The sequence below is a fragment of the Halopseudomonas pelagia CL-AP6 genome (genome assembly GCF_000410875.1).
In the GTDB taxonomy this organism is placed as follows: Bacteria; Pseudomonadota; Gammaproteobacteria; order Pseudomonadales; family Pseudomonadaceae; genus Halopseudomonas; species Halopseudomonas pelagia.
Window position 1 is genome coordinate 1 of record NZ_AROI01000016.1, and the last position, 57,671, is coordinate 57,671.

General features: G+C 56.6%; 51 protein-coding genes and 1 other RNA gene (1 of these 52 running past the window's edge). 16 read left to right on the forward strand and 36 right to left on the reverse strand.

The window, feature by feature from the left end; genetic code table 11:
* Positions 1-66: 66 nt before the first annotated feature.
* Both K787_RS0112860 and K787_RS23090 read right to left on the reverse strand, forming a co-directional pair.
* A complete protein-coding gene (locus tag K787_RS0112860; RefSeq protein ID WP_022963210.1) occupies positions 67-1,047 on the reverse strand; it encodes a DMT family transporter in 981 nt (326 codons plus the stop codon).
* A 286-nt stretch (positions 1,048-1,333) separates the two neighbouring features.
* The gene (locus K787_RS23090) at positions 1,334-2,281 is read right to left on the reverse strand and encodes an HPP family protein (protein WP_022963211.1); all 948 of its coding nucleotides are present in this window, start codon (positions 2,279-2,281) and stop codon (positions 1,334-1,336) included.
* Positions 2,282-2,399: 118 nt separating this feature from the next.
* Between K787_RS23090 and K787_RS0112870 the strand changes: the two genes are divergently transcribed.
* On the forward strand, positions 2,400-2,735 hold the full coding sequence (locus K787_RS0112870) for a 4a-hydroxytetrahydrobiopterin dehydratase (RefSeq protein ID WP_022963212.1): 336 nt from the start codon (positions 2,400-2,402) through the stop codon (positions 2,733-2,735).
* A 2-nt stretch (positions 2,736-2,737) separates the two neighbouring features.
* On the opposite strand, the gene K787_RS0112875 is transcribed toward K787_RS0112870, so the two are convergent.
* Both K787_RS0112875 and K787_RS0112880 read right to left on the reverse strand, forming a co-directional pair.
* Positions 2,738-4,882: a 3-hydroxyacyl-CoA dehydrogenase NAD-binding domain-containing protein gene (locus K787_RS0112875; RefSeq protein WP_022963213.1), complete on the reverse strand. Its 2,145-nt coding sequence runs from the start codon at positions 4,880-4,882 to the stop codon at positions 2,738-2,740.
* Between the two features lie 22 nt (positions 4,883-4,904).
* The gene (locus tag K787_RS0112880) at positions 4,905-6,110 is read right to left on the reverse strand and encodes an acetyl-CoA C-acetyltransferase (protein ID WP_022963214.1); all 1,206 of its coding nucleotides are present in this window, start codon (positions 6,108-6,110) and stop codon (positions 4,905-4,907) included.
* Between the two features lie 561 nt (positions 6,111-6,671).
* On the opposite strand from K787_RS0112880, the gene mnmC reads away from it, so the two are divergent.
* Together mnmC and K787_RS0112895 are read left to right on the forward strand one after the other, a co-directional pair.
* The gene (gene mnmC, locus K787_RS0112890) at positions 6,672-8,660 is read left to right on the forward strand and encodes a bifunctional tRNA (5-methylaminomethyl-2-thiouridine)(34)-methyltransferase MnmC2/FAD-dependent 5-carboxymethylaminomethyl-2-thiouridine(34) oxidoreductase MnmC1 (protein ID WP_022963216.1); all 1,989 of its coding nucleotides are present in this window, start codon (positions 6,672-6,674) and stop codon (positions 8,658-8,660) included.
* Positions 8,661-8,754: 94 nt separating this feature from the next.
* Entirely contained in the window at positions 8,755-11,523 is a 2,769-nt protein-coding gene (locus K787_RS0112895; RefSeq protein ID WP_022963217.1) for a hybrid sensor histidine kinase/response regulator, read from the forward strand.
* Here the strand turns inward: K787_RS0112895 and K787_RS0112900 are convergent.
* Positions 11,501-12,259, reverse strand: a complete 759-nt coding sequence (locus K787_RS0112900; RefSeq protein WP_022963218.1) for a sulfite exporter TauE/SafE family protein — start codon at positions 12,257-12,259, stop codon at positions 11,501-11,503. The two genes, K787_RS0112895 and K787_RS0112900, sit on opposite strands and share 23 nt — an antisense overlap.
* Positions 12,260-12,329: 70 nt before the next feature.
* On the opposite strand from K787_RS0112900, the gene K787_RS0112905 reads away from it, so the two are divergent.
* Positions 12,330-12,557: a YheU family protein gene (locus K787_RS0112905; protein WP_028614906.1), complete on the forward strand. Its 228-nt coding sequence runs from the start codon at positions 12,330-12,332 to the stop codon at positions 12,555-12,557.
* A 15-nt stretch (positions 12,558-12,572) separates the two neighbouring features.
* On the opposite strand, the gene K787_RS0112910 is transcribed toward K787_RS0112905, so the two are convergent.
* Positions 12,573-13,904: a serine hydrolase domain-containing protein gene (locus K787_RS0112910; protein WP_022963220.1), complete on the reverse strand. Its 1,332-nt coding sequence runs from the start codon at positions 13,902-13,904 to the stop codon at positions 12,573-12,575.
* On the opposite strand from K787_RS0112910, the gene K787_RS25095 reads away from it, so the two are divergent.
* The 3 genes from K787_RS25095 to K787_RS0112925 all read left to right on the forward strand — a co-directional run bounded on the left by K787_RS25095 (position 13,894) and on the right by K787_RS0112925 (position 15,703).
* The gene (locus K787_RS25095) at positions 13,894-14,088 is read left to right on the forward strand and encodes a hypothetical protein (RefSeq protein WP_152486841.1); all 195 of its coding nucleotides are present in this window, start codon (positions 13,894-13,896) and stop codon (positions 14,086-14,088) included. The genes K787_RS0112910 and K787_RS25095 overlap by 11 nt on opposite strands.
* Positions 14,089-14,459: 371 nt before the next feature.
* Entirely contained in the window at positions 14,460-14,729 is a 270-nt protein-coding gene (locus tag K787_RS0112920) for a hypothetical protein (protein WP_022963222.1), read from the forward strand.
* 104 nt (positions 14,730-14,833) lie between these two features.
* Complete coding sequence (locus tag K787_RS0112925; protein WP_022963223.1) at positions 14,834-15,703, forward strand: pirin family protein; 870 nt, start codon at positions 14,834-14,836, stop codon at positions 15,701-15,703.
* 24 nt (positions 15,704-15,727) lie between these two features.
* On the opposite strand, the gene recR is transcribed toward K787_RS0112925, so the two are convergent.
* From recR to ffs, 5 genes are all read right to left on the reverse strand, one after another.
* Entirely contained in the window at positions 15,728-16,327 is a 600-nt protein-coding gene (recR, locus tag K787_RS0112930) for a recombination mediator RecR (protein WP_022963224.1), read from the reverse strand.
* Positions 16,328-16,356: 29 nt separating this feature from the next.
* A complete protein-coding gene (locus K787_RS0112935) occupies positions 16,357-16,683 on the reverse strand; it encodes a YbaB/EbfC family nucleoid-associated protein (RefSeq protein ID WP_022963225.1) in 327 nt (108 codons plus the stop codon).
* A gap of 44 nt (positions 16,684-16,727) precedes the next feature.
* Positions 16,728-18,761, reverse strand: coding sequence for a DNA polymerase III subunit gamma/tau (gene dnaX / locus K787_RS0112940; protein ID WP_022963226.1), 2,034 nt, complete (start codon positions 18,759-18,761; stop codon positions 16,728-16,730).
* Between the two features lie 120 nt (positions 18,762-18,881).
* On the reverse strand, positions 18,882-20,576 hold the full coding sequence (locus K787_RS0112945; protein WP_022963227.1) for a metallophosphoesterase family protein: 1,695 nt from the start codon (positions 20,574-20,576) through the stop codon (positions 18,882-18,884).
* A gap of 117 nt (positions 20,577-20,693) precedes the next feature.
* An RNA gene (gene ffs / locus K787_RS24785) (signal recognition particle sRNA small type) lies at positions 20,694-20,790 on the reverse strand.
* Positions 20,791-21,223: 433 nt separating this feature from the next.
* On the opposite strand from ffs, the gene K787_RS0112950 reads away from it, so the two are divergent.
* Positions 21,224-23,434, forward strand: coding sequence for a glycosyltransferase (locus K787_RS0112950; RefSeq protein WP_022963228.1), 2,211 nt, complete (start codon positions 21,224-21,226; stop codon positions 23,432-23,434).
* A gap of 34 nt (positions 23,435-23,468) precedes the next feature.
* On the opposite strand, the gene K787_RS23095 is transcribed toward K787_RS0112950, so the two are convergent.
* From K787_RS23095 to K787_RS0112970, 4 genes are all read right to left on the reverse strand, one after another.
* Positions 23,469-23,675, reverse strand: coding sequence for a DUF1328 family protein (locus K787_RS23095; RefSeq protein ID WP_022963229.1), 207 nt, complete (start codon positions 23,673-23,675; stop codon positions 23,469-23,471).
* A gap of 93 nt (positions 23,676-23,768) precedes the next feature.
* Complete coding sequence (locus tag K787_RS0112960) at positions 23,769-24,011, reverse strand: hypothetical protein (RefSeq protein ID WP_022963230.1); 243 nt, start codon at positions 24,009-24,011, stop codon at positions 23,769-23,771.
* 278 nt (positions 24,012-24,289) lie between these two features.
* The gene (locus tag K787_RS0112965) at positions 24,290-25,213 is read right to left on the reverse strand and encodes an AEC family transporter (protein WP_022963231.1); all 924 of its coding nucleotides are present in this window, start codon (positions 25,211-25,213) and stop codon (positions 24,290-24,292) included.
* Positions 25,210-25,881: a thiopurine S-methyltransferase gene (locus K787_RS0112970; protein ID WP_022963232.1), complete on the reverse strand. Its 672-nt coding sequence runs from the start codon at positions 25,879-25,881 to the stop codon at positions 25,210-25,212. The genes K787_RS0112965 and K787_RS0112970 overlap by 4 nt, the downstream gene beginning before the upstream one ends.
* Before the next feature lie 111 nt (positions 25,882-25,992).
* Between K787_RS0112970 and K787_RS0112975 the strand changes: the two genes are divergently transcribed.
* The 3 genes from K787_RS0112975 to cueR all read left to right on the forward strand — a co-directional run bounded on the left by K787_RS0112975 (position 25,993) and on the right by cueR (position 30,651).
* Complete coding sequence (locus tag K787_RS0112975; protein WP_022963233.1) at positions 25,993-27,741, forward strand: potassium/proton antiporter; 1,749 nt, start codon at positions 25,993-25,995, stop codon at positions 27,739-27,741.
* Between the two features lie 94 nt (positions 27,742-27,835).
* Positions 27,836-30,220: a heavy metal translocating P-type ATPase gene (locus K787_RS0112980; RefSeq protein ID WP_028614908.1), complete on the forward strand. Its 2,385-nt coding sequence runs from the start codon at positions 27,836-27,838 to the stop codon at positions 30,218-30,220.
* Positions 30,221-30,231: 11 nt separating this feature from the next.
* Positions 30,232-30,651, forward strand: coding sequence for a Cu(I)-responsive transcriptional regulator (gene cueR / locus K787_RS0112985; RefSeq protein WP_084672103.1), 420 nt, complete (start codon positions 30,232-30,234; stop codon positions 30,649-30,651).
* On the opposite strand, the gene flgL is transcribed toward cueR, so the two are convergent.
* The 13 genes from flgL to K787_RS0113050 form a co-directional block, all read right to left on the reverse strand.
* The gene (gene flgL / locus K787_RS0112990; protein ID WP_022963236.1) at positions 30,652-31,911 is read right to left on the reverse strand and encodes a flagellar hook-associated protein FlgL; all 1,260 of its coding nucleotides are present in this window, start codon (positions 31,909-31,911) and stop codon (positions 30,652-30,654) included. It lies immediately after the preceding gene.
* A 13-nt stretch (positions 31,912-31,924) separates the two neighbouring features.
* A complete protein-coding gene (gene flgK / locus K787_RS0112995; RefSeq protein ID WP_022963237.1) occupies positions 31,925-33,907 on the reverse strand; it encodes a flagellar hook-associated protein FlgK in 1,983 nt (660 codons plus the stop codon).
* A 2-nt stretch (positions 33,908-33,909) separates the two neighbouring features.
* A complete protein-coding gene (flgJ, locus tag K787_RS23100; protein ID WP_022963238.1) occupies positions 33,910-35,088 on the reverse strand; it encodes a flagellar assembly peptidoglycan hydrolase FlgJ in 1,179 nt (392 codons plus the stop codon).
* Positions 35,089-35,101: 13 nt separating this feature from the next.
* On the reverse strand, positions 35,102-36,202 hold the full coding sequence (locus tag K787_RS0113005; protein ID WP_022963239.1) for a flagellar basal body P-ring protein FlgI: 1,101 nt from the start codon (positions 36,200-36,202) through the stop codon (positions 35,102-35,104).
* An 11-nt stretch (positions 36,203-36,213) separates the two neighbouring features.
* Positions 36,214-36,885 carry a flagellar basal body L-ring protein FlgH gene (flgH, locus tag K787_RS0113010; protein WP_040641007.1) on the reverse strand — a complete coding sequence of 224 codons (672 nt, stop codon included), beginning with the start codon at positions 36,883-36,885 and terminating at the stop codon, positions 36,214-36,216.
* 21 nt (positions 36,886-36,906) lie between these two features.
* Complete coding sequence (gene flgG, locus K787_RS0113015; RefSeq protein WP_022963241.1) at positions 36,907-37,692, reverse strand: flagellar basal-body rod protein FlgG; 786 nt, start codon at positions 37,690-37,692, stop codon at positions 36,907-36,909.
* A gap of 44 nt (positions 37,693-37,736) precedes the next feature.
* Positions 37,737-38,477: a flagellar basal-body rod protein FlgF gene (gene flgF / locus K787_RS0113020; protein ID WP_022963242.1), complete on the reverse strand. Its 741-nt coding sequence runs from the start codon at positions 38,475-38,477 to the stop codon at positions 37,737-37,739.
* 206 nt (positions 38,478-38,683) lie between these two features.
* A complete protein-coding gene (locus K787_RS0113025) occupies positions 38,684-40,054 on the reverse strand; it encodes a flagellar hook protein FlgE (protein WP_022963243.1) in 1,371 nt (456 codons plus the stop codon).
* A gap of 36 nt (positions 40,055-40,090) precedes the next feature.
* A complete protein-coding gene (flgD, locus tag K787_RS0113030) occupies positions 40,091-40,777 on the reverse strand; it encodes a flagellar hook assembly protein FlgD (protein WP_022963244.1) in 687 nt (228 codons plus the stop codon).
* Between the two features lie 16 nt (positions 40,778-40,793).
* The gene (gene flgC / locus K787_RS0113035; RefSeq protein ID WP_022963245.1) at positions 40,794-41,234 is read right to left on the reverse strand and encodes a flagellar basal body rod protein FlgC; all 441 of its coding nucleotides are present in this window, start codon (positions 41,232-41,234) and stop codon (positions 40,794-40,796) included.
* Between the two features lie 2 nt (positions 41,235-41,236).
* Complete coding sequence (gene flgB / locus K787_RS0113040) at positions 41,237-41,641, reverse strand: flagellar basal body rod protein FlgB (protein ID WP_022963246.1); 405 nt, start codon at positions 41,639-41,641, stop codon at positions 41,237-41,239.
* Positions 41,642-41,899: 258 nt separating this feature from the next.
* Positions 41,900-42,727 (reverse strand): CheR family methyltransferase, encoded by an 828-nt coding sequence (locus tag K787_RS0113045; protein WP_028614910.1) that lies wholly within the window; start codon positions 42,725-42,727, stop codon positions 41,900-41,902.
* A gap of 61 nt (positions 42,728-42,788) precedes the next feature.
* Positions 42,789-43,718: a chemotaxis protein CheV gene (locus tag K787_RS0113050; protein ID WP_022963248.1), complete on the reverse strand. Its 930-nt coding sequence runs from the start codon at positions 43,716-43,718 to the stop codon at positions 42,789-42,791.
* A gap of 118 nt (positions 43,719-43,836) precedes the next feature.
* Between K787_RS0113050 and flgA the strand changes: the two genes are divergently transcribed.
* The 4 genes from flgA to K787_RS0113070 all read left to right on the forward strand — a co-directional run bounded on the left by flgA (position 43,837) and on the right by K787_RS0113070 (position 46,399).
* Positions 43,837-44,547 carry a flagellar basal body P-ring formation chaperone FlgA gene (gene flgA / locus K787_RS0113055; protein WP_022963249.1) on the forward strand — a complete coding sequence of 237 codons (711 nt, stop codon included), beginning with the start codon at positions 43,837-43,839 and terminating at the stop codon, positions 44,545-44,547.
* Between the two features lie 194 nt (positions 44,548-44,741).
* A complete protein-coding gene (gene flgM / locus K787_RS0113060) occupies positions 44,742-45,053 on the forward strand; it encodes a flagellar biosynthesis anti-sigma factor FlgM (protein ID WP_022963250.1) in 312 nt (103 codons plus the stop codon).
* A gap of 50 nt (positions 45,054-45,103) precedes the next feature.
* Positions 45,104-45,565: a flagella synthesis protein FlgN gene (locus tag K787_RS0113065; protein ID WP_022963251.1), complete on the forward strand. Its 462-nt coding sequence runs from the start codon at positions 45,104-45,106 to the stop codon at positions 45,563-45,565.
* Positions 45,566-45,649: 84 nt separating this feature from the next.
* Positions 45,650-46,399: a flagellar brake protein gene (locus tag K787_RS0113070; RefSeq protein WP_022963252.1), complete on the forward strand. Its 750-nt coding sequence runs from the start codon at positions 45,650-45,652 to the stop codon at positions 46,397-46,399.
* Positions 46,400-46,449: 50 nt separating this feature from the next.
* Here K787_RS0113070 and K787_RS0113075 read toward each other — a convergent pair whose 3' ends face one another.
* Both K787_RS0113075 and K787_RS23105 read right to left on the reverse strand, forming a co-directional pair.
* Positions 46,450-47,766: an MFS transporter gene (locus tag K787_RS0113075; protein WP_022963253.1), complete on the reverse strand. Its 1,317-nt coding sequence runs from the start codon at positions 47,764-47,766 to the stop codon at positions 46,450-46,452.
* Positions 47,767-48,079: 313 nt separating this feature from the next.
* On the reverse strand, positions 48,080-49,150 hold the full coding sequence (locus K787_RS23105; RefSeq protein ID WP_022963254.1) for a GGDEF domain-containing protein: 1,071 nt from the start codon (positions 49,148-49,150) through the stop codon (positions 48,080-48,082).
* A gap of 295 nt (positions 49,151-49,445) precedes the next feature.
* Here K787_RS23105 and K787_RS0113085 point away from each other — a divergent pair, with 295 nt between their 5' ends.
* Positions 49,446-49,898 (forward strand): GNAT family N-acetyltransferase, encoded by a 453-nt coding sequence (locus tag K787_RS0113085; RefSeq protein ID WP_022963255.1) that lies wholly within the window; start codon positions 49,446-49,448, stop codon positions 49,896-49,898.
* A 15-nt stretch (positions 49,899-49,913) separates the two neighbouring features.
* Here the strand turns inward: K787_RS0113085 and K787_RS0113090 are convergent, their stop codons facing one another.
* From K787_RS0113090 to fdhD, 6 genes are all read right to left on the reverse strand, one after another.
* Positions 49,914-50,663, reverse strand: a complete 750-nt coding sequence (locus K787_RS0113090) for an amino acid ABC transporter ATP-binding protein (RefSeq protein WP_022963256.1) — start codon at positions 50,661-50,663, stop codon at positions 49,914-49,916.
* A 38-nt stretch (positions 50,664-50,701) separates the two neighbouring features.
* Positions 50,702-51,799: an amino acid ABC transporter permease gene (locus K787_RS0113095; protein WP_022963257.1), complete on the reverse strand. Its 1,098-nt coding sequence runs from the start codon at positions 51,797-51,799 to the stop codon at positions 50,702-50,704.
* An 8-nt stretch (positions 51,800-51,807) separates the two neighbouring features.
* Positions 51,808-52,992, reverse strand: a complete 1,185-nt coding sequence (locus K787_RS0113100) for an amino acid ABC transporter permease (protein ID WP_022963258.1) — start codon at positions 52,990-52,992, stop codon at positions 51,808-51,810.
* Between the two features lie 102 nt (positions 52,993-53,094).
* The gene (locus tag K787_RS0113105) at positions 53,095-54,123 is read right to left on the reverse strand and encodes an amino acid ABC transporter substrate-binding protein (protein ID WP_022963259.1); all 1,029 of its coding nucleotides are present in this window, start codon (positions 54,121-54,123) and stop codon (positions 53,095-53,097) included.
* 436 nt (positions 54,124-54,559) lie between these two features.
* Positions 54,560-56,872, reverse strand: coding sequence for an FdhF/YdeP family oxidoreductase (locus tag K787_RS0113110; RefSeq protein ID WP_022963260.1), 2,313 nt, complete (start codon positions 56,870-56,872; stop codon positions 54,560-54,562).
* Positions 56,869-57,671: the 3' portion of a formate dehydrogenase accessory sulfurtransferase FdhD gene (gene fdhD, locus K787_RS0113115; protein ID WP_022963261.1), read on the reverse strand. It continues 55 nt past the right edge of the window; 803 of the gene's 858 nt are visible here — the last part of the coding sequence; its start codon lies off the right edge, out of view — the gene reads right to left on this strand; its stop codon occupies positions 56,869-56,871. Before fdhD ends, K787_RS0113110 begins: the two co-directional genes overlap by 4 nt.

A 57,671-nucleotide genomic window follows, 5' to 3' on the forward strand; every position in this document is an offset into this window, starting at 1 on the left:
GAGCGGCCGCCTGGCCGCGATAGGGTTAAATCAAAACCTCCTTCAGCCCCGGAGGAAGGCGCTAGATCAAGACCCCGCCGGCGGCGGCGTTATTGCCAGCCGCCGCAAACGGCGATTCTTCAGCTTCTGAATCAGGCTCGGCGCCAGCGCCACCAGGGCCGAGCCCACCACCACCATCAACGCTCCCAGATACGCTAGATGGTTAAGCAGCTCCGGCTGCACGATACTCGGCCAGAGCATGGAGCCCAGAGCAACCATGCTGAAGGTAAACAGCGGCGTGGTCGCGATGGTCGCGCTGACCCGTGAAGCTTCCCAGTGCACCAGGGCTTCGGCAAAGGCGCCGTAAGCGACCAGAGTATTCAAGCAGCAGGCGACCAACAGCCAGAATTGCAGCCCGGTCAAATCCAACACAGACAATGGGTTGGTCAACGGCAGCAACAACAGCGAGCAGGCCAGGTAAATGACCATCATCACCGTAATCGACGACCAGATCGTCAACAGCTGCTTCTGCGCCAGTCCGTACAGCGCCCAGGTCAGCGCCGCCGCCAGGGTGATCAGAATACCGAGGGTGTAACTGGTCATCTGGGTAAAGAGTTCGACCAGCCGTTGATTGAAGAACAGTACAAAGCCCGGCAGCAGTACCAGCACGCCGAGCACCTGGCCCAAACCAAAACGTTCGCGGAACACCAGCATGCTGCCGAACATCAGCATGATCGGCGCCGTCTGGATCATCAGCTGCATGGTGCCAGGCGTCAGCCGGCTCAGCCCCAGCAGATAGAACACGTAGTTGCAGGCCAGCCCGACAATGGCTACTACCAGCAACCAGCGATTGTTAGTCGACAGCGCGCGAATCGATGGCAACCGTCCACGCGCGGCCAACCAGATAAACAGTACAAGCCCGGCACTGAACAGGCGATACCAAGTCACGGTATAGGGGTCCATGCCCTTGAGGACTTCTTTGAGCATGATCGGCAGCACAGCCCAAAGCACGGTCGTGATCATGGCCAGAACGAAACCGTACAACCAGCGACCAGACGAGACGTGCATGATAAAAACTCTGAGCTTGCGAAGGGACGCCGCATTGTAGCCGAGCGCCAAGGGTGCCTGACAGTTACAGATGGGCTTGGGTTGCTGCCCGAACTGTTATTATGTTGGCGCAGCGCAAACTGGTGCAGCACCTGTTAAGCGCCCACAAAAAAATGGCTGCGCCCTTGCGGGTAGCAGCCTAAGGAGAGCAGCACATCTACATCGGGGTAGATAAGGTCACTAAAACAATGGGACCAGTCTCCTTGTCAAAGCCCTGCCAGGCCATTCGACCAACGTCTTAATGACCTTAGACCTTCGGCGTAGCTGTCGGGCGCACGCGATGCCAGCCGCTTTTATCCTGTTCGACCGGGTAGCGCGCCCACGTGACAAACGTGGATAACCGGCACATTCCGCCGCTACCTTCACCCTGACCCTTGATCGTTTTGTAGCGCACGCGTCCATAGCGCCCCGGTCGCCTTGGCACGACCTGAAGCACCTCGCGCACGGACCAGTTACTACCGGGCAGACCGTTGCTATAGAAGGCCCCTGCAGTCAGATCATCCTCACTCACACCCTCTGTCTTGGCGTGCCTATTTGCCAGCTCGACCAGCTTGAGCAAATCATCGAATTCAATATCGACGTAGGAGTTCATCTGCCGCAAAGCGTGGTGGAAGTCCTCCGGCGCGATGCCCGGCGGGCGAGCTACTTGATGATGGGACAGCGACAAGGGATAACGCCGCCATTCAAACAGGTTATTGAACAGAAGCGCCGCCGCGACAATAATCAGCGCGTCCAGCAAAATGGGGTAAAGGACGAAGTGGAAGCCGGCGCTCTCTACTGCAGGCCCTCCCAGCACGACAATCATGGCCGTGGCGCCACCAGGCGGGTGCAGGCAGCGCAAATACATCATCAAGAAGATGCTGCCGCCCACTGCCAGAGCCGCCACCCAGGGGCCCGCAGGTAACCACTGAACGCAGGCCACGCCAAGGCTGGCAGACATGACCTGCCCGCCAACTACTGACCAGGGCTGCGAGAGCGCGCCATGCGGCATCGCAAATACCAGTACAGCACTGGCGCCCATGGAGCCGGTCACCCAGAGCGCACCGTCACCATCAAGCCCGATATGCGTGACCCAATACACCACCAGCAGCGACAAAGTTGCTCCCAGAGCAGAAATCAACTTCTCCTGGTGGCTGGTAGTGTCTGGTCTCCAACCGATAAAGCGCAAGCTTTCGCTTAGCCATCGTCGCCCCATAACTCACCCTCTATCTTCGCCAGCAAGCCGTCCATGATACGCCTTGGCACAAACTGAATCCTAGGACAGCAGCATGCCTGCTATGCTCAGATCATTAACCGGCAATAGGAGACACAGCATGAGCACATTGCCCCATGAATCACTGAACACCAGCGACGCTGCCGCCACGGCAATGGACGAGGATGCTATCGAAGAACTGCTGGAGGAGTTACAGGAATGGACCCTGAAACACGTCGACGGCGTGCCGCGGGTGGAAAAACGCTATCACTTCAATAATTTCGTCCAGGCGCTGGCCTTCACCAACAAAGTCGGTGAATTGGCAGAAAAGGCTGGCCATCACCCTGCCCTGTTAACTGAATGGGGCAAGGTGACGGTCAGTTGGTGGAGCCATTCGCTGGGCGGTGTACACCGCAATGATCTGATTATGGCCGCGAGAACCGACCAGTTAGTCTGATTTTAGAACAGCGAGTCGCTGGCAGCTTTCTCAAGCAACAATGCCGGCGGCTCGAACCGCTCGCCGTATTGCTCCGCTAGGTAGCGCGCCCGCGCAACAAAAGCCTGCAGCCCATATTGATTGATAAACTGCAGCGCGCCCCCCGTCCAGGCCGCGAAACCAATACCGAAAATCGAGCCAATGTTGGCATCCGCCGTCGACAGCAGCACCTTTTCTTCCACGCAGCGGACCGTCTCGATGGCCTGGATAAACAACAGCCGGTCGCGGACATCCTCCTGCGCAATCATCCCATCGGGCTTTTCGAACTGCTCTTTCAAGCCAGGCCACAAATGCTTACGCGCGTCCTGCGGATACGCATAAAAGCCCGCCCCCGCCGCTTTACCCGGACGCTTGAAGGTCTCGACCATCTGATTGATCACCTTGAAAGCCGGATGCTCGGGCAAGCTCTGACCTTCGGCGGCCAGGTCTCGACGGGTCTGTTCGCGGATATGGCGCATCAGGCTCATCGACACTTCATCCGACACCGCCAGCGGGCCCACCGGCATTCCGGCTTGGCGCGCGATATTTTCGATCAACGCCGCGGACACGCCCTCACCCAGCATCGCGATGCCTTCATTGGTAAAAGTGCCGAACACCCGCGAGGTGAAGAAGCCGCGGCTGTCGTTGACCACAATCGGCGTCTTGTTGATCTGCATAACGAAATCAAAGCTGCGCGCGAGGGTTTTATCACTGGTGTGCTGGCCGCGAATGATCTCCACCAGCGGCATCTTGTCTACCGGGCTGAAGAAATGCAGACCAACAAACCTGTCCTGCTGTTTGACTGCCGTGGCCAGCCCGGTAATTGGTAGCGTCGAGGTATTGGAGGCGATAACCGCATCCGCCAACGCGTGCTGCTCAGCCGCCTGGGTGACCCTGGCCTTGAGCTCGCGATCCTCGAACACCGCTTCAATAATCAGGTCGCAACCGGCAAAGTCGGCCTCGTCAATGGTTGGATAAATACGCGCGAGTAGCGCCTCGCGTTTTTCCGCTGTGGTCTGTCCGCGGGCCAGTTGCTTGTCGAGCAATCCGGCGGAATAGGCTTTGCCCTTGTCTGCCGCCTCGGTGGAGATATCCTTGAGTACCACCTCAATGCCTGCTGCTGCGGCGACATAGGCTATTCCGGCGCCCATCATACCGGCACCCAGCACGCCCAACTTGCGCGTGACCATCTTCTCGAACCCGGCGGGCCGCGAGCCACCGGCCTTGATCTGATTGAGCTGAAACCAGAAGGTGCCGATCATGTTCTTGGCCACCCGGCCGGTGGCCAGCTCGGTAAAGTAGCGTGTTTCGATCAGCTGCGCGGTGTCGAAGTCGACCTGCGCACCCTCTACTGCAGCGCAGAGGATTTTCTCCGGGGCCGGAAAACAACCCTGGGTCTTGCTGCGCAACAGCGCGGGTGCCATCGGCAGCAGCTGCGCCAGCGCCGGATGGCTCGGCGTGCCGCCAGGCAACTTGTAACCCTTGCTATCCCAGGGCTGAACAGCCGCTGGATTGGCCAGTATCCAGGTCCGTGCCTTGGCCAGCAGGTCTTCACGGCTGCTCGCCAGTTCATGTATCAGACCCGCCGCCAGCGCCTGGGCGGGCCGCAGTTGCTTGCCCTCGGCCAGATACGGCAGCGCCTTCTCCACCCCCAACAGGCGCACCATGCGCACAATGCCGCCACCGCCCGGCAGCAAACCCAGGGTCACTTCCGGCAAGCCTAGCTGCACCTGTGGCTGATCAAGCGCAATACGGTAATGGCACGCCAGCGCCAGCTCCCAGCCGCCACCCAATGCCGCGCCATTGATGGCCGCGACGACCGGTTTACCCAGGGTTTCCAGGCGCCGCAGTTGCGCCTTCAATCCCAGCACCATGTGATAAAAAGTCTCGGCCTCGGCGGGGCTGACCTTGATCAGCTCGTTAAGATCCCCGCCGGCAAAGAAGGTTTTTTTCGCCGAGGTGACAATCACCCCGGCAATCTGCTCGCGCTCAGCTTCCAGGCGCGCAACGGTCGTGGCCATGGCCTGGCGATAGGCCGCGTTCATGGTGTTGGCGCTCTGGCCCGGCATGTCCAGGGTCAGCGTGACGATAGCGTCGGCGCTTTTCTGGTATTGGATAGCATCTGTCATGGTCGATTCCTGTGTGCTCACATCAAAGCCGCTCGATAATGGTGGCGATACCCATGCCGCCGCCCACGCAAAGCGTGGCCAGGCCGTAGCGCAACTGCCGGGCTTCCAACTCGTCGAGTAGCGTCGCCAGAATGATGCAGCCGGTGGCACCGAGCGGATGGCCCATGGCAATCGAGCCGCCATTGACGTTGACTTTCTCTTCCGGCACCTGCATCTCCTTCATAAAGCGCATGACCACCGAGGCGAAGGCTTCATTGACCTCAAACAAGTCAATATCGGTAATGCTCAGTCCGGCGCGGGCCAGCGCCTTGCGCGTGGCTGGCGCAGGGCCGGTGAGCATGATGGTCGGATCCGTACTGGTCACTGCGGTCGCCACCACCCGTGCTCGGGGTGACAGTCCCAGTGCCCGGCCCTTATCCTCAGAGCCGATCAACATGGCCACCGCGCCATCAACGATTCCCGAGCTGTTGCCCGGCGTATGCACATGCTGAATACGTTCCACCTGCGGATATCGGGATAGTGCAGCAGCATCAAAGCCCATTTGCCCCATTACCTCAAAACTCGGCTTCAATGCGCCCAGGCCAGCGAGCGTGCTCTCAGCACGGATAAACTCATCGTTATCCAACAACACGATACCGTTCTGGTCGGTTACCGGCACCAGCGTGCGACCAAAGGCGTTGCGGCTGCGGGCGCTGGCAGCCTTTTGCTGCGAGCGCAGCGCAAAGGCGTCAACATCCTCGCGACTGAAACCCTCCAGCGTGGCGATCAGATCCGCGCCTATGCCCTGCGGTACGAAATGCGCGCGCATATTGGTTTCAGGATCCATCGCCCAGGCCCCGCCATCCGAGCCCATCGGCACCCTCGACATGGATTCCACACCACCTACCACGACCAGATCCTCGAAGCCCGAACGGACTTTCATGGCGCCCAGATTGACCGCCTCAAGGCCCGAAGCACAAAACCGGTTGATCTGTACCCCGGCAACCCTATCATCCCACCCTGCCACCAGCGCTGCGGTCTTGGCGATGTCGGCACCCTGGTCGCCGATAGGCGTCACGCAGCCCAGCACGATGTCGTCTACCTGACTGGTATCCAGATCCTGGCGTTGTTGAAGGCTGCGCAACAGGCCAGCGATCAGGTTGACCGGCTTGACGCTGTAAAGCGATCCATCTTTCTTGCCTTTGCCACGCGGAGTGCGCACGGCGTCAAAAATAAATGCTTCGGTCATGGGGTTCTCCGTAATAATTGCTTATACCTACCCTACTCCTGACAGCAAGCGCAACAATGACCAAAACGCTCAATCCCGCTGACAAAAACGCTGCTACGTAGGCGTTGCCGCAGACGACAAACAGAATCATGACACTGTCATGGCAGCGTCATTCTAGTTGGCGACTATGTGACTAATTCAAGTAGCCAATTCATCTAACGCGGATAGATTGGAAGGACTATTCTGAAATCGAAGTGTCAGATGTTGAACGGGCAACCCTCGCCGCAGTCACACACTTTAGATAACGACTCGTCTAGTCGACATACATCAGCGCAAAAGCCATTACCCGGCTGGCGCCGCAGGCCTTACCAAGGCACCTGCCAACAATAATAAATGGTGATTATTATGAAAGAACTGATCAAAACCCAGTGGCCTTACGTTGCTCTGGTCTTTGTGGCTACCTGGCTATTGCTGATCTTCCCGAATATCACTTAATACTGCAGGCCAGCGTATTTCTTGGTAATCAAGTGGCAAAGGTAGGTTCAAGAGTATAATGACGGCGAACATGTCGCCGGAGTTATCGTGAACTCATCATCGCCCTTTGCCCACCTCAGTTGGTCCGCCGATGGGCAGCCGTTTTCGGAACAATTCGACGATGTGTATTTTTCCAGCGTGTCAGCCCTGGAAGAGGCACGCCATGTATTTCTCCAACACAATAATTTACCCGAGCGTTGGGCAACGCTAGCGGACGGCGATCATTTTTGCATAGGCGAAACCGGCTTTGGCACCGGGCGAAGCTTTCTTGCCGCTTGGCAGCTCTGGGACCAATGCGCACCCAAATCGGCTTTCCTGCACTTTGTCAGCAGTGAGCAATACCCGTTATCAACCGCCGATCTGCGCCGTGCACATACCCTGTGGCCCGAACTACAGCCTTGGTCAGAGGCGCTAATAAGCCACTATAGCGACCTCGCTCCTGGCTGGCAGCACTTCGTTTTAGCTCAAGGCAGGGTCACACTGACACTGCTTATCGGCGATATGTTAGAGACCCTGCCGCAGCTTGATGGCCAGGTCGATGCCTGGTTCCTGGATGGCTTCGCTCCGGGAAAAAACCCAGATATGTGGCAGCCCGCCCTTTACCAACACATGGCCCGGCTCTCACGACCCGGCACCACCGTGGCGACCTTCACCAGTGTCGGCGAGGTACGCCGCGGACTGATAGCGGCTGGCTTTGATACACAAAAAGTCCCGGGGCATGGCTATAAACGCCACATGCTTGCGGGCGTTCTGCAGCAGCAACCAGCGTTACCCTGGGCCGCGCCCTGGTATCTGCGTCCCACCGGGCGCCCGGCGCCACGCACGGCCATAGTCATCGGCGCCGGTCTCGCCGGGTGCTGCACCGCCTTTGCCCTGGCGCGGCGCGGCTGGCAGGTCACGGTGCTTGAGCGGCACAAGGCAGCGGCGCAAGAAGCCTCTGGTAACCCCCAGGGCATTCTGTATTGCAAGCTCTCGCCCCATCACACCCCCCTTTCCCGGTTTGTGCAGAGCAGCTACGCTTATAGCCTGCGGTTATTGCAGGAGGTATTACCCCAGGGCGAAGATCAATGGCAAGCCTGCGGCGTACTGCAGCTGGCGGCAAATGCCAAGGAGGCGGCGCGCCTAGCCAGGCTCGGCTTGGACGGCTACCCGCGTCAGTTCCTGCACAGCCTGGACGCCCGCGAGGCGAGCACGATGGCGGGCGTGACAATCGACCACCCTGGCTTGTTCTTTCCCGAGGGTGGTTGGGTCAACCCTCCAGCACTCTGCGAGAAATTACTGCAACACCCTGCGATCACCCTCAAGACGCACAGCGCAGCCCTGCACCTGCAAACCCACGCAGAGCAATGGCAAGCACTGGACGGGGAGGATCGGATCCTGGCCGAAGCGCAAATAGCGGTGATATGCAGTGCAGCAGACAGCCAAAGATTTGCCCAGACGGCGCATCTACCGCTCAAAGCCATACGCGGTCAGATTACCCATCTACCTGCTACCGAGCGCAGTGCGCAGCTGCGCACCGTGCTCTGCGCCGAGGGTTACATTTCTCCAGCACGCCAAGGTGTGCACCATCTGGGCGCCAGTTTCCGGTTTGACCGTACCGATTTTCACCCCAGCACCGAGGAAAACCAGAGCAACCTGGCCTTGCTCGACAACCTGTCGCCGACGCTCGCCGACGTTCTGCAGCGCGACCATCTGGACCCCGCCACACTGGAAGCGCGCGCCGCACTGCGCTGCACCACGCCCGATTATCTGCCGGTCATCGGACCCGTGGTCAATGCCGCCAGCTTCCAGCGCGCCTATGCTGCACTGGGGAAGGATGCTTCCAAACAGCCAAGCACTTCCTCTCCGTGGCTTCCAGGGCTGTTTATCAATGCTGCACATGGCTCACGCGGATTGATCAGTTGCCCGCTGAGCGGCGAGTTGATCGCTGCTCAGGTGACCGGCGAACCGCTCCCACTTCCTATTGATCTGGCTCATTCGGTGCACCCTAGCCGCTTTCTGCTACGCCAGTTGGTTCGCGGCCAAGGCGCGCGCTGATAGGCGGCGCATTTCGCCACCCTGTGCTAGCATTCAGTCACGCCTTGTCACAATAACTCCGAATAATCGACAAGCTCTCTGAGGTGTGCATTTGATGGCCCTCTCGCCCAGACCGTTGTTACTGTGCTGTTTTTTTCTGCTGGGACTTCCACTTCAGGCTGTGACAGCTAATAGCTTGCTGCTCGACGACCCTGACCTGCGCGTCAATCTTTCCCCCTATGTGTTACTGGTAGAGGATCCTGGCGGCCAGTTGAGCGTTAGCCAACTGCGCGGCAACCTGAGCCTGGACTGGCGGCCAATATCGGGCAAATACACCAATATGGGCAAGACCGGATCGGCCTGGTGGATACGCTTTGCCATCAACAACCCCTTCGAGTCGACCATCAGCGGCGTCCTCGAAATCAATTACCCGATTCTCGACAACCTGCAACTGTTCCAATTTATGCCCGACGGCGCGCTCCGCGAGCAGCACAGCGGTGACCATCTGGATATGGCCAATCGTCCCATGCAGGTAAGAAACCCCTGGATTCCGGTCGACTTGGCACCCGGCCAGAATAGCTTCTACCTGCGGGTGGCTACCAGCAGCACTGTGTTTGTGCCGCTGTATTTCTCAACCTGGCCCGCCGCCGCTGCGAATCTGGAAGTCAGCATGTTGGCCAACGGGTTGTTCTACGGCATCTTGCTCGGCCTCTTTGCCTACAACCTGTTTCTGTATAACGCGCTGCGCGAACGCAGCTATTTCTGGTACCTGATCTACAACCTGAACATGCTGTTGTTCATGGCCGCATTCGATGGTCTTCTATGGAAATGGCTGCCGGTCGGTGTGAGCTTCCAGTCGGCGTCCATCTACAGCTTGATGTTTCTGCACTGTATTGTTGCCAGCCAGTTCAGCCGCTACTTTCTGCATACCCAGGAACGCTTTCCGCGCATTGACTGGCTATTGCGCTGCATGATTATTCTGATCGGCTTGACGCTCATCAGTCTGCCGTTGATCGGCGTCAATCTCTACAACCTGCTGGCAAGCCTGTACGTGCTACTCAGCTCCGCCGTATTGCTGGGAACCGGCATTTATGTCTGGCGCAAGGGCTTCCGTTACGGGTCTTACTACACCTTGGCCTGGGGCTTGCTGCTCGGCTCATTGATGCTCTCGACGACCGGCTCGCTAGGCATCGAACTTGCTATTAGCTACGGAACCGACTGGGTAAAACTGGGCATCTGCGTCGAGTTGTTCATCCTGTCACTCGGATTGGCCGATCGAATAAACGCTCTCAAGGACGCGCGTCACAAGGCTGACGAACAAGCCCAGCAAGCGCGTCTGGAGTCACTTGCACAAGGCCGGTTTCTCGCCAAAATGAGCCACGAGATCCGTACCCCGCTCAACGGCGTACTGGGTATGCTGCAATTGCTGCGCGACACCCGGCTGGACAGCCACCAGCGTTTTTACGTTGAAACCATCAACAGCTCCGGGAATGCGCTGATCTCGGTAATCAACGACATCCTTGATTACGCCCGCATAGAATCCGGTCAAGTGCGCCTGGAACGGATCGAATTCGACCTGGAAGAGCTGCTCTCCGATAGCTGCAGCCTATTTACCGCCGAGGCACTGAACAAACAGCTGTCGGTGTATTGCAGCCTGGATCCGCAGGTACCCAGGACCCTGATGGGCGACCCGACGCGCCTCAAACAAGTACTGCTCAACCTGATGAGCAACGCCCTGAAGTTTACCGAACAGGGCTACATAGCCCTGCGGGTTGAGCTGCTACCCGCGCTATCACCTGGAGCCTCATCATCTGAGCATGTGCGGCTGGCGTTTTCCATCCAAGATACCGGCATTGGCATCAGCGCTGACGCCCAACATCAGTTATTCCTGTCCTTTGCCCAAGCCGACAGCAGTACCACTCGCCGCTATGGTGGTAGCGGCCTGGGTCTGACCATTAGTCAGGAATTAGTCACATTGATGGGTGGGCAGATCCGGGTAGACAGCCAGCCGCAACATGGCGCCTGCTTCAGCTTCACACTGGATTTAGAGCCCGGCATCCACACCCTGCCTATTGCCCTGCACGAGCCGGCCTTGCCTGCCTGGCTGATCAGTGCCGACCCGGCGGCGCAGGCATGCTACGCACGCTTGCTAATACGTTTTGGCTACAGGCCACAACACCTGAGCCTGACTCCTTTGACAAAAGGACCGACACAAGGCTTCCTGCTGGCCTGCACCGAGGGTTTTGATCAACATCAACTGGCCCAACTGAACCAGACACTGGCCTCTCACTCGGACACGGCGCTGGTGATTTCCTCCAGTCACTTGCGACAATCGCTGCAGACATTCGGCTCTGCCCGCAGCCGGGTGTGCAACGCCCCGATCACCCCGGTACAACTGCGCAACGCCCTAAAGGAGCTAAGCACCACAACGAATAGCGGGAAAGGCCTAAACGAATACGATTTGGATGTGCTGCCCAACCCGATTGGCCGGCCACTCAGCGTTCTGGTTGCGGAGGACAACCCGGTGAATCAGATGGTAGTTCGTGGGTTATTAGAGACACGCTCCTGCCTGGTCAAGCTCGTGCCCAACGGGGCCGAAGCGCTGGCCACCTACTGCGCCAACCCAGACCAGTTCCAGCTGATATTAATGGACGGCGAAATGCCGGTAATGGACGGCTTTGAAGCTACCCGGCAGATACGGGCATTCGAAAGCCAGCACTTGCTCCCTGCCGTCACCATCGTTGCCTTGACCGCGCATATTCTTGATAGCCATCGTCAGGCTGGCGTCGACGCGGGCATGAACGACTATCTCGCCAAGCCGCTTAGACGTGAGGCTCTGTACGCAGTGCTCGACAAACTGATCACCCCGGATACAGTCCCGTAAATCCGTCATACAACAACTTGCAGCCAGTGAAAAACAGAAACACGTAACACAGTTGGTAAATGAGCTTTTCGTTGCTGCGTTGCAACATCCAAAAACCCATCTTCACCCCTACTGGCGCCAACGGCAGGAGCACCAGCGAGGTTAGCAGATTGCTGCTATTGAATTGATCCAGGTAGATATAAGCAGGCAGCTTAGCCAGGTTCACCACAGCGAAGAACACCGCAATGGTGCCCATTAGCAAGGTTTTATCCATCTTCTGCGGCAACAGATAGACGTTGATCGGCGGACCACCAGCGTGGATACCAAAGCTGGTAAAACCCGAGACCATGCCCCAAAAACCACCCCTTACCCGGCTGGGGCCGCGCACCGGAGGCTCCCCGCGTCTGAGCCATATATTCAGCACAAACAGCAGTGCAATAGCACCGATCAGCAACTGGATATGAGCGTCATTAAGCAGTCTGAAGGTCAGGCCGCCGAGCACTACACCGACCAGCGCTGCGGGAATGATGATGCGCAAATTAGTCTTGTCCCAACGGCCGCGGAAAGTACGCAGCGCGGTTATGTCCATGACGATGAGAATCGGCAGCAAGATTGCGGCGGCTTTTTGCGGCGACACGACCAGCGCCATCAAGGGGACTGACAAAATAGCGATATTGCCGCCGAAGCCGCCTTTGGCTATACCGTAGAACAACACTGCGGGAATCGCGCAAAGATAGAACAGGGGATCTGAAATCATCGGAAACCGGACGTTATCGACAGGTCGAGCAGTGTATCATCAGCGCTATGTCATCGACGAAGTAGACACCATGCTAATACCCTACGACCTGCTCGACCCAATCACCCTTGAACGCTTGCTCGAAGATTTTGTTACCCGAGACGGCACCGACAACGGCTATGACGCGAGCCTCGACCAACGAGTCGAGCGGCTGCGCAAGCAAATCATCAAGGGCGATGTGGTGATTGTCTATCATGCCGATAGCGGCGACACCAGCCTGGCACACCGCCGCGACGTACCGCCAGAGATGCTGCTGTAGTCCGCGCCCGCGGCATCAACGCAGCAAATCAGCCAAAGCCTGCATAGCCGGTAGTGTGGTTGGGAAGGTGTGTGCCGAGCTGGCCACCGGATGCGAAGAAAGCCGCACAACCACCAGCCCCACGGCAGGATTCACATGGATCATCTGCCCATGCACGCCAAGCGCCTCGTAGGCACCATCGGCGTTATGACTGATCCACCACTGGTTGCGGTAGGAATAGCCTGGCTGGAAATCCCGGCCTGAGGCCTTGAACGCCTCCTGATCAGCACCTTCGCGGATGGCTTTGACCACCTCGCCGCTGACAATCTGCTGGTTATTGTAGCGACCCTCCAAGCGCATCATCTCACCGAACCGCGCCAGATCACGCAGGCTTGCATTCATACCCGCACCTGCCCACTCGGTGCCGTGCCTATCTACCAGCAGATAGGCATCGTGCTCAGCGCCCAGCTTGCTCCAGATACGCTCACTGATCAGCTCAGCGAGGTGTTTGCCAGTAGCCTTGCGCAGCACCCAGCCCAGCACTTCGGTATGTACGGTACGGTAGATAAATCGCTCGCCGTGCTCGCCATCGGGTCCGATAGTGGGTAGATAAGGATACAACTCGCGCTGGCCAGTAAAGTCGCCAGGGGCTGGCAACATGCCCGCAGCAAAGGCGTACTTGATTACGTCGGACTCTGCGTCAGCGTAGACTTCGCTGTAATCGATATCCGCCGTCATGTTGAGTAATTGTTGCAGTGTTGCATCCTGCCAACCACTGCCCCGCAGCTCAGGCACGTAATCCGTGATCTGGGCCTGCGGGTCGAGCACGCCCTCTTCAATCAACTGCGTTGCCAGCAGACCGGTGAATGACTTGGTCATCGACCACATCATATGCGGATTCTGTTCGGGCATTCCTTCGTGATAAGCCTGATAGATAACTTCTCCGTCTTTCATGATCAGGGTCGCATCCGCATAGGAAGCAGTCAGGTAATCAGCAAAGCTCAACGTTGCCCCATCCGGGCCAGTAAAGCGCAGCGCATCAATTTCGGCGCGCCTATCAGTGCCTGCCGTCAGGGCTACGGCAGCGCCAGGCCCTCTGGATATATGACGTGAAGGAAGCAGCTCACGCATATGATGGAAAGCCCAGCGCACATTCGGATAGTCGGTCAGAAAATTAGCCGCTGTAACTTGTTTGTCGGCAGGCGGCGGGAAACCCTGCATCAACTGCAAACGATCCAGTCGCACGCTGTCGGGAGTAGGCAAGGTAGGCGCGGCACTTTGCGCCACAGAGGTGGTGTGGGTAGCCATCAGCATTACCAGCATCAGTGGAGTAATAGAGAAGGTACGGGGCAGTCGTATGGAAAGCATGGCGTATCCATTCGTTGTTGTTGTTGTTGCGCTTGAGACTAACCAAAGCCTGCCCACAAATCAGCGCCCAAATGGCCAACAAAGCCGCTTATTCAGCCAGCGAATCAGCCATCATTCAATAAGCGGCATATCGCGCCTTGATGCGCTGGTACTTTCCACTCTGGATAACCAGGGCGAGCCCTGATAAAAATGCTTACGGTCGGCCTTGCGGACGAAGTCAACCCGCTAGACAGGGAACTGATAACCGCATGCCGACTCTTACTAGTAAGGCCGAGCACAGGTGGCTGCGAGAAAATGTCGCAGGGCGCTTATTTGATCGATTTAGACGTGATTAAGTTACCCCGGTCATTCACTATAGCGACACCGCATCTGTTTCAGCTTTATTCCTTCAGTCCGCGTATTGGCGATTCGCGGACCAGCGACCCGGTGATCTGATGAGCCGGCACCCGGCAGCAGGGGTAAGACAGTAGCGACTTGGAGCGAGGTGGTATTCTCGTTACCATAGCTTGTTAGATTTCACAGCCAGCCAACCTACGCAGTTAATGAGGTTATTTCATGAAAAAATTCACCGGGCTGGCACTTGCCGGCTTATTCAGCATTGCCGCTCTGCCAGCTTATGCTTGCACACCGGAAGAGGCCCAAGCCAAGGCCGAGGAGGTTGCCGAAACCATCCATCGTCTTGCCGACGGCGATCAGGCAAAAGCCAATGAATTACATAAGCAATTGCTTGGGCTGCAATTGCGTGACCCCACTCGCAGTGATCATGGCGCCTGTGAGGCGTACGACCGCATCATCAAAGAGCTGGAAGCCAAAGGGGCGGAATAACCCTATCCCATCTAATTTATCGATCGAATAGCGGCATTTTTTGCGCTATTCGATCAACATAACCACGCATAGACTGATGGCATTCCCCCCATAGGAGTTATGTCATGCCTGCCTCAGTCAATCGTGATGTTGTCGAAGTGCTGGTCGGCCAAGCCGCCTCCGATGGCGATGGCGTCAAGCTCAAACGCATATTCGGCGGCAGTCGCGCCGAACGTTTTGATCCCTTCCTAATGCTCGACGAGTTCGGTTCCGATGATGCTGCCGATTACGTGGGCGGCTTTCCGTCCCACCCGCATCGGGGCTTTGAAACAGTGACCTATATGCTCGAAGGCCGCATGCTGCATGAAGACCATATGGGCAACCGTGGTCTGCTTGAGCCTGGCGGTGTGCAATGGATGACTGCAGGCAAAGGCATCATCCATTCCGAAATGCCGCAGCAGGATTCCGGGCGTATGCGCGGTTTCCAGCTATGGGTCAATCTGCCCAGCGCGGAAAAGATGCAGCCGGCCTCCTACCAGGACCTGCCCTCCTCAGCCGTGACCGAGCAGACGCTCCCCAGTGGCGGAACCCTGAGGTTGATCGCTGGCGAACTGGAATTGGCTGGGGGCCTGAGAAAAGGTCCTATCAACGGCAAAAGTACCGAACCATTGTATCTGGACTTGCACCTGGTGCCTGACGAGCGAGTAGAACTACCCGTGTCCGTGCATCTGAATGCCATGCTGTATGTCTATGAGGGGCAGATAGTTCTGCACGGACGTGAACAGACTTCCCCGCTAGGGGCTGGGCTGCTGGGGCGCTTGGGTAGCGGCAACCGGATTGCGCTGAGTGCTGGAAAAAACGGCGCCAGGCTGCTGTTGATCGCCGGAAAACCCCTAGGCGAACCTATCGTCCAATATGGCCCCTTTGTGATGAATAGTCGGGAAGAGATAGAGCAGGCGCTACGCGATTATCGCGATGGCCGCTTGGCCGGCTAAGCACAGCGCACTACTGGACGGACGTCAGAGGATCGGCGTACGTCCTGCCAGCGCGTGAGCCAGCGTGCCGCCATCAATATACTCCAGCTCGCCCCCCAGCGGCACGCCGTGGGCAATGCGCGAGACCTTGATGCCTCTGGGCTTGAGCAGATTGGCAATATAATGCGCAGTGGCCTCGCCTTCCACCGTCGGATTGGTCGCGAGAATCACCTCGGCTACTTCAGCTCTTTCGACCGCTTGCAGTAATGCCGGGATGCCAATCTCCTCAGGCCCCAACCCGTCAATAGGAGATAGCTGCCCCTTGAGCACAAAATAACGTCCGACAAATCCACCCGCCTGCTCCACCGCCCATACATCAGCAGGGCTTTGTAAAACACAGAGCAGGCTGCTGTCACGCCGCGGATCACTGCAAATGGCGCAAATATCGTGCTCACTCAAGGTCCGGCAGCGGCTGCAATAACCTACCCCATCCATAGCGGCCGATAGCGCCTCGGCCAAATGCCGCGCCACATCACGGTCGCGCTCAAGTAGATGCAGCGCCATGCGCTGCGCGGTCTTGGGGCCAACACCAGGCAAACCGCGAAGACCGTCAATCAAACGCCGAATCAAAGGGCTGAAGCTCATTTAGCAGCCTTGCAAAAAGGGTGAATAAATCAAAAAGGCATCTTGAAGCCATCAGGCAGATTCATGCCCTGGGTCAGACCCGCCATCTTGTCCTTGTTATTCAGCTCCAGCTTGCGCACAGCATCATTAAAGGCGGCGGCGATCAGGTCCTCAAGAATTTCCTTGTCCTCGGTCATCAGGCTGTCGTCCAGCGAAACGCGTTTGACGTCATGCCGACCGTTCATCATGACCGATACCAGACCCGCACCTGATTGGCCGGTGACCTCGGCATTAGCCAGCTCTTCCTGCATTTTTTGCATCTTTTCCTGCATTTCCTGCGCCTGCTTCATAAGCCCGGCCATGCCACCTTTCATCATGTTGCTGTCCTCATTCAATGCTAAAAGTCATCAATGGATTAAATTCAAAGCTTCGCCGCGTCAATCGGCCGAATGCTATCAGCGCAGATCTCCGCCGAAAACGCCTGCATCAGCCCCAGCACCAACGGGTCCTGACGGATGCACGCTTCCGCTTCCTGCTGGCGCTTGAACTTGCGCCTGGCAGCAGCGATAGCGGGCGTTTCCTGATCCGGCGCTTGGGTTTTGACCTCAAGCACGATGCTCTGGTTCAAATGCTCACCCAGCGCTTGCTGCAAGCGCAGACGGTGATTCTCGTTATACAGCGCGCTGTGGCCGGGATCCAGATGCAAGGTCCAGGCTTCAGCCGAGCGCGCTACCAACTGGCAATGGGCGGCAATACTCTGAGTAAGACCACTGAGGCCCAGCTGCAGAAAAATAGCCAACCATTCAGCCGCCAGGCCGCTGGCGGGCGGGAGTTCACTGATGCTGTCTTCCACGCTGACCAACTCATCCTCCGCCAGCAACGCCGCCGTCTCGGCCTCAGGCTGCCAGTCACCGAGGTACGGGCTAATGTCCAGTACCTCGTCGTCCGCGTCGCTGTCGTTGTCACTTGCGTCATCATCGGGAATAGCTTCAAGCCATTCAGTCGGAGGCTCGTCCAACGGGGGTTTTACAGGCGTACCGGCTTTCAGCGGTGCGCTGCCCGCATGCGCACGCGTGACCGGCGGCTGCGACTCTTGCGCACTATCGTCAACGGGCTGCTCGGTACTCGCAGCAGGTGGAGCGATATTCGTCTTAGGACTCTTGGCAGTTGTCTCAGCGCTAGCAATCGGCGGTGTAACGGCAGCCGACACTGCCGACGCGGGTATGTTGGCCGCCTCGGGAGCCTGGGATTCAGCCTTGGCCTGGCTGAGCCCCAGAGACTTTCCCGGCGGCGCCGGTCTTGGCTCTGCCGCATCCTGCTGCCCGCGAACCGATTGAGAAGTCCCGGACTGGACGGTTCCAGACTGGAGGGTCCCGGGCCGAAAGGCCAGCATACGCAGCAAGGCCATCTCGAAACCGCCACGTGGATCAGGCGCCAAGGGCAGATCGCGCCGGCCATGCAACCCTAACTGATAGAACAGCTGAACATCTTCGGCACTAAGGCGCCCGGCCAGATCCAGCACCCGGGCCTGATCACCCAGGCTGTTATCGGCAGCGGCCGGCAATACCTGGGTAATCGCCACACGTTGCAAGGTAGAGATCAACTCTGCCAGTACGCCAGAAAAATCAGCGCCCTGTTCGGCCAACTGCGCAACAGCGGCCAGCACGCCAGGCGCATCATCGGCTGCCAGCGCCTCCAGCAAGCCGAACACCTGGCCGTGATCGATAGTGCCTAGCATCGATCGTACATCGGCAATCTGTAAAGCACCGTTACCAAAGGCAATCGCCTGATCGGTCAGGCTCAGCGCATCGCGCATGGAACCATCGGCGGCGCGCCCGAGCAGCCATAACGACTCCTCGTCAAAGCGAATCATCTCTTCACCCAGCACGTGCTTGAGGTGATCGACAATCTTCTCCGGCAGCATGTTCTTTAGCGAAAACTGCAGGCAGCGTGACAATACCGTAACCGGCAATTTTTGTGGATCGGTGGTGGCCAGCAGAAATTTGACATGTTCCGGCGGCTCTTCTAGCGTCTTGAGCAGGGCATTGAAGCTGTGACTGGAGAGCATGTGCACTTCGTCAATCAGGTAGACCTTGTAGCGGCCTCTAGACGGAGCATATTGGACATTATCGAGCAGCTCGCGAGTGTCCTCCACCTTGGTACGGCTGGCAGCGTCCACTTCAATCAGGTCAACAAAGCGGCCTTCATCAATCTCCCGACACGCAGAGCAGACACCGCAGGGCTCTGAACTGACGCCGGTTTCGCAATTGAGGCACTTGGCCAGGATACGTGCGATGGAGGTCTTGCCTACACCGCGCGTACCGGTGAACAGATAGGCGTGGTGCAGCCGGTCATGATCCAGGGCATTGATCAGGGCCTGCAATACGTGGGTCTGACCGACCATTTCACGGAACAGGCGCGGACGCCATTTACGGGCAAGTACCTGATAACTCATTGGATGTCTGTAGTCCGGTTTGATCTGAAGGCAAGCGGCTACTTTAACCAATGACGTGCGACAATGCGAGGGCACAGAAACGAACGAAAGGCAGCCGCCCTTGCGGGCGGCAGCCGTCAATCAGCGTTTAACATCAACACGTACGATCTTGTTGTACTGCCTGAAGTCAAACTCCCCAGTAGCATTACCCTCGGCGTCCATCAATGGAAATGCATAGCGCGGCGTCATGACCACTTCGTAGTCGTATTCCCCTTGCGCACGTACATCCACTTCCATAAAACCGTAGTGCTTGCCACCATCAACGAGCTGATTACCGCTCCAAAGCTCCGGCGCATCGCCGTGCGCGCTCCAGTGGCTAGCCTGAGCTTCGGCGGGCAATAGATCAAATGGCACGTAACTGGTCGTGGGATAGTAGCCCGGGCCGCGCAAACCATCACCGGCAAAACCGACATCCCAGTAATGCACCCCATCAAGCTGGACATATTCGAGCAGTTCATCATGCCCCGATAGCACTGCCGTTACACCGTAGCGCGTGAACAACTCATGGTAGATACGCATGGGCATGCCCGACTGGTTGTCCTCATTGTTGGCGATACCTGCCGAGCCAGACACCAGACTGTGAACTCCCGTACCAAAAGCCGAGTGGTGAAACTGCACGAAAATGACCTGGCCGAGGGCCTGAGCATCGGCGAGTTCGCGCACGGCCCAGTTCCACTGCTCGCTGTTGCGATTGAAATCGGGAATACGCGCTTCTGCGCCGTTGAGCATCAGGTTGGTGTCACGCGCCGGGTCACTGTCATCACCATTGGAAGAATCAAGGGAGATAATCGTTACCGGGCCATAGTCAACGCGGTAATAGCGTTTTTCATGGCGGCTATCCCCCGCGTGGGTTGCGGGCAACTCCCAATAACTGTTCCATTTGTCGTACGCCAATGTTGCAGCCGCCGTGGTGTACGCGCCGCCATCAGGATGCCAGTAATTCTCGTGGTTACCCATCACCGGAAAGATCGGTGTATTGGAGGCCAAGCCACCCCATTCACCTGCGGTATGGCGCCAGAACTCATCCCAGTCCAATTGACGACCACCTTTTTCCACCAGGTCACCCGCTATCAGCCAGAAATTGGGCTGGCGGGTAGAAGCGTATTCTAAATTGGCCCGAAACCCGTCTGTTTGATCGACTGGATACTGACGACTTGCCGTGGCCGGATCAGTCCCCAATTTATCACCTCCGGACAGGACTGCATTGGCAGACCAGGCCACTGTCTTATCCGTCGACTCAGGCTCTGTCTCCATGTCGGACATGGCTAGAAACCGCACGTTGGCGCGTGCGCCCCGTTCCGGAGCGGTGCTCATTGTGGCTGCCAAAGCGTCGTTTCCAGCTTGTTTCACTACATATTCGTATTCGCTACCAGGCTGAAGCTCTTCAACCCGTACATGATGGCGATAGGGCAAAACGGGCGCCTCGCCTGCTGCCACATCCGCGTGGATACCACCGAAATTGCTTTCGCCATGAATATAGGCAACCTCGCTGCCACCATAGCTAAGGTTTTCAGCCAGCACCGGCTCAGAGGTGAAACTGCCAACACCTTCCACCTCCAGCACGCCAGGCACATCCTTATCAGTGAACCATATAACGCTAACAGCGGATTCAGTGGGATGCTGCAGGTATGGTAGAACACGAAATTGGGAGCTCTCAGCGACCGGCTCATCGATTTGCGGCGGCGGGGTATCAGATGAGGAGGAGGAACTATCCAGACAACCCGCGAGCAAAACGGGGCCGAATCCTGCAAGCAAAACCAAGTAAGGTATTTTCATGACTGCCTTCATTACATATACGAATGGAGCAGGCACTGTGCCAGCCGCACGTGACATTAACGTGGCAAAGACATGGATAAGAAATGAAATAAATGAGACGTAAAAGATGGGTGGCAGCCCTGCCAGCCACACCCCGGCACACGATATAACCGCTGTGGCTGCTCCCTTCCGGGCCTGACCAGGTTAACGGCGAATCATTGCGAGGGGACCGACAGGGCCACCATAACAAACCCGTACTGGACGGGCCGCGCTATTGTAACGGCTTGACGAGAACTTACAAGCCGTTGTTGCCGCTCACAGGTCTGCTGGATGGCAGTGACGAATCCTGAGCGTCAAACGCCTCCGAGCCCCAGTGACATACAACCCTATCTGAGCTCTCCGATCTGAACCACCCAGCCTGGGCTATGATGGTAAGTACATGGGCAGCGTGGGGCACCTGTAGTGATCACCTTTATCCTGTACTGCACATCCAGCCTCCGCACCCAGGCCATGCCCGCGGTTTTTCTTGGCCTGCTTCTCGGCCTGTTACCGAGCATCACGTGCCGGGCTCGTGTGACTATCGCCGGGCAGGCGCCAGCCTGCAGCTTGGGTATGTTGCCCGGACAAAAGCCAAGACACACTGAGCTTTACCGGCAGTGGGCCGCCGCATGACCCGGAAACGCCAGTTCAAGGCGCTGTTCTACTTGAACATTGCCCTGGTCGCCGCACTTATCGGCTACAAGGGCTACTTGAATCTTTCCAGGCCTGAGTTCACCGCAGTGCATACCGAGCAGTTGCTGGTATTGCGAGAGCGCCTGGGCGCCTCAGATAGCTTTAGCTTCGCCGTGGTGGGCAATATCAACAACTCGGTCGGGGTTTTCGAGCGCGCCTTCATTCCCCTGCTGAATAAAGCACAGATCGACTTTCTGGTATCCGCAGGCAATGCTGTAAGCGCAGGCGGAGAAGACAAGTACCGGGCGCTCTACGGCACCCTGAGCCATCTGAACATGCCCTACCTGCTGACGTTCGGCCCGCATGAATACGCCAACTTCGGCAGCTTTCGTTTCTACGAGCATTTCGGGCCACATTTTTATTCGATGGCACTTGGGGACAGCCGGCTGATTTTTCTGGACAGCACCGGCAAGACACATTTTCGTTGGCAGCTGGAATGGCTGAGCGACTTGCTCGACACCGACGACGCCGAGCACACCTTTGTGTTTATAAGCCATCCGCCACTGCACGTTGAAAACCACCGCCGGCTGATTAACAACAAGGACTTTCTCGCGCCAACTGAGTTTGCCGCACGGCTGATGGTACTGGTAAAAAAACATCGAATTGACGCAGTATTTTCTGCCAACCTGCCGATTTACTCCGAACAAGACATCGACGGGGCGCGTTTTATTACCACCGGAGGCGCTGGCGGCCTGATACGCAACAACGACCTCAGCTTCTATCACTATGTACGCGTGCACGTCAGTGCTTCGGGGGTAACAACCGAGCTGGTGCCCATACAGATTGGCCAGCACCCGCTGTTCAAACAGCTGGAGAGCTTGTGGTTCTTCATCTACTCGCTGTTCTATGTGGGCTTAGTCAATTTTTTGCTGATTCTTGGCGTATTGAGTCTGATTGCCATGCGCCTCTACACCCTGGTCTTCGTGGGTCACAACTACTACCGCAATTTCGATCTGGACCCCGCACCCTGGATCGAAAAGCCTCTTCGGGTCGCCATGTTTACCAACAATTATCTACCCTTTATTGGTGGTGTGCCGGTGTCCATCGAGCGCTTGCGCAACGGTCTTCAAGCACGCAGCAACGCTGTACTAATCGTCGCACCGCGCTATAAACATCAAGACAGGAACGAACGTAATGTCATTCGCCTTCCCTCACTATTGTCATTCGGTGCACGCCGGGAATTCAAACTCGCCAACATTTTCGTTCCAGGTATTTACCGGAAGATCAAACAATTCAAGCCCGACATTATTCATCTGCACCACCCTATCTGGGTTGGGTCGCTCGGCTTGTTTATTGGCCGGCGCCTAGGGGTACCCGTGGTCTACACTTATCACACCCGCCTGGAGCACTACGCTCACTTTGTTCCGTTGCCAGGCAAGCTGTTCCGCAACCTGATCTCACACCTACTGATCAAACGCTTCGCGAACAAATGCGACGGCATTGTAGTACCGACTTATTCAGCAGAGGAGTATTTGCGAATGATCGGGGTCAGGACACCCATCTTCGTGCAGCCAACCGGAGTTGATTTCCAGCGCTTTCAAACAGTCGATGAGAACGCGCTGGCGACGCTGCGCACGCAGTTGAACATCGGCGCGGAGACGATTCTGATCAGTGTGGCGCGGCTGTCAAACGAGAAAAATATCGATTTCATGATTGATGCAGTACAGCAATTACGCCGAGATGTTGAGCAGCCCTTCAGGCTGTTGATGATCGGCGACGGGCATCAACGACAGCGCCTGCAAAACCGTATCGATCAACTGCAACTGGGCAACTGGTTTTCACTGATTGGAGCAGTAGAACCGGAAAAAATGCCCACTTATTACCGCCTGGGCGACGTGTTTGTCTTCGCCTCCCAATCGGAAACACAGGGCATGGTCATACTGGAAGCCATGGCAGCCGCATTGCCGGTCGTGGCGATACGTTCAAGCGGTATAGACGATGTCATCGATGAAGGTGTCAACGGCTTCAAGACCGCGGACAGCCAGCGCCTATGGCAGGCCGCGGTGAAACAGCTGATAGGTGATGCAAGGTTACGTCAGCACATGGCACGCAACGCTCTGGAATCGGCAAGAATGCATTCGATCGAGCATTTCGCCCTGGAAATCAAGGGCATCTACGCCAGGATGATTGCTCAGAAAAGCACCTAAGCCCCAGCCCGTGATCTCGATCGTTCTTAGCGTCTTAACGAAAACTGGTGCGCGGCAAGCTGGTGCGTTGCAAGCGGATACGTCGACCCATGCCTAAGATAAAGGACAGTACGAACATAACCATGAATAAAACAAACAGAAGTTTGCCGGCCGCCGCTACAACTCCTACAGCTGCCCCGCCAAAACCCACAATCGCTGCCGCGATAGCCACAATAAGAAATGCAATAGCCCAGACAATCATTGCTCTACTCTCCCCACACTCAAAGTTTCATCGTTCGCCACTGAGGGGGCGGACGATTACACGTTGCTTACGTGTTGCTTATCTATAGTTGCTTCAGAACACCCAGCTGGGTTGCTCAGCGCCTGTCAGGCGAACACCCGGATCAACACTGGTTCTTTGAAAACGTTCGCTAGCCGGCTGCCGACTATCGGTGGAGACTGCAGAGGAGACTGCGGAGGAGACTGGGCTGGTGCGTCCCTGGTCCGATGCACCTCCTTCACTGACCAGAAACATCACGGCTGCGCCTGCCAATAGCACCGTTGCGACCACGCCTTGCCCAAAATCCTTGTATTTCATGGTGTTCTCCTCCTGGGTTCAACCAGTATCAGCCGCTTGTGGCCGCCAATATAGTCATTACGTATACAAGAAGATTGCACGCTGCGTGCCAGTCTTTATTTATTAAAATATACCTATAAATCAAATATTTACAAAATTCTCATCTGAGCTGTTACCGGCATCATGCACGACGTGTTGGTTTAGCGCATTGCAATTTGCACGAGATGTCAGAAGGCTACTTCAAGATTGGCCGACAACGAGTATGCTGAGGCAGCTTAGACGTTTGCCAACACATCCCTTCAGCTACTGAGCACCCAAGAAACCATGAGAGGGATATAGATCAGCGCGAACAGCGTACTTAACAGGGTGGTACCCGCTACCTGCCTCGGCGAGGTAGCAAGCAAGGTGGCAATCACCACAGTATTTGCGGCTATGGGTGTAATGGAAATCAGGAACACCGCTTGATAAACCGACACATCATAGATCTGCATGAATCGGCTATCGACCCACCAAAACGTTAAGGCAAGCAAGGGCCAGGACACGAATTTGCCAAAAAACGCCAATAGCGTGAAGCGTAGATCACCCGCCAGCCCCCTGAAGCTGAGAATACTCATGCCCACTATCATCATGCCCAGAACGCTATAAGCCCCGCGAAGATTATCGAATAGTGGCACTAATACCTCGGGCATGCCGATGTCGGACAAATTGAGCGTGACGGCCAGGGCAAAAGCATAGATGGAGGGCAGCCGGATGACCTTCAGGAGGCAGTCGCGCACACCGAAATGCCCGCGCGCAGCAAGGTAAAAGCCTACTGAACTCTCGAACAGGGTGGTCCCGAGCATACACACGATATAAATACTCAAACCCTGCTCACCGAATAATAATAACGCGAGCGGGATACCGAAGTAGCCGGTGTTGCCGGTACCCACCGAGAGCGGAATCAGGTTGGCAACCGGATCTTTGAGCCAGCGCCGGGCAATCGCCAAGTGTATCAGTGCCAGCAACGAGCAGAACCCGAATACCAGAAACGGCAGCATGATCACGCTGGCCGACAGTGGCGCCGCCATCACTCCGGCAAAAATCACCGACGGCGTGACGATATACAGCATCATACCGGCGATATGGCTACCACTGGCCTGTAAATATCGACCCGCCAGCCAACCGAGACCTACCGTGATGTACAAAGGCAGCAGCTTGTAAAGCAACACCAACGCTGCACTCATGCGTTCGACGACACCACAGGCGCCTTGATGTGGTAGACCCGCTCATGCAGGCGAGTCATGCCTTGCTGACGAAACACCGCATGATCTGCCAGTACGTCGCACTCATCCAGCAAGCTGATTGAGCAACCCTTGAACAGTTGCCGTACCTCAGTGTCAGCTACGCTGAAGGGTGGCCCGGCACGCTCAGCTTGCGGGTAGTCCAGGGTGACCAGTAACATCTGCCAACCGGCAGGCAGGTTTTTTATTATATGCGCCGCATAACGGGCACGCATGGCGGGCGGCAGCGCAATTAACGCCGCACGATCATAAACCGCAACCACCTGCTCCAACTGCGCCGACTGCAGGGCAAAGACGTCTCCGGCGAACAGTTTCAAGCCCTGTCCTTCGGCCAGGTCAAACGGCTCCTGCCGGCGCCAGGTTAAGGTCAATTGGTTTTCCAGCGCAAAGTCGTCCAGTGCGCTACGCGACAACTCTACTCCGACCACAATATGACCCTGGTCGTGCAGCCACAGAAGATCCAGGCTTTTGCCACACAACGGCACCCATACCGCACTGCCCAAGGACAGTTGCAAAGCAGGCCACCAACGAACCAATAGCGGGTTTACCTTGGACTTGTGAAATCCAATCTCTCCGCGCTGCCAACGCTCATGCCAGAAATCGGTATCCATTTCGCTTACCTTTAGATTGCAATCGATTGACTATACAGCATTTTTTAACAGCGGCCGGTCGTTCAGGATATAGTGTGGGCTGATTCCATCTCGAGACGGACCCGGCCCCGTATGGATTATATAAATACGCTATTTCTGGTAGGAGCGATGCTGCTGTGTGCCAGCATTCTGGCCAGCTCCCTGTCCTCGCGGCTGGGGATTCCTCTGCTGTTAATCTTCCTGATTATCGGCATGCTGGCAGGTGTCGACGGCGTTGGCGGTATCGCTTTCGACAATACCTCCACTGCCTTCATGATCGGCAGCCTGGCGCTGGCCATTATCCTGCTGGACGGCGGCATGCGCACGCGCGTGGAGAATTTCCGCGTCGGTCTTTGGCCGGCGATGTCGCTAGCCAGTCTTGGTGTGATCATCAGTGCCGGCCTAACGGGTATGCTGACGGCCTGGCTGCTGGATATTCACTGGCTTCAGGGCCTGCTGCTGGGCGCTATTGTCGGCTCGACTGATGCTGCGGCGGTGTTCTCGCTGTTACAGGGAAAAGGGCTCAATCTCAAGCAACGCGTGGGAGCGACGCTGGAAATCGAGTCCGGCTCAAACGATCCGATGGCGATCTTTCTGACTATCACCCTGGTCGAAATGCTGTCTTCCGGCCAGCAGAGCTTCAGTTGGAACTTTCTCCTGCTCCTGTTGCAACAATTCGGCATTGGCGGCCTCTGCGGTATGGCTGGCGGTATATTGCTGGCTTGGCTGGTCAACCGAGTGCACTTGGCCACCGGGCTCTACCCGCTGCTGATCACCAGCGGCGCCATTCTGGTCTTTGCCTTCACCAACAGCATCGGTGGCAGCGGTTTTCTGGCCATTTACCTCACGGGGTTGATTCTTGGCAATCGCCGCGTGCGCAACCTGCAGAACATTCTGCACGTTCAGGACGGTATGGCCTGGCTGAGCCAGATCGGCATGTTCCTGATGCTCGGCCTACTGGTTACGCCGAGTGAGATGGTCAGTATCGCCGGTCCGGCAGTGGCCATCGCCCTGTTCCTCATTTTGGTCGCCCGCCCAGTAGCGGTGCTGATCTGCCTGACTCCCTTTGTGTTCTCCTGGCGCGAGCGGCTATTTATCGCTTGGGTGGGTCTACGTGGCGCGGTGCCGATTATACTGGCGATATTCCCGCTACTGGCCGGCCTTGAGCAGGCTCAGCTATTATTCAACGTGGCATTTGTCGTGGTGCTTGTCTCACTTTTGTTGCAAGGCTCATCACTGCCGCTGGCCGCACGCCTGTGCAAGGTGGAGATTCCACCGCAGCCAGAGCCCATGCAGCGCACCAGCCTGGATGTCGCGGTAGATGGCGATTACGAGGTAATGATCTACCAACTGGATAATGCCAATTGGTGTGTCGGCGTGCAGTTGCGGCAATTGTCGATGCCAGCTGATGCACGCATCGCCGCCGTCTTTCGCGGTAGCCAACTGCTGCACCCCTCAGGTAGCACTCGGCTGGCGCTGAATGACGTGCTATGTATCATTGGCAGCCCCAAGGATTTACCTGCCCTGTCGCGCCTGTTCAGCAGGGCACACACACCCACCTATCTGGAAAATCGCAAATTCTTTGGTGATTTCATTCTTGAGGGCGACGCGCAGTTGGGTGCAGTAGGCAGCTTCTATGGCTTTGAGGTGCCGCCCGAATTGAGCGAGCTAACCCTGGCGGCCTTTTTCAGCAAGCAGTTCGGCGGACACCCGGTTGTGGGTGACAGTATCGAGTGGGAAGGTCACATCTGGGTGGTTGCCGCCTTGAATAATGACCTCATTCTGAAAATCGGCCTGAAACTCGGTAGCGGCTCGGGCAAACCGCCGATGGGCTTTCTGTAAAGTTTTATACAAGCCGATTTACAAGCCCTGCGGCTTGACCTTGACATGATGTTAAGGTGCACAGTCTACTCAGACTCCAATTTGAGTGACCACCATGACTGCCATTACCCTACCGATCAACGGTATGACCTGCGCCTCCTGCGTAAACAGAGTCGAGCGCGCCCTGACAGCGCTGCCCGGCGTCACCACAGTGCAGGTCAATCTTGCGTCTGATAGCGCCTACCTGGAATTAGACGACCCCAAACAACTCAGCACCGTCAGCGCTGCGCTGGATCAGGCCGGTTATCAACTGGGTAGCGAAGTCCGCCAGGTCAGTATCGAAGGCATGAGCTGTGCTGGCTGCGTCCGCCGGGCTGAAACAGCGCTGCTGAACGTGCCCGGCGTGCTTAACGCCGAGGTCAACCTGGCCAGCCAGCAAGCGCGAATCGTTTACCTTGCCGGCATGCCGACAGACGACATTTTCAGCGCCTTGAAAAAAGCCGGCTATCCAGGCCGCTGGGTAACCCCCGTGACCGCTGGAGAGCAGGACATCCAGGTGACCAAACTCAAGGGTGAGCGGCGCCACGTGATCCTGGCAGCAGTGCTGAGTGCGCCTCTGGCACTGGGCATGCTGCCTGCGCTGTTCGGGTATCACGAGCTGATGCTGCCACCGCTGGTACAACTGTTGCTGGCGTCGATCGTGCAGTTCTATTTCGGCGCGCGCTTTTACCGCGGCGCCTGGCATGCCCTGCGTAACCGTACCGGCAATATGGATTTACTGGTGGCGATCGGCACCTCGGCAGGCTGGTCGCTGAGCACTTGGCACGTATTCAGCACCCCGGCCGGCGTGATGCCCGTGCTCTACTACGAGGCCTCGGCAGTGATCATCAGCTTCGTACTGCTGGGCAAATACCTGGAAAGCCGCGCCAAGCGCCAGACGCTTGATGCGATCCGCGCCCTGACCGCCCTGCGCCCCGATATGGCCCGGCTGCGTAGCGCTGAAGGTGAAAAACTGGTGCCCCTTGAGCAGATTAATCTAGGTGATCAGGTACTGATCCAGCCCGGTGAGCGTATTCCTGTCGATGGCATCATCCGCGAGGGCGGCAGTCATGTTGACGAGTCCATGCTCACCGGCGAAAGCCTGCCCGCCAGCCGGCAACCCGGCGACTCGGTCAGCGCCGGCGCAATGAATCAGGATGGCATGCTGGTGGTAGAGACCACAGCTATCGGGCACGACACCATGCTCGCCAAAATCGTTCGTCTGGTAGAAAGTGCACAGGCATCCAAAGCGCCGATCCAGCGCCTGGTGGATAGAGTCAGCGCCATATTTGTACCTATCGTGCTGTTGATAGCGGCCTTGACCTGGGGCTTGGGGAGCCTTTGGTTCGGCGGTGAGCAGGCTTTGCTGAACGCGATTGCGGTATTGGTGATTGCCTGTCCCTGTGCGCTGGGACTGGCAACCCCGACGGCGATCATGGTCGGCACGGGCGTAGCGGCACGCCATGGCATTCTAATCCGTGATGCCCAGGCGCTGGAACTGGCGCACAAGGTCGACACCGTGGTGTTCGACAAAACCGGCACGCTGACGCAGGGGAAACCCAGCCTGGCTGCCTTTGCCGCCCTCGGGCCCTTACAAGCGGAGCCGGCACTGGCGCTGGCAGCCGCGCTGCAACGCAATGCTGAGCATCCGCTCGCTCAGGCGTTGTTGCGCTATGCCAGTGAACACCAGGTGGATGCCTCGGCCGCCACAGACTTTCGTGTGCACGCTGGGCTGGGTGCCAGCGGGCTAGTCGATGGCCAGCGCATCTGGCTGGGAAACCGGCGGCTGATGACCGATCTCAAGGTCAATTTGGACAGCTCCGCCACCTTGACCGAGCAGCATGAAAGCCAGGGTCATACGCTGTCCTGGCTGGCCATCGAGGGCCAGCCTGAACCTGTCGCGCTGATGGCCTTTGCCGATACGCTCAAGCCTGAGGCGCTAGACACTATCAAGCAATTGCGCGAGTTGAAGATAGACAGCTGGCTGATCAGCGGTGACAGCCAGGCCGCCGCTCAAGCCGTCGGCGAGCAACTGGGTATCAGCCATATCGAAGCGCAGGTGCTGCCCGAGGACAAAGCCCGGCATGTGCAGGCCTTGCGCGCCCAGGGCCACGTAGTGGCGATGATCGGCGATGGCATCAATGATGCACCTGCGCTCAGCGCTGCTGATGTGGGCATGGCGATGTCGACCGGCACCGACGTGGCCATGCACAGCGCCGGCATAACGCTGATGCGCGGTGATCCGCAACTGGTTCCTGCGGCGCTGGACATATCGCGGCACACCTGGCGCAAGATCCGGCAGAATCTGTTCTGGGCTTTTGTCTATAACAGCCTGGGCATACCACTGGCTGCGGTGGGCTTGCTCAATCCCATGCTGGCCGGCGCGCTGATGGCGCTGAGCAGTGTCAGCGTGGTCTCCAATGCACTGTTGCTCAAGCGCTGGAAACCGGAGGGGAAATGACAACAGGCAGTATCAATATTAGCCAGGCCGCCAAGGCCTGCCAACTGACGCCTCGTATGATTCGCCATTACGAGAGTATCGGCCTGCTGGGCATTGCCCAACGCAGCCCTGCCGGCTACAGGCTCTATACCGAACGTGATCTGCATAGCCTGCGCTTTGTCCATAACGCGCGTAGCCTGGGCTTCAGTATTGAACAAATCAAGCAACTACTGGCGCTGTGGCAGGATCGCGAGCGCAGCAGCGCCGAGGTCAAGGGACTGGCTCAGCTTCATCTTCAGGAACTGGAGGAGAAAATTGCCGGACTGCAGGCGATACACCAGACACTAAGCAACCTCGCCCAGTGCTGCCAGGGTGATGCGCGACCCGATTGCCCGATTCTGAACCAGCTCGCCCATGGCGACGCAGAGAAAACCCGCCGCGATGGAAGCTGATCAGAGCAGATTGAACAAACTCAGGCCGCTGATTTTAACAAAACTCTGCTGCGCGGCTTGCAAGACCACCGTCTCGAAGCTCAGGCGGCTGAGCGCCTCGGCATAATCCAGCTCGGACAACTGTGCGGTCATGGCCTGATTGATCAGCTTCACTTCGGCATTTTCATTTTGCGTCGACTCAATCACATTCAGCCGCGCACCGATGCTGGTCTGGACGCTGAGAACCTGGTTCATGCCGTTGTCCAGATTCTCTACCGCAATAGCCAACTGATCACGGCGTAGTAGCTTATCTTCCTGACTGTCGCCAGTAGTTTCCAAGGTATTGCGCAGCTCGGCAACGGTCTGCAGGATGCTGCGCTTTTCCTGGACTCCGGCGCCGCCATCTACTGCGCCCCGGGTAATCTGAAATTCGTCATTTTCGGCTAATTCACCATCTAGCGTCACCACTACACCGCCAAAGCGAATCTGATAGCTCTGATCATCGTTAGGCTGAATGACTCCGGTTACTGGCGGCGCCAGCGGATCATTGTTCTGATCGAGAATCTCGTAACTGGCACCATCCAGACCAACCCGGATGGTCACGCTATCATTCGGATAGAAGGTCGTATCGTAAGCGCCCTTATCTTCAACCACCCCAAGTGAAATGCGCGCGCCACCGACGTTGGCGGGATCAGCAGTGGTAACCACCCGATTGACGTTGGGCACATCGACAAACAGTTTTTTACCATTGTCATTAATCGCCACCTGTTTCGAGCCAGCAATCTGAATCGAGCGCTGGCCTTCGTCACCCTGGTAAGTATAAGTGCCATCCGGCTCCTTGATAAAAGGTGGCGTCTGACTCTGAAACCCGCCAAACAGATACTCGCCTCGAGCATTGCGGCTATTGAATAACGCAACAAGTTCCTCTTCACGCTCGGCCAGTTCCTGCCCTAGCGCTTCCCTATCCGCTTGCCCAAGAGCCCCATTACCCGCTTGTAGAGCGATTTCCCGAACCCGTTGCAGGTTATTGTTGATGGCGTTGATCGTCGCCTCTTCCTGCGTCAGGCTATTGGTCGCCGCTTTCAGGTTGGCATCGTATTGATCCAGCTTGTTCGCCTGCTGATCCAGTTGCAGCAACCGCACGCTGGCAACAGGGTCATCCGCAGGAGACAACATGCGTTTGCCGGAGCTGACCTGCTCCTGCGTGCGAGTCACCTTGGAGTAGTTATCCTGCATGCCCTGCAAGCCGATATTAAAAGCCTGAATCGTCGAGATACGCATGGCCATTTACCTGTCAGCGAATACTGTTGAGGAGTGTATCGAATACCGAGCGCGCAATCTGGATAACCTGAGCGGAGGCATTGTAATACTGCTCGAACTTGATCAGGTTGGCCGCTTCCTCATCGAGATTGACTGCGGACACCGAGTCACGATTATTTTGCACCTGCTTGAGCACTGCGCCGCTGGCCTCGCTGTCCGATCGAGCCTGGGCAGTAAAGGTCGCGACCCGTTGGACGAGGTCCCCGTAGCCCTCTGCAAAAGAGTAACCGGCGGCGCCGTTGGCCTGCCCCAGCACGGCGTCGGTCTGCAGGTTCGAAAGGATAAGCGCATTGCGGTTGTCGGATTTACCTTCGTTGATAGCCACAACAAAGCTATCTTCATTCAGCGCAGTGCCGGTCATGGTCATACTGAACGTATAACCCTCAATGCTGTACTCCAGTTGATTGCTCTGTCCTGGGACGACTGGGATGGTCGCCGGTGTCACCGGGCCAGCGCCACTGCTCAGAATCATTTCCGAGCTGGCTTCATCATAGGCAAAGGTGATCGGCAAAAAGGCTTGCATTGCAGTCGGATCAATAGGCTGGGGGCCGTCTATCAGCGTTGGCTGGGTGACTTTGGCATTACCGCGATTCTCCAGGCTGGCGTCGACTTTGGCCGGTGCGGCAAATCCGAGCTCCTCCGGCTGTTTCATCACCGACTCCATGGCCCCAGCGGCACTGCGGGTTGGCGTCAGCAGAAACCGGTCGCCAGCACCGAGTTGATTGCTGCCTTCTGCGTTAATAGCAATGCTGAACCCGTCCAGTTCGGGTGCCGGATCACTTCCGATAACATAGGGGCCAGACACCTTGTCGTCAGAGACCCGCCGTACAGTGAACTCAGTGGCACTGCTGAACAGCACTTCATAGTCGGAAGTACTCAGTTGCGCTGTGTCGGTAATCAGAATGTCCAGGCGCGTGTTGGGGTCGGTATTAGTCGGTCTGGCATGGCTGCGCGCCTGAACCTGATCAGGGCTGTTGATCTGCTTGAACAGATCCGCGCCAGCTTTACCATTGATATCCACACCCTGGCCTAACTGGTCGTTGACCTCGCTGGCAATCGACAGCGCAAGGCGGCCGACCGAATTCAACGCCTGATCCAGCACATCGCGACGGTAACGCACCAGACCACCCAACTCACCGCCACTAATCAAGTTGGTAATATCCTGCTGACTGCCGCCGCTGACCAGTACTATTTCAGAGCGGCTGGGGTCGGAGCGACCTTGCACTACCTGCAAAGAGGAAGCCTCCTTGCCTACGACCAACGGTTGGCCCGATCCGACAAAGATATTGATGCTGTTTTTGTCCTGTTTCACTACGGTAATGCCGACCAGCTCGCTAAGTTGCCGAACCGCCTCATCCCGAGCATCCAGCAGATCGTTGGGCTGTGCGCCATTGGCCGCCGCGCGTTCAATCGCATCGTTGTAACCCGCGATTGAGGTAGATAGCCGGCTAACCTGATTGGCCAGCGTGCCCATTTGCTCACCGATGAACTTGGTTTGCGTGGATAGCCGCTCTTGCACCGTATTGAAACGTGAGGCCAACCCCTCAGATTCCGACAGGAACAACTGACGCCCCGCCAGACTGGCAGGATCCTCGATTGAGGTCTGCAAGGCGTCGAAAAAATTCTGCATACCGGGGGTAATGCCAGTGGCAGCACTCGACAACAGGGTATTGAGCTCTTCCATCTGCGTCTGAAACGCGGTGACTTCGGAGTTGATCGAGGTACTAGTGCGCACCTGCCCGGTCAGGAATTCATTATAGATCCGGTTGACGTCGGTGATACTGGTACCGTTACCAATATAACCCACCCCGCTGAAACTCGGCTCACGCGCGGCCTGCACAGCAGTTTGCCGACTGTAGCCAGGAGTATTGACGTTGGTTATGTTCTGCCCAGTAACCGACAAGTTGGTCTGACTGGCACGTAAGCCGCTGAGGCCGATATTGAACAGGTCAGCCATGCTTATACCCTGCCCTGAACGGCGGCGCCGTCAGACTGAGTGGCCACCGGGTCGCCGGCCGCCGGGTCGCCGGCCGCTTGATTCAGGCTAATTAGCTTGCGAGCGATCTGCGAGACCTTGTTGGCGTATTGCGGATCGGTGGCGTAGCCGGCCTGTTGCAACTCGCGGAAGAAACTATCCGGGTTGGCCGTGGTGGTCAGCGCCTGCTGATAGCGACCGTTGTCATGCAAAAAATCGACATAGTCATCGAAGCTCTGCTCAAAAGACGCGTAACTGCGGAAATCCGCCCGCTCCTGTCCCTTGACCCCATTACGATATTCATGGGTGACCACGTTGGCCGACTCGCCCTGCCAGCCACCATGCGCCTTGATGCCGAACAGATTGTGGCTGTTGGTGCCATCAGCCTGTTTGATAATAGATTTGCCCCAGCCAGTTTCCAGCGCGGCCTGAGCCACCAGGTAATGTGGATCCACGCCAAGCCGAGCGGCAGCCTTTTCGGCCATGGGCAACATGGTCGTGACAAATTCCTCCGGGCTTCCAAAGCGTGACTGGCCTGGCATACCGCTAGCGCTCGCCGCCGCGTACTGACGCACTTCGGCCGTCGCGGGATGCTGGCGCGCACTGCTTTGAAGGCCCCGCAAGGGCTGCCATTCCTGGGCTACTGCCTGAGACTTGTCCTGGGCGGCAGCACTGGCGACACGGGCACTGAGCTCGGCGGCCTGCATACCGCTATGGCCAAGGGAAAATGCCAGGCGTCGACGAGCCAACAGCGCCGAGTGGTCGACGCCTGAGGTAGCTGGGCGTGCCGCGCTGTCCACAGAGTCATCTTTGGCAGTCGCTGGGGCGCGATCCAACGGAGCGGCGGCAGGCGCGGCGAGCGGCTGGGGTGACAACTGACGCATCATTACATCCGCCAGGCCAACACCCTGTTTTTCCGACAGATGCACGGACATCTGGTTGTCGTGCATATCCTGATAAAAGCGCGTCTGCGGCGTGTTCAACGGGTTGCCTTCGGCGAACACCGCATTGGCATCACGCATGCTCTTGATCATCATGTTCATGAACAGCGATTCGAACTGCTCGGCAACACGTTTGATGTTGTCCGGGCTGTTGGCTTTGGAGCCGACTTTCAATTCGTTCATCGAATTGACGTCGGTATAGCTAATGCTGTTCGGGCTCATGATCAATCCTCGCTCAGATCACAACCAGGTCGGCGTTCAAGGCGCCAGCCTGTTTCAATGCTTCAAGAATGGCCATCAAATCACCTGGCGCCGCGCCGACCTGGTTCACCGCACGCACGATCTCGTCCAGCGACACTCCAGGGTTAAAGACGAACATGCGGCTGTCACCCTCTTCGATATTGATCTGCGAGCTGGGCGTAATGGTGGTCTGCCCCGCCGTAAAAGGCGCATTGGGCTGGTTTACCTGAATGTTCTCGGTGATAGTCACGGTCAAGCCACCGTGCGTCACTGCGGCGGGCTGTACGCGCACATCCTGGCCAATCACAATGGTGCCGGTGCGCGAATTGATGATCACCTTGGCAGCGGCGTTGCCCTGCTCTATCTGCAGGTTTTCAACCATCGACATGTAGTCCACGCGCTGATTCGGATCCAGTGGCGCACGCACGCTGATCGAGCCCGCATCCTGGGCTTGAGCCACATCCGGGCCGAACGTATTGTTTATCTGATCAACTACCCGTTTGGCCGTAGTGAAATCCGGGCGATTCAGGTGGAACACCAGATGGGTGCCGCTAGCAAAGGGGCTGACCACTTCGCGCTCCACCGTTGCACCACCGGGGATGCGCCCGACGCTCGGCACATTGACGGTAATACGCGAACCATCGGCACCTTCGGCGCCAAAGCCACCTACCACCAGATTGCCCTGGGCTATCGCGTAGATTTCGCCGTCGATACCTTTAAGTGGCGACATCAGCAAGCTACCGCCGCGCAGACTTTTTGAATTACCGATCGACGACACGGTAATATCGATGGTCTGGCCTGGACGTGCAAAGGGCGGCAGGTCGGCATGAATCGCCACTGCGGCCACGTTGCGCATCTGAATACGCGTGCCCGCTGGCACGGTAATACCAAACTGGGTCAACATGTTATTGAAGGTCTGCACAGTAAAGGGTGTCTGGCTGGTCTGGTCACCCGAACCGTCCAGACCTACTACCAGACCATAACCAATCAGTTGGTTGGTGCGCACGCCGGCAATGCTGGCGATGTCCTTGAGCCGTTCAGCCTGTGCCAGCGGACTGGTCAACAGGATACAAAGGCATAACAGCAAGCTGCGCATGCGCATGACTCCTAAAAGGGCCAAAGGGGGCTGAGGAAGAACTGACTTAACCAGCCAGGCTGGCTAGCGTTGGCAAAGGCACCCGTGCCCGAGTAGGCGATGCGGGCATCGGCAACCCGGGTAGAGGGAATGGTGTTGTCTGTGGCCACGTCATCACTACGCACCAGGCCCGAAATACGGATCAGTTCGTCGCCGTTATTCAAGGTGATCCACTTTTCGCCGCGTACCCGCAATATACCGTTGGGCAATACTTCTGCGACGGTAACGGTGATGGAGCCGGTCAGGCTGTTACTCTGATTGGCCTCCGAGTCACCATTGAAAGAGCGGTTGCCGCCCATATCCACACCGAGATTCAATCCCTTGGCACCCACTACGTTGCCAAACAGGGTCGGGTTGGCGATCTGCGTCGAACTGTTCTTGCTGATCTCGTTGTCAGCACTCTTGCTCGCCGCCATCCGCTCTTGCAGGGTGATGGTGATGATATCGCCTACGCGGTGCGCCTTGCGGTCGTCGAACAGGTTCTGATTGAAACCGGGCTGATAGATGGCACCGTTGTTCAAGGCCTGGGGCATCGGCGTGCGCGGTAGCACCGGCGCATAGGCCGGATCGTCAGCGCGCGGCGGCATTTGAACGCAAGCGGTCAGGACCGCTATCAGACAGCACACACCAGAGAAGCGCAGCATTTTCATCTCACATCACTCCGCTCAGAGGTTCTGACTGATGTATTGCAGCATCTGATCGGCGGTGGAGATCACTTTGGAGTTCATTTCGTAGGCGCGCTGGGTGGTGATCATGTTGACCAACTCCTCCACGACGCTGACGTTGGAATTTTCCAAGGTGTTCTGCAATACCGTACCTAGACCATTCTGACCTGGGTTGCCCGCCTGTGGCGCGCCACTGGCGCCGGTTTCCAGAAACAGATTGTTACCTATCGACTGCAGGCCCGCAGGGTTGATAAAGTCGGCGGTCTGCACGATCCCCAGCTGCTGAACAGCCGGATCACCAAACACGGAGACGCTGACGGTTCCATCCTCACCGACCGTGAACGTTTGTGTATCCTCGGGCAGCACAATGCCGGGCTCCAGCGGAAACCCGCTGGACGTGACGATCTGCCCATCAGCATCCAGATGAAAGCTACCGTCGCGGGTATAACCGATATTGCCGTCAGGCATGAGAATCTGGAAAAAGCCGCGGCCGTTAACGGCCAGATCCAGCGGTTGCTCGGTGGTCTGCAGCGACCCCTGAGTAAATATCTTCTGTGTACCGGCCACGCGCACACCGGTACCTAGCTGCAGGCCTGAAGGCAACTGAGTGTCCTGGGTGCTCTGGGCACCAGGCTGACGCTTGATCTGATACAGCAGATCCTCGAACTCGGGCCGATCACGCTTGAAACCGGTGGTCGCCACGTTGGCCAGGTTGTTGGAGATGGTCGTGAGCATGGTGTCCTGAGCGGACAACCCGGTCTTGCTGACCCAAAGTGCTGCGTGCATGTGTTTCTCCTTGCGCGTCAGTTCACTGACGCGCCTTATCAGAACTAGCTGAGTTGCAGAAGTCGGTTGGTCGTGGTGCTGTTTTCTTCAGCTGTGCGCATCATTTTGATGTGCAGCTCGAATTGGCGTGCCAGAGACAACATCGCCGTCATCTCTTCCACTGCATTGACGTTACTGCTTTCCAGAAAACCGGTGGCCACCCGCACGAAGCCGTCGGCGGGTTGTTCCAAACCACCGGGAACGCGCATCAACCCGTCTTCACCCTTGCGCAGAGCTGCCGGGTCAGGATTGACCAGCTTGATGCGATCCACCTCCGCCAGCACATTGGGTGCTTCGCCCAGGGCGCGGATGCTAATGGTGCCGTCCTGGCCAATCTCGACCTTGTCCGCCGGTGGCAGCGCGATGGGCCCAGCATTGCCTAATACCTGCAGACCGCTGGACGTACGGAGCAAACCGAACGCGTCAATATTCAGACTACCGGCGCGGGTGTAAGCTTCAGTGCCGTCTGGCGCCTGCACGGCAATCCAACCATCCCCTTCCACCGCCAGGTCCATGTCCCGGCCGGTCTCCATCATGCTGCCGGAAGACATATCAGTGCCGGGTCTTTCGGTCATGGCATAAGCACGGGTGGGCAGCGTTTCTCCGAACACCGGCATTGAGCGGGCCTGTTCGAAATCACGCCGAAAGCCAGTGGTGCTGACGTTGGCCAGATTGTTCGCATGGGCGCGTTGCGCCAGCATATTCTGGCTAGCGCCGCTCATGGAAATGAATAAGGATTTGTCCACGCTCTACTCCCGTTCTGACAAGTAATTGCCGCTTTCGGCGCTGTCAAAGAGAATAATGCACAGTTCATGCCATGGATGAATCTTAGGTGTTAAACGTTTTAAATCAGAGACTTGGAAATGGTCCAAGAAAAAAGCGGCAAAACCGGCAAGCTTTCGCCTGCGGTTTTGCCGCCTTCACACCGAACCGCTCGGTGCGGGACCTAGTCTTATCTCAAGTTAATAATGGTCTGCGTCACCGCATCTTCCGTCTGAATAGTCTTGGCGTTGGCCTGATAGTTACGCTGGGCAATGATCAGGTTGATCAACTGCTCAGACAAGTCGACGTTGGACTGCTCCAGTGCGCCGGACTGGATCGCGCCCAGAGTGCCTGACTGAGGAGCGCCAACGACCGGCTCACCTGATGCAGAAGACTGCGCCCAGGCAGTGTTACCCAAGGGCGTGAGGCCCTGCTGGTTGGCAAAGTTGGCCAGTACTACCTGCCCTTGAGTACGGGTCTGACCGTTGGTATAACGCGCCACCAATAAGCCTTCTTCATCGATCGACAGACCAGCCAGCTCACCAGTAGTAAAACCATCTTGTACCACGGAAGTGACGGCGAAGCTGGAAGCAAACTGGGTTGTGCCTGTGAGATTAATGTCAAACCCTGCCCCAGCATTCGCTCCGGTGGGCTGGCCTGCCGCATCCAGAGGGTTCCAACCATTGATGGGGCTTGGCGTCAACGGCTGCGGCGTGGTTAGCATGCCCACCGAGTCAAAGGTGAGCTGAGTAGGCTGCGGAGCAAAACCGGGATCAGTTGGCAACTGATTACCGGGCACCTGCCGGCCATCTATCAACGTAAACATATCCCATTCGTTACCGTCGGTCTTGACGAAATATTTGGTCAGCGTATGTGGGTTGCCAAGACTGTCAAAAACGTTAACCGAGGTGGAACTGTTATAGGTGGACGAATTGGTCGGATCGAAGGTAGCTTGTGCCGCATTTTCGGCCGCTTCTATCTCTAGCGCAGTGGGATTAGCAGGGTCTGCGGCTGTAGCAATGGAGGCATCGTAAGCCTGCTGCCACACCGGAAGGCGAACGTTGGTGGAGTTCAAATTGATGGTCGACTCAATCTGGGTGGTCGCATTCGGATCAGCCGAGCGAGTATCCACACGCAAATCAGTCTGAACGCCCTGGTTGATCTGTCCAGTAACCGCATTCACCGCAAAGCCCTGCAGGCGCGCACCAGTATTATTGGTGATAAAGCCCTCACGATCCGTACCAAAGTAACCTGCGCGAGTGTAGGAGAGCGCACCCTGATCACTGGTGACAAAGAAGCCGTTACCATTGATAGCCAAGTCCAGGCTGTTCTCGGTGAAGTTGATATTACCCTGAGTAAACTGCTGGGCCACGTTACCCAGAAGCACGCCACTGCCAATGGCATTGCGCCCTGAGCCGAGAATAGAGGCGGCATAGACGTCGCCAAATTCGGCGCGTGAGCCCTTGAAGCCAACCGTACCCGCGTTGGCTATGTTGTTACCGGTGATATTCAGATCGGATGATGCCGCCCGGATACCACTCAAACCGATATTAAAAGACATGGTAATACTCCTTGCCGATTCGTTGTCGGACGGCTGTTACTGACTGATTGAATACACGTCGGATAAGTTGATGCTGCCCAGGCCGGCGACGTTCAGAGTCATTTGCCCACCCGCCCCATTACCCAGAGAAACGCTGTCCACGTTAGCCGGCAATAGCGTAGCCAATTGCTTGTTCTCACCATCGATGGTCGCCTGGGCTTCAAACTTGTAACGCCCTGGCGGCATGATGTTGCCGCTACCGTCGGTACCATCCCAGACAAAATCATGCATGCCGGTATCTTGGGCGCCGAGGTTGATGCGCGTCACCAGGCTACCCTTGTCATCCAGCACGTTGACATACACATTGGTGCTCGATTGAGGCAACGCCAATTGGCCTTTCAGACCTTCCGTGGTATCGACCATGGCCTTGTCGGTAGGCACGATCACCTTGCGCCCCACCAGTGATGAGGCCTGCAAGGCCTGTGAAGACTGATAACCGCTGAGCAAGGCCTCCATCGAGGAGTTCAAGGTACCAATACCCTCAACCGTGCTGAACTGCGCCAACTGTGCAATAAACTCCCCATTCTCCTGCGGAGATAGCGGATCCTGGTTATTTAACTGGGTGACCAGCAGCGTCAGAAACTGATCCTTACCCAGCTCGCCGCCCTGAACTTCACGGCTGTCATCCCGGGCATACTGATCCAGAACACTGGCGCCGGTACCGATCGAATTGGCAATACTCATGGTCAAAGCACTCCTGTTACTGACCCAGCGTCAGAACGCGTTGCAGCATGGTTTTGGCTGCATTCATGATTTCAACGTTGGTCTGATAGGCGCGCGATGCGGACATCATGTTGGCCATTTCTTCTACGACGTTGACGTTCGGGTAATACACATAGCCTTCTTCGTTAGCCATCGGGTGATCTGGCTCATAACGTGCTTGCAGTTCTGCGTCGGATTGCACGATACCGCGCACCTCTACGCCGTGCCCCGACTGGTCTTCGCCAGCAAACAAAGACTGACCCAGGCCCTGCTGCTGATTAAACACGGTGGAAAATACCGGGTTGCGGGCCCGGTAGGTTTCACCCACGCTGCTGGATACGGTCTCGGCATTGGCAATATTGCTGGCCACGGTATTGAGCCGCACAGACTGGGCGCTCATGCCAGAGCCGGCGATAGTGAACACATCACTTAAGGACATAGTTACTCTCCACGCAGGGCAGTCATCAGCCCGGAAAATTTGCTGTTGAGAAAGGTGAAACTAGCCTGGAAGCGGATGGCGTTATCCGAGTACTGCGCTTGCTCTATCTGACTGTCCACAGTGTTACCGTCAACCGCCGGCTGCAGCGGCGTACGGAAGCGCAGGCCTGCAGCCTGGTCGATAAGACTCTCGGCATTCAAATGCCCGGTGTGAGTTTGAGCAGCACTGAACGAGCGGCCCTCGCCCGTCTGCTGGGCTTGTAGCACGCTGGCAAAGTCCAGGTCTCGGGCCTTGAAATTGGGGGTATCTGCGTTGGCTATATTATTGGCAAGCACAGCCGCTCGCTGACCGCGAAACAACAGGGCCTGCTCATGTACTCCCAGCGCTTTGTCGAAATTGATACTCATACGGCATTCCTCAGGATGGCAACAGATGGCCACACAGCGTCTCTGCCGTTAGTCAAAGCAATTGCCATGCCAAAAAAATAATACGTTATTTTTCAATAGGTTATTATTTTATTAAACCGCGAGCGGCAAGAATTTACCGCGCACGGCAAACCGCAGTAGACACACTGAAGGGGGCAATATAAAGGGGGCGATACGGGAATTGGAAAAACAATGACAAACCCTGCCGGAACAGACCGCAGGGCTCGTTATAAAGCTAAGTTACTTGGCTTGGTAGACAATACCAGGGCTACACTGGACCATCTGATAAAGCTCAGGCAAGCCATTGAGCGCTTCGGAAGCACCCAGCATCAGATAGCCCCCAGGCTTCAAGGTGGCATGAATGCGCTTGAGAATATCTTTCTTCAGATCCGCTGAAAAATAGATCAACACATTGCGGCAGAACACGATATCGAACTTGCCCAGCATTGCGTAACTGTCAAGCAGGTTCAACGCGCGGAACTCTACTCGACTGCGAATTGGCTGTTTAACCGTCCAACGACCAGGCTTGGTCTGGTCAAAAAAACGTGCCAGCCGATCAGTAGACAACCCTCGGGCAATAGACAGGCTGTCATACTCTGCCGACTTGGCCGCGGTGAGAATGCCGCCCGAGAGATCGGTCGCTACAATCTGCGCCCCACCCCGCAACTGACCGAGATTGGTCCGGTCAAATTCGTCAATACTCATGCTCAGGGAATAGGGTTCCTGCCCTGAGGAGCAAGCAGCAGACCAGATGCGCAACCGCTGGCCGGGATTTTCCTTGATAAACTCGGGGATAAGCCGGTTCTTCAGCACCTCGAACGGGTACACGTCACGAAACCACAAGGTCTCGTTGGTGGTCATCGCGTCCACCACCGCCTCGCGCAAACCTGCTCTGGGCTGCGACTGAATGCGGCTGACCAGCTCACCCAGGCTCTTGATTTGATGTTGCTCAAGCAGCCGGTTAAGACGACTGGCTACCAGGTACTGCTTGTTGTCGCCAAGCACAATGCCGCAGGCTTTCTCCAGAAATTCGCGGAAAACCTGAAAATCTTTGTTCGCTGATGTCACACAGCCCATCCCGTTCTCAAGTGAGTTCCAGCCCGTAGAGTTGCAGCATCAGTCATTGGTCTTATCCGCGTAATGCATGCAGGCGATCAATTACCCGTTGAGCGAGCTCGTCGGGCTTGAACTTGGCAAGAAAATCATCCGCGCCGACCTTTTTGACCATCGCCTGATTGAACACGCCGGACAAAGAGGTATGAAGCAATATATGCAGCCCCGCCAACCGCGGGTCATTTCTGACCTCCGCAGTCAGGGTGTAGCCATCCATCTCAGGCATCTCGATATCCGACACCATCATCAGCAATTCGTCTGTCACCTTGTCGCCTTGCTCGGCCATCTTGCGAAGGTAGTCCAGCGCCTGCTGGCCATCGTTCAACGAAATCACCTCAACGCCTACCTCCTGCAGGCAGCGGGCCACCTGTTTGCGCGCTACGGAAGAATCATCGACGATCAGCACACGGCGCGCTGTCGCCTCGGTATGCGTTTGCTCGTCAATCACACCGGCGGTGATAGTTTCTACCGTGGGCACAACCTCGGCGAGGATCTTCTCTACATCTATTATTTCGACCATCTGTTCGTCAACACGGGTAACTGCCGTTAGATAGTGATCGCGACCCGTACCCCGTGGCGGCGGATGAATGTCAGACCAATTCATGTTGACGATGCGCTCCACCGAACGCACCAGAAAACCCTGCACGCGATAGTTGTATTCGGTGATGATAACAAATGCCGTGCTCAGATCACTCAGCCCCGGGCCACCGGTTGCCTTGTTCAAATCGATAATAGGCAGGGTGCCGCCGCGAATATGAGCAACCCCACGCACGACAGGATTCAGCCTGGGTAGCAGTGTGAGTTTCGGGCACTGCAACACTTCTTTGACCTTGAACACGTTGATACCGTAAAGCTGGTTCCCGGCAAGCCGGAATAACAGCAATTCAAGGCGGTTCTGACCGACCAGTTGGGTGCGCTGGTTGACCGAATCCATTACGCCTGCCATGGGCAACTCCTTATCGATAGAGGGCTATGCGGCACACATCTTGCTGCATAGTTACCGTAACTCACGTAACGGCGTTTTATTGACATACGCCAACCCTTTTGCCATCAAGGTTCATTGTATGCGTTTTCTAACCGGGTGCGCGGCATTGCCAATATTTTTTTGCGCTGGCCTTTCAGCCAACCCGCTGATTGACCAGCTTATCGGCGCGACCACCGCTTTTCTTGAGCAGGAAGTTAAAACTCATCTGGACCGTAGTGCGCGCGAGGCTCGCTATGAGGTCACGGTAAATCGTCTGGATCCCAGGCTCCGCCTGCCCTTGTGCCCAGCAGATGCGTTATCCGCGAGCCTCGAAAGTCCGGCCGAGCCCGTCGGCCGGGTGACCGTGCGCTTAAGTTGCGAAAGCGAGGTGCGCTGGCGACTGTTCGTGCCCGCGCAGGTCAGCCTGTTTCAGGAAGTGCTAGTCATCACTCGCCCGCTTGGCCGGCACAGCCTGATCAAGCCAGAGGATCTAGCGATGCTGGAGCGTGATACTGGGTTACTCGGCAATGCCTATCTCACCAACCCCCAGCAGGTAGTTGGTATGCGCCTGCGCCGCCAGATCAGCGCCGACAGTGTGCTAACGCCCAACATGCTGGAACAGGATGAAGTGGTCAAGCGCGGCGACAAAGTGGTCATCAGCGCAGCCAATAGCCAAGTGTCGGTACGCATGTCTGGCGAGGCATTGGAGAGTGGCAATATCGGTAGTCAGATCAGTGTACGGAACGTCCGCTCCAGCCGCGTGGTCAAAGCCAGAATAATGGGGCCGGGTCAGGTCGAGGTAGCTATGTAATGCAGCAGATGACATTGCAGGTGGATCAGGTATGATCAGATTCTCGAACATTTTTACGCGCCTCGAGCCGACCGAAGGCTCCTTGTTATTTCCATATAACAATGTGCGCGCTGTCACACAAAATAATCCTAAAGTTCTGAAGTTGGCGGCCGTTAACGCTACTAGCACAGCATTCAGATTCTGAGGAAAACAGAATGGTTATCGATTTCAACACATCCAATAGTGCCGGTCGCAGCGCGCAGTCAAGCGCCGCAAGCGCCAAGCGCGATGCAACCGAAGCGGCACGCCCGGCTGAGCAGACTGCTGCCGACCAAGCCGTCAGTGCTGAAAGCGGCGTAAAGTTGAGCTCCCAGGCGCAGCAGTTGCAGGCGATCGAAGAGCGTATACGCGACCTGCCAGAGGTTGACAGTGCGCGCGTGGCTCAGATTCGCCAGGCAATCAGTGATGGCTCATACCAGACCGACAGCGCGCGTATTGCAGACAAGCTTCTGGCCCTCGAGGAATAATTCGGAGTACCATCCAGAAGCTTTGCTGCCACTCGAAGCGGAGAACCCGGATGGAACACCTGAATACGCTTTTTTCTGCCGCAAAAATTGATGCAGAAGCTTTTACTGCGCTACTCGACCAGGAACACAAAGCCCTTGTCGACCGTGATATGCCCGCCCTCGAAGAGCTGCTGGCGGAGAAAGCTCCGCTGGTGAGCGCTCTGTCTCAGCATGATCGCGCCATCATCGCCTATTGCCAACAAGCGGGCATTCAGCCAGGCGAGAGCCTTGAACAGCATCTGGCTGTCACGCAACCACTAACGCTTCTGAGCACTTATCAAGCTTTCAAAGAGGCCCTGCAACGCTGCCAGATTGCCAACGAACGCAATGCCCGGCTGATTCGGCATAGCCAGCAGGCTACCGCCCAATTACTCGACCTACTGCGCAATCAGGGCGAGTCAAGTCAGAACATCTACGACAGTCAGGGCCTTGCCAGCAAAAGTGGCACCCCACGCAACCTGACCAAGGTATAAAGCGTACATTGCAGCGCACCATGATGTTGTCTGGCCATGGTGCTGTATAGTTCTTGCTTGATTTTCTGATATCGAGAGTCGTCAGTGTCTACCTTATTCGACCAAGAAGCTGGTCCACAGCCACCACGCGAAGTACGCTCCGCGATAGAGATCCTATCGCTCCTGAAAAATATTCAGCAGCGTCACGATCCACTTATCATCACCTTTACTGATCGCACTCAGCGCTTTCAGAGCTTTATCGTCAAGATCGATACCGACGCCAAGCAGCTTTGGCTCGATGAACTGATTCCCCGCGAAGGCGACCGTTATGCCGTCATGGGCGAATCCTTCCGCGCTGAGAGCTGGATTGACGGTGTGCATATCCGTTGGCAATGCCTGGGCGTCCAGAAAGTCATGCTTGACGATGCGCCGGCCTACCGTGCCCCGCTACCTCAAGAACTGATCTATCACCAGAAACGCGGAGCCTTCCGTGCCGCAGTGCGTCGTAGCCTGGATGCCAGCATTGGTATTGTTCACACAAAGCGGGCTGTGGCTCTAACCGGCAGCATTATGGATATTTCCGCCACTGGCTGCAAAGCACGGATGCCCGGCGATTGCAGTCATCTGCTGCCGCCAGGTGAGGAATTTGAGGCCAGCTACCTGCAATTGCCAGATAACGGCAGAAGTGCGCTAAACCTGGAAGTTCGACACGCTGTCTATGATGCCGTCAGCGACGAAACCCACATAGGCTTGCGATTCAAGCAACCCACCCCGCTCGTGCAACGGCAGATTGACCGCTTCGTCAACTTCCTGCAGCGCGAAGCGCGACGCCTGGAAAAAGACGACCTGTTCTGAGCCTTGCGCTGGCTGTGAGTATAGCGCTACCCATGTAACACCCGGCCGAATCAACCCGGCCGGTGGTCGTCCTGATCTTCATCCCGTTCAGAAGCCTTGACGTGACCATCATCGCGCATCTGCTCTTCCACCATGTGTTCTTCCACCCGCGGGTCCATCGCCGCCGCCAGCGACGAGCTCACCAGGTTACCCGCTGCGGGCATAAAGTGAATCGGTGCGTCCTGAACCAGATGCTCCCCGCTGACCGCTTCCGGCCTGACACGCAAGACCAGCACCAGGGTGCAGCAGGCCATAAACACATACAGCATGTGCGCACCCATGGTTTTCATCAACACCGAGCCCAACAAGGGCCCTACGCTGGCACCCAGGCCAAAAGTTACCAATAGCATCGCTGACAGCGGCACCCGATCATCGGGCTCAACATGGTCATTGGCCAGCGCCACCGCCAATGGGTACAAAGTGAACGCGAGAACGCCAAACAATCCGGTCAGCACCATCAAGCCAACCGAAGACAAGGTCGGCAACGCAATCAATAGCGCGACGCCAGTCAAAATAATCGCGTTGATCTGGATCATCCGGCTGCGATCCAGCCTGTCTGATAGCCACCCCACCGGCCACTGCGCCAGCAAACCGGCGCCGATAGTGACCGCCATAAAAATGCCGATATCCGAGGTAGCCAGTCCGGTCGACGAAGCAAAAATAGGTGCCAGACCGTAGAACGCGCCTAACAATAACCCTGAGACGCCAACCGTGGTCAACGCCAGAGGAATGCGCTGGATAAACAGTCGGATCTTCATCGGCGCCGGATGCAACGGAGCCGGGTGAATTCGATTGGTCACCGCGACCGGAACCAGGCACAGGGAAAAGCACATGGAGACAATCAGCAAATGGCGAATATCCAGATCCGGCATCACCGTGAGCACTACCTGCCCCATCGCAAGACCGAGAAAGGTAACCGCCATATAACTGGCGAAAACCATCCCGCGTTGATGGGATTCAGCCTGCTCATTTAGCCAGCTCTCGAGCACCATGTACTGACACATCATTGCCATTCCGACGACCAGCCGCAGCACCAACCAGAATTCGACACTGGACGTCAGTGCGTGGCCCAGCACCGAAGCGGTTACCACCCCGGCGCTAGCGACAAAAGCGCGGATGTGACCCACCCGCGCGATAAGTCTGTGGCCAATCGAGGCCCCCATTACCAGGCCAACGTAATAGCCGGTCATCAGCAAGCCAATCCATATCTCGCTAGTGCCATCCGCCGACAGACGCAAGCCGAGATAAGTGCCGAGCAGGCCACTACCCAACAACATCAGCAAAGTGGCGAAATACAGTGAAGAGAAGGCAGTAAGACTTCTGGGCATCAAAACTCCGGCGTTAAATCAAAATACATAAATAGTGGCTGACGTGGCTGATGGTCAGTTTAGAACAACAATAGAAATAGAAAGATGACACCGACTGGAATAATTCCAGCTGGCTATTCATCATTTAATCATTGGTTTTATCGGGGGGCACAGCAAAAACGACGAAGCTGGCTACCTGCGTGCAGACCGCAGAGACAGCAACTCTTTGGACATCTGAACCAGCGCCGATGATAACACCGGCAGCAAGGCAAATACAGGAACCTCGGCGGAAGCTACCCCCTTGCGTCAGGCAGGGCGTTTTGTTCACGCTTTTTTAGGTAAGCTCCAACTCCACCCTATTGCGCCCACCCTCCTTGCCTTGGTACAGGGCTCTATCTGCTCGGGCGATAGCGACACTCAGATCTTCTCCGGGGCGATACTCGCTAACCCCTATACTCAGCGTGACCGACAAGGGCATCCCATCACACTCCCATTGGTCTTCCTCCACAGCAACGCGAATGCGCTCAGCGGTGAGCAGAGCCTGCTGAGCATCAGTATCTGGCAGTATGGCTAGAAACTCTTCTCCGCCCCAGCGCCCGAGCGAGTCCTGAGTGCGGAGTACGGATGCCAACACGACACTCATCCTCTCCAGCACCCGATCACCCACATCATGCCCATAACGGTCATTGAAGTGCTTGAAATGGTCTATATCCAATAACAGGAAGGTGAGTCGCAGCGGATTGCGATCACAGCGGGCAATTTCCTTTTCGGCCAGTTCGATCAAATGCCGTCGATTGAAGAGCCGGGTCAAGGAGTCGGTAGTGGCCATGAACTGAAGTTTTCGCTGGGCGCTGCTGACGGTATTGACGTAGAACAGCGACAGATAGCTGAACATACAGAACACCACCGTCAGATTGAAAAGAAATACGCCCAGCAAGGCATTCGATGAAATCGGCTGCAACGGCTCGACAAACCACATCATCGCGAACAGCAATACGTAAAATGCCCATAATCCGGCTACCGCCTTCCATGCTTTGGTCGCGGTCATTCCGGCGAACAAAGCGGGTATGAACATCAGCAGAAAATAGTGAAAGCCACTGTCCCAGCCGATCAGCAGCGTTCCCAACGCGGCATGTATGATTACCTCGGTCCAGATAAGCGCGATGGCAAGCCCGTTACGCCGTTTGTTGATCAGATAAAGCGCCACGAGGTACAGACTCACGCTGGCAACGTTGATCCATGCCAGAATGGGGGAACCGAGCAGATGAAACAGAAAGAAAAACGCTACGTCGACGCTGGCGGCCAGTTGACAGCAGCGCCGAGCTAGTTGCCAGAACTGCGGGCGCGAATGCTTGTTCCGCGCGTCGGGTGCCTGTCTCGGCTCATCTTCTTGTCCCTGTGCCATGCCGCAATTCCATGCTTTGACCGTTTTAGCGGCCTGATTATATCGCTCTCACGCGGCGCAGACGCGATGGACGCGATGTAGATAGCACCGATTATAGCTCAAAGCCATATCAACAAAACCTTACTTATGTCGCTCAACACTAGCCATATAACTGACTCCAATTTTGCCGACAGATTAACCTTCACAGCAGCGCAGAGGCGCATTCTCAACAACCCCCAACTGTGCCTGTTAACTGATCCCCTTGCTGCCCCATTATCCCGTTACGCTTACCCAAGCTGACGCATAGGAGAAATATATGAACATCAGACCGGCTGACCTGTCTGACCTGCCTGACCTACTGCTTTTCGAACAAGCTGTCGTTGCCGCCGAACAGCCCTACAACCCGGAAATTCGCGACAAGGCTCGTTATTACGACCTTGACCGGCTGATCGCCGATGAACTGTCTCTGCTGCTGGTGGCAGAATTGGACGGTGTGCTGGTCGGCTGCGGCTATGCGCAGATCCGCGAATCAAAGGCCCATCTGCAGCATACCCGGCACAGTTACCTGGGTTTTATGTATGTGCAACCGGCGCATCGGGGCCAGGGCATCAACCAAAATATCATCGACCGACTGCTGGCCTGGAGCAGAGAAAAACAAGCCCTGCGTTGTTATCTGGACGTGTACGCCGGCAATGCCGCAGCGATCCGCGCTTATGAAAAGGTTGGCTTCAACAGCTCCCTGATTGAGATGAAACTGTGCCTCGACTAACCTATGCTGCCAACCTCAGTGAATAATCTGACTCAAGAACAGCCTGGTCCGTTCGTTCTCCGGATGATTGAAAAACTTTTCCGGCTCGGCTTCCTCGACAATCTCGCCCTTGTCCATAAAGATCACCCGGTTTGCTACCGTGCGGGCAAAGCCCATTTCGTGGGTAACGCACAACATGGTCATGCCATCCTCGGCCAGACCGATCATGGTATCGAGCACCTCCTTGACCATTTCCGGATCCAGTGCGGAAGTGGGCTCGTCAAACAACATGATCTTTGGCTGCATGCACAGGGCGCGGGCAATCGCCACGCGTTGTTGCTGGCCGCCGGACAATTGCCCCGGGTACTTCAGCGCTTGCTCAGGAATCCGCACCCGCTCGAGAAAATGCATGGCCAATTCCTCGGCTTGACGCTTGGGCATTTTGCGCACCCACATCGGTGATAAGGTGCAGTTCTGCAATACCGAAAGATGCGGGAACAGGTTGAAGTGCTGGAATACCATACCGACCTCACGGCGCACCGCTTCAATGTGCTTGAGGTCATGGGTCAGTTCGGTACCATCGACGATGATATGCCCCTGTTGATGCTCCTCCAAACGGTTGATACAACGAATGGTGGTCGACTTGCCCGAGCCTGACGGCCCGCAAAGCACGATGCGCTCGCCTTGCTGCACGTCCAGGTTAATGTCTTTAAGTACATGGAATTGACCATACCATTTGTGCACGCCCTGCATCTGGATCATGCTCGCACTGCCGGCTGGGTTCATCGTGGAATCAGTCGCTATGTCAGTCACTTCTAATGCTCCTAATGCTTGTGGCCGGTGTCCAGCTTGTGCTCCAGATGAATGGAGTAGCGGGACATACCGAAACAGAAAATCCAGAAAACCAACGCGGCAAAGACATAACCCTCGGTCGCCATACCCAACCAGGCGGGGTCGGTAGTTGCCTGTTTGATGCTGTTAAGCAGGTCAAATAGCCCGATGATGATCACCAGGCTGGTGTCCTTGAACAACGATATAAAGGTGTTGACGATGCCCGGGATAACCATCTTCAGCGCCTGCGGCAATATCACCAGGCCCATTACCCGCCAGTAGCCCAACCCCATAGCTTCTGCGGCTTCGTATTGGCCCTTGGGGATCGCCTGCAAACCGCCGCGAACTACTTCGGCCACGTAAGCTGACTGGAACAGAATTACGCCGATCAGGGCGCGCATCAGCTTGTCGAAGCTCATACCTTCCGGCAGGAACAGCGGCAGCATGACTGATGACATAAACAGCACCGTGATCAAGGGCACACCGCGCCAGAACTCGATGAAGGTCACGCAGATCACGCGAATGGCCGGCATGTCCGAACGGCGACCCAGTGCTAGCAAAATGCCCAGCGGCAAAGCCCCGGCAATGCCAACTGCGGCAATCACCAACGTCAGCATCAAGCCACCCCACTGGCTGGTGCGCACATGCTCCAGGCCAAACCAGCCGCCACTAAGCAGGCAATAGGCGATGACCGGATAGATCAGCAGAAAAGCGATACCGTATAGCCCCTTGCGCGGCATTGCTGATACAAATAGCGGCGCCGCGCCGACGATCGCTAGCATCGCTGTCAAATCAACCCGCCAGCGCAGTTCGGTCGGGTAAAAACCGTACATAAATTGCCCGAAGCGCTGCTGAATAAATACCCAGCACGCACCTTCACTGGCGCAATCGGCGCGAGTTTCACCCACCCAGTCGGCCTGAAGGAAGGCCCACTGAATAACCGGCGGTACAATCAGCCAGATCAGATACAGAGAAAACAGTGTGAGCAGGCTGTTGAACCAGGAAGAAAACAGGTTTTCTCGCAACCAGGCAACGACGCCAATGGCCTGCCGAGGCGGCGGCATATCCGGTTTGAATGTGTGAGTTTGCATGGCTGTTCCTATCGCTCGATCAGCGCAATGCGCTTGTTGTACCAGTTCATCAACATCGAGATGCTGATACTGATGGCCAGATAAACGCTCATAGTGATGGCGATCACCTCAATTGCCTGCCCGGTTTGATTCAGCACCGTACCGGCAAACAGCGAGACCATCTCTGGGTAACCAATCGCCGCAGCGAGTGAGGAATTCTTTGCTAGATTCAGGTACTGGCTGGTCAGTGGCGGAATAATGACCCGTAGCGCTTGCGGAATAATCACCAGACGCAGCGTGCGGCCTGCAGGCAGACCCAGCGAATAGGCAGCCTCGGTTTGGCCATGACTTACCGACTGAATACCCGACCGGACAATCTCGGCGATAAATGCCGCGGTGTACATGGTCAGCGCCAACGTCAGCGCTATAAGCTCGGGAATCAGCACCCAACCATTGCGGAAGTTGAACCCCGTCAACTCCGGTACGGCCCACACCACCGGCGAGCCAGCCACCAGGACCGCGAGTCCAGGAATAACCAGTAGGATACCCAGGGCACCGAGCGAAACAGGAAAAATTTTGCCACTCGCCTCACGACGCGCCTTGGCCCAACGGGCCAGCACCACGATCGCGACGATTGAAATCACCAGAGCCCCCATAAACAACCCAAAGGTTTCTGACAAGTTCGGCGACGGCATATAAAGGCCACGACTGTTGAGAAAAAAACTGTCCAGCACACTCAGGCTTTGACGCGGCCCAGGCAGGCTAAGCATCACCGCGAAATACCAGAACAGGATTTGCAATAAAGGGGGAATGTTACGGAAGATTTCGATGTAGACGGTCGCCAGTTGACGCATCAACCAGTTTGGTGAAAGTCGTGCCACGCCAAGCAAAAAACCCATCAGCGTCGCCATGACAATGCCGATCACTGACACCAACAGGGTATTGAGCAAACCGACCAGGAACACCCGCCCGTAGCTGTCGCTCTCGGTATAGTCAATCAGATGCTGGGCAATCCCGAACCCTGCGGTGTTATTGAGAAAAGCAAAGCCGGTAGTGATGCCGCGCTTTTCCAGATTGGTCATGGTGTTGTCGTACAGAAACCAGCCCATCGCCACCACCAGCACAATGGCCAGCAGCTGGAACATCCACGCACGCACCTTAGGATCGGTCCAGACCGAACCACGCGGGCGAGGTACTTTTGTAGCAATTTGCATAGAAGCCCTCATAGAACACCCACGCCCGCGCGAGCAGGAATGGGGTTCACATCATCGGAACACTACCAGCGACCCGGGGATGGGCCGCCGGTTCTGATCGGATCAGCGCACTGGCGGTGCGTACTGGATCCCACCTTGGTTCCAAAGGGCGTTGAGGCCACGCTCAATCTTCAGCTCGCTGCCAGCGCCAACATTACGCTCGAAGCTTTCTTCGTAGTTGCCGACCTGCTTGATGATCTGATGAGCCCAATCTTTTGGTAATTTCAACTCCTTGCCGTACTCACCCTCGCCACCCAGCAGGCGAGAGATATCCGGGTTGGCGGTGGATTTAGCCATTTCATCAACGTTCTCGGACGTAACACCCAGCTCCTCTGCATTCAGCATTGCAAACAATGACCACCTGACGATATTGAACCACTCATCATCGCCCTGACGCACTACCGGACCCAGGGGCTCTTTGGAGATGACTTCCGGCAGAACGACGTAATCGTCCGGCGAGCCGAGTTTGATGCGTTGCGCATACAGCTGCGACTGATCGGAGGTCAGCACATCACAACGGCCTGATTCCAGCGACTTGGCGCTTTCGTCGGACGTATCATAGGTGATGGGCGTAAAGCTCATGCCATTGGAGCGGAAGTAGTCTGCCGCGTTCAGCTCGGTCGTAGTCCCGGCCTGGATACACAGTGTCGCGCCATCCAGCTGCTTGGCACTCTTGACCCCGAGCTTTTTGTTTACCAGAAAGCCTTGACCATCGTAATAGTTGACGCCGGTGAAGTTCAGACCCAGGCCCGCATCACGCGAACTGGTCCAGGTGGTATTGCGCGAGAGCACATCGACCTCGCCAGACTGCAGTGCCGTGAAACGCTCCTTGGCTGTCAGCGGGCTATAACGCACCTTGCTCGCGTCACCGAACATGGCGGCGGCTACGGCACGGCAGACGTCAACATCCAGGCCCAGATACTGTCCTTTTTCGTCGGCATAGGAGAAGCCCGGCAGTCCGTCACTGATACCGCATTGCACAAAACCTTTTTTCTGAATCGCATCCAGCGTAGCACCCGCGTTAGCCAGACTGCTGACGCCCAAGGCGGCCGCAGCCGCAAATACTGCCAGAGTGGTTTTCACCGTATTCATGCAAAATCTCCAATTTTTTAGTATTAGTAGAGGAGTCTCTTCTCCGTTGCCCGCGCCTTACAGAGCGGGCGCTCCAGCATGCAGGCAAAGCCGTCATGCTGGAGCGGAATTACCGTTGAACTGGCTCGAGACCATTGGCTATACGCCAATCTCAGTCCAGACAGACACTGCAAGGGCTGTACCAGTACAGTTAAGTTCATTGCAAAGAATCTTTCACGGTCAAAACGTTTAGCATTGCGACATATTCGTTACAGATTCCGCTATATACGACTAAAGGACTGCCTCATAACAGAACAGACGCCGCCCTAAACAGTGCGCATGACGCGCAAAAATGGCGAGACGACGGCATTCCGGTTACCTGTTGGGAAGTTTGGGAAGAATGAGTAAAGCCGGACGCGTTCGTTTAGCCCTTTCCTGATTTGACTCAGGCGAGCCATCAGAGCAGTTGAATATTGCCTTTGACCTGACTGGCCTCAAGACGCACGGCGATAAACTTGGAGGCGGGGGTGAAGGAGCCCGCGCCATAGCTATCCAGTGCTACCAGCGGGTTGGTTTCAGGGTAATAGGCTGCCGCCTGACCCAGCGGCACATCGAATGCCAGTAATGCGAAGCCCTGCACCCGCCGCTCGATGCCGTCGTCCCAAAGAGCTATCAGATCAACCCTCTGCCCCGGCTCAAATCCCAGGCGCTGGATATCCCGAGCATTGACAAACACCACCTCACGGGTGCCATGCACCCCGCGGTAACGATCATCCAAGCCGTAGATCGTGGTGTTGTACTGGTCATGGGAGCGCAACGTCTGCAGTATCAGATCAGGTGTCTGACCGGTGGCAAGCACCCTTTCATGCAATAGAACTGCCGGCAGCGCATTGGCGCTGAATACCGCCTTAGCCTGCGGCGTATTCCAACGTAGCGCGTTGACCGGATTCGGCAGATGAAAGCCGCCGGGCTGCGCGATCCGCTCATTGAATCGGTCGAAGCCTGGAATCGTCTGACTGATAAGCTCGCGAATACGTGCGTAATCGTCTATCAGGCTGAGCCAGTCGACGGGGTAATCCCCTAGTGTGGCTTGGCCTATCCCGGCAATAATCGCAGGTTCCGAACGCATCGCGGCAGACAGCGGCGGTAACTGTCCATAAGAGGCATGGATCATACTGAACGAGTCTTCCACGGTAACCGCCTGCGCTCCGCCCTGCTGCAGGTCGATATCAGTACGCCCCAGGCAGGGCAGAATCAGTGCATCAGCGCCTGGCATCAAGTGGCTTCGGTTAAGTTTGGTGCTGATCTGCACGGTCAGTGCACATTGCTGCAATGCTTGATGGGTGCGTGGGGTATCCGGAGTGGCTTGGGCAAAATTCCCCCCCAGCGCAACAAACACCCGGATCTGGCCTGAGAGCATGGCATTGATTGCTTCAACGGTGTTATGGCCAGCCTGCCTGGGTACCTGGAACCCAAACTGTTGTTCGATGGCGTCCAGCAGAGCCTTCCCTGGGCGCTCGTTAATGCCCATGGTACGGTCACCCTGAACATTACTGTGGCCGCGAACCGGGCAGACGCCAGCGCCTGGCTTGCCCAATTGGCCGCACAGCATCTGCAGATGAGCAATTTCCTGAATAGTTGCGACTGCATGATGGTGCTGAGTTATACCCATAGCCCAACAGATGATGACTTTATCGCAATGACGATACCGTTGTGCGGCTTGCTCGATGTCCTGCAATGTCAGACCGGATTGTTCAACAATCTGATCCCATGGAGTGGCATCCAACTGCGCCAGGTAGCCCTCCAACCCGTGACATTGCTGCGCGAGAAACCCCCTGTCGAACACCTCCATAGCGCCGCTATTTAACGCCTCCTGCTCCCACTGCCAAAGATACTTGGCCATGCCGCGCAAAGCGGCAAAATCCCCGCCCAGTGCCGGGCGAAAGAACGCGGTATTAAGCGGTGAGGAACTATTACTGAGCATCTCCAATGCCGACTGCGGGTGCTGGAAACGCTCAAGCCCGCGCTCCCGCAGGGGATTGAAGCACACCACCTGAGCGCCACGCTTTACTGCCTCTTTTAAAGGCTCCAGCATGCGTGGGTGATTGGTCCCTGGATTTTGACCGAAAATGAATATCCCATCGGCCAGTGCAAAATCGTCCAGGGTAACCGTGCCTTTGCCAGAGCCCAGAGCCGCATCCAATGCCACCCCGCTCGCTTCGTGGCACATGTTCGAACAATCTGGAAAGTTATTCGTGCCCAGTGCACGAACAAACAATTGGTAGAGAAAGGCAGCCTCGTTACTGGCTCGGCCCGACGTGTAAAATGCCGCCTGATGAGGGCTTTCCAAGCCAATCAGATTAGCCGCCACCAGCTTGAACGCCTCGTCCCAGCTGATCGGCGCATAATGATCTGTAGCCCGGTCGTAGCGCATTGGTTCAGTCAAGCGACCCTGGTATTCCAGCCAGTAGTCACTCTGCTGCCGAAGCTGGCTGACGCTATAGCGTGCAAAAAAAGCCGCATTCACCCGGCGCCGCGTCGCTTCCCAGTTAACCGCCTTTGCGCCATTTTCACAAAATTTGATATGCGCTGACTCGCTTGAATCACCCCAGGCACAGCCTGGGCAGTCAAAGCCGCCGTGCTGATTGGTCTTGAGCATTGCGCGCAGGTTTTTAACCGGCTGCTTGCTATCCAGCCACGCCAGACTGACGCTGCGCAATGCACCCCAACCCGCCGCAGGGCCTGTATACCGTTTGTAGCGTGCCGTCATGCGCTATCTCTCGCTGGAAGGGGCGTATAAATTCTGGGGGTGGCGTCATGCGGCAAATGGATCAGGTTCAAACCGTACCGGCTCGCCCACTCCACACTCAGCGTAGTGGGCGCAGACAGACTAACCAGGGTAGCCAGGCCGACGCGTATCGCTTTTTGGATCAGCTCAAGGCTACAGCGACTGGTGACCACCGCAAACCCCAACTGAAAATCGATCTGCTGGCCGTGCAAGGCGCCAATCAACTTGTCCAGCGCATTGTGTCTGCCAATATCTTCCCGACAGAGAATAATATCGCCTTGGGCATCCACATACAGAGCAGCGTGCATAGCCCCACTGGCGCGGGCAAGCGCCTGGAACCGACTGATACGCTCGCGCAGCTGATTAAAATGGCTAGCCTGAGGCAGAGCACGTCTAATCATGGGCTTGAGTTCGGGGAGCGCTTGCGCCATCAGCTCAACGCCACAGAGACCGCAACCGCTCGTTCCGGCCAAGCTACGGCGCTGCTGCTTTAGCGCGCTAAAGGCGCGGTTGCTGATGTGTATTGCGGCATGGCGATCAACCCCAGCGCCTGAAATATCCACTGCGTAGATATCGTTTGCAGACTCGACCAGGCCATTGCTCAGACTGAAACCTAAGGCAAAATCATCCAGATCAGATGGCGACACCATCATCACCGCTTGAGCTACACCGTCATAACTGAGCGCTAACGCGCACTCCTGCGCCAGAACGGCTTCTCCCCTGGTCGATGCAGCATCGATCTCAATGTACTCGTGCGCAGTCGTATCGGTAGGCCGTGATG

Bases quoted from the DNA above. Each gene is read 5' to 3' on its own strand.
- flgK (WP_022963237.1), bottom strand. From the start codon at position 33,907: ATGGCTGACCTGTTCAATATCGGCCTCAGCGGCTTACGTGCCAGTCAG.
- K787_RS0113075 (WP_022963253.1), bottom strand. From the start codon at position 47,766: ATGCCCAGAAGTCTTACTGCCTTCTCTTCACTGTATTTCGCCACTTTG.
- K787_RS23105 (WP_022963254.1), bottom strand. From the start codon at position 49,150: ATGGCACAGGGACAAGAAGATGAGCCGAGACAGGCACCCGACGCGCGG.
- K787_RS0113005 (WP_022963239.1), bottom strand. From the start codon at position 36,202: ATGCGCAGCTTGCTGTTATGCCTTTGTATCCTGTTGACCAGTCCGCTG.
- K787_RS0113085 (WP_022963255.1), top strand. From the start codon at position 49,446: ATGAACATCAGACCGGCTGACCTGTCTGACCTGCCTGACCTACTGCTT.
- K787_RS0112875 (WP_022963213.1), bottom strand. From the start codon at position 4,882: ATGACAGATGCTATCCAATACCAGAAAAGCGCCGACGCTATCGTCACG.
- flgL (WP_022963236.1), bottom strand. From the start codon at position 31,911: ATGCGTATCTCGACGATTCAGGCTTTTAATATCGGCTTGCAGGGCATG.
- K787_RS0112970 (WP_022963232.1), bottom strand. From the start codon at position 25,881: ATGGATACCGATTTCTGGCATGAGCGTTGGCAGCGCGGAGAGATTGGA.
- flgA (WP_022963249.1), top strand. From the start codon at position 43,837: ATGCGTTTTCTAACCGGGTGCGCGGCATTGCCAATATTTTTTTGCGCT.
- K787_RS0113105 (WP_022963259.1), bottom strand. From the start codon at position 54,123: ATGAATACGGTGAAAACCACTCTGGCAGTATTTGCGGCTGCGGCCGCC.
- K787_RS0112950 (WP_022963228.1), top strand. From the start codon at position 21,224: ATGACCCGGAAACGCCAGTTCAAGGCGCTGTTCTACTTGAACATTGCC.
- K787_RS25095 (WP_152486841.1), top strand. From the start codon at position 13,894: ATGGAAAGCATGGCGTATCCATTCGTTGTTGTTGTTGTTGCGCTTGAG.
- flgB (WP_022963246.1), bottom strand. From the start codon at position 41,641: ATGAGTATCAATTTCGACAAAGCGCTGGGAGTACATGAGCAGGCCCTG.
- K787_RS23095 (WP_022963229.1), bottom strand. From the start codon at position 23,675: ATGATTGTCTGGGCTATTGCATTTCTTATTGTGGCTATCGCGGCAGCG.
- flgC (WP_022963245.1), bottom strand. From the start codon at position 41,234: ATGTCCTTAAGTGATGTGTTCACTATCGCCGGCTCTGGCATGAGCGCC.
- K787_RS0112980 (WP_028614908.1), top strand. From the start codon at position 27,836: ATGACTGCCATTACCCTACCGATCAACGGTATGACCTGCGCCTCCTGC.
- K787_RS0112920 (WP_022963222.1), top strand. From the start codon at position 14,460: ATGAAAAAATTCACCGGGCTGGCACTTGCCGGCTTATTCAGCATTGCC.
- flgM (WP_022963250.1), top strand. From the start codon at position 44,742: ATGGTTATCGATTTCAACACATCCAATAGTGCCGGTCGCAGCGCGCAG.
- K787_RS0112975 (WP_022963233.1), top strand. From the start codon at position 25,993: ATGGATTATATAAATACGCTATTTCTGGTAGGAGCGATGCTGCTGTGT.
- K787_RS0112960 (WP_022963230.1), bottom strand. From the start codon at position 24,011: ATGAAATACAAGGATTTTGGGCAAGGCGTGGTCGCAACGGTGCTATTG.
- K787_RS0113050 (WP_022963248.1), bottom strand. From the start codon at position 43,718: ATGGCAGGCGTAATGGATTCGGTCAACCAGCGCACCCAACTGGTCGGT.
- dnaX (WP_022963226.1), bottom strand. From the start codon at position 18,761: ATGAGTTATCAGGTACTTGCCCGTAAATGGCGTCCGCGCCTGTTCCGT.
- K787_RS0112910 (WP_022963220.1), bottom strand. From the start codon at position 13,904: ATGCTTTCCATACGACTGCCCCGTACCTTCTCTATTACTCCACTGATG.
- K787_RS0112905 (WP_028614906.1), top strand. From the start codon at position 12,330: ATGCTAATACCCTACGACCTGCTCGACCCAATCACCCTTGAACGCTTG.
- K787_RS0112895 (WP_022963217.1), top strand. From the start codon at position 8,755: ATGGCCCTCTCGCCCAGACCGTTGTTACTGTGCTGTTTTTTTCTGCTG.
- flgG (WP_022963241.1), bottom strand. From the start codon at position 37,692: ATGCACGCAGCACTTTGGGTCAGCAAGACCGGGTTGTCCGCTCAGGAC.
- K787_RS23090 (WP_022963211.1), bottom strand. From the start codon at position 2,281: ATGGGGCGACGATGGCTAAGCGAAAGCTTGCGCTTTATCGGTTGGAGA.
- flgJ (WP_022963238.1), bottom strand. From the start codon at position 35,088: ATGAGCCCGAACAGCATTAGCTATACCGACGTCAATTCGATGAACGAA.
- flgD (WP_022963244.1), bottom strand. From the start codon at position 40,777: ATGAGTATTGCCAATTCGATCGGTACCGGCGCCAGTGTTCTGGATCAG.
- K787_RS0112925 (WP_022963223.1), top strand. From the start codon at position 14,834: ATGCCTGCCTCAGTCAATCGTGATGTTGTCGAAGTGCTGGTCGGCCAA.
- flgH (WP_040641007.1), bottom strand. From the start codon at position 36,885: ATGCTGCGCTTCTCTGGTGTGTGCTGTCTGATAGCGGTCCTGACCGCT.
- K787_RS0113025 (WP_022963243.1), bottom strand. From the start codon at position 40,054: ATGTCTTTTAATATCGGTTTGAGTGGTATCCGGGCGGCATCATCCGAT.
- K787_RS0113090 (WP_022963256.1), bottom strand. From the start codon at position 50,663: ATGAACCCAGCCGGCAGTGCGAGCATGATCCAGATGCAGGGCGTGCAC.
- K787_RS0113100 (WP_022963258.1), bottom strand. From the start codon at position 52,992: ATGCAAATTGCTACAAAAGTACCTCGCCCGCGTGGTTCGGTCTGGACC.
- K787_RS0112870 (WP_022963212.1), top strand. From the start codon at position 2,400: ATGAGCACATTGCCCCATGAATCACTGAACACCAGCGACGCTGCCGCC.
- K787_RS0113095 (WP_022963257.1), bottom strand. From the start codon at position 51,799: ATGCAAACTCACACATTCAAACCGGATATGCCGCCGCCTCGGCAGGCC.
- K787_RS0113065 (WP_022963251.1), top strand. From the start codon at position 45,104: ATGGAACACCTGAATACGCTTTTTTCTGCCGCAAAAATTGATGCAGAA.
- K787_RS0112860 (WP_022963210.1), bottom strand. From the start codon at position 1,047: ATGCACGTCTCGTCTGGTCGCTGGTTGTACGGTTTCGTTCTGGCCATG.
- K787_RS0112880 (WP_022963214.1), bottom strand. From the start codon at position 6,110: ATGACCGAAGCATTTATTTTTGACGCCGTGCGCACTCCGCGTGGCAAA.
- K787_RS0113110 (WP_022963260.1), bottom strand. From the start codon at position 56,872: ATGACGGCACGCTACAAACGGTATACAGGCCCTGCGGCGGGTTGGGGT.
- K787_RS0112945 (WP_022963227.1), bottom strand. From the start codon at position 20,576: ATGAAAATACCTTACTTGGTTTTGCTTGCAGGATTCGGCCCCGTTTTG.
- K787_RS0112965 (WP_022963231.1), bottom strand. From the start codon at position 25,213: ATGAGTGCAGCGTTGGTGTTGCTTTACAAGCTGCTGCCTTTGTACATC.
- K787_RS0112935 (WP_022963225.1), bottom strand. From the start codon at position 16,683: ATGATGAAAGGTGGCATGGCCGGGCTTATGAAGCAGGCGCAGGAAATG.
- K787_RS0112900 (WP_022963218.1), bottom strand. From the start codon at position 12,259: ATGATTTCAGATCCCCTGTTCTATCTTTGCGCGATTCCCGCAGTGTTG.
- recR (WP_022963224.1), bottom strand. From the start codon at position 16,327: ATGAGCTTCAGCCCTTTGATTCGGCGTTTGATTGACGGTCTTCGCGGT.